This window comes from Shewanella sp. MMG014, assembly GCF_018100775.1.
Lineage (GTDB): Bacteria > Pseudomonadota > Gammaproteobacteria > Enterobacterales > Shewanellaceae > Shewanella > Shewanella japonica.
The window spans coordinates 1-57,671 of sequence record NZ_JAGJDZ010000010.1 but is presented as its reverse complement, the minus strand read 5'-3'; the positions used below and the strand labels follow the sequence as shown (position 1 = coordinate 57,671).

Below are 57,671 nucleotides of genomic sequence, written 5' to 3'. Positions count from 1 at the left end.
CCGCTGGCACTACAAGTATATTTTCAGATGACTTTGAAGGCTATGATGCAGGTGAAACTTTAGATGGTACAGACAGCAAATATAGCTTAGCTATTTACGCTGAAGTGTCTGTATTTGATGCAGGCGATGGCACAGAAGAACCTACGCCAGCAGTATTCTTTGATTTAACTGGAAGAATTGCAAGTGATGAGGCAACGGCAGCAGGTGCTGTAAGTGTACTTGACCCAGATGATGGCGAAGCTTTTGTTGTTCAGACAACCTTAATGGGTACATACGGTACATTAGCAATTTTAGAAGATGGCTCTTGGACCTATACCCTTGATACTGCTAATGCCACGATTGCAGCACTTGTTGTGGGTGAAAGTGAACTCGATACCTTTACTATTGAATCTTTTGATGGCACTACCGCTGAATTAGCAATCACAATTACAGGCACAATTGTTGTTGATACTGGAGCAAACAATGTTGCCAGAATGGCTGATACATCATTAACTGCTGACGCTGAGTTACGTTTAACAACGGAGCCACTTGCTGAAGGTTCTATTTCTACAACCATTAAGCTACAAGCAATTTCTGGCTTCACTGCTACACCAGAAGTTTCTGAAGATAATACCGCTTACATCAGTATCTATGGTGGCTCTGCTTCTTCAAGTAACTTAACGGGTGAGATTGTCTTTGCTAAAGACGGTGCTGTTAAGTATCGTGATGCAAATAAAGATCAACAAACCATTGATGGCTTAACTTATTTTGATGATACAGATATTGATGTCGTTCTTGCTTGGACAGCAACAGGTTACTCACTTTCAATTGATGGTGGTACAACGTTCTACGGTCCTTATGAAGCAATCAATACAGGTACAGCGACAGAAACGTATCAAATTCGTATTGGTAGCTCTTCGAAAGAGTCAGCAAAAGAATTACTCGCTGATGATATCGTCATTGCTGATGAGAGCGATATGGCAGTGCTATCTGAAGACTTCGAAACTTATGCAGAAGGTGAAGATTTAAGTGCAATGTATTCAAGTTCTGCTGAAGCAACCGTTAAGACCATAGCGGGAAGTAGTGTAAATAAAGTTGCTCGAATGGCTGACACATCACTAGACGCTGACGCTGAGTTACGCTTAACCACGACTCCACTTGCTGAAGGCTCTATTTCAACAACCGTTAAGTTACAGGCGATTGCTGGCTTTACTGCAACACCGGAGGTTAGTGAAGATAATACCGCTTATATTAGTATTTATGGTGGCTCAGCCTCTTCAAGTAACCTAACAGGCGAAATTATCTTTAGTAATGATGGTAGTGTTAAATATCGTGATTCATCTAAATCGCAGCAAATCATTGATGGCTTAACACATGCAAATGATACCGATATTGATGTAGTGCTTGAATGGACTGCAACAGGTTATTCACTTTCAATTGATGGTGGCACAACCTTCTACGGTCCTTATGAAGCAATCAATACAGGTACAGCGACAGAAACGTATCAAATCCGTATAGGTAGCTCTTCTAAAGAGTCAGCAAAAGAGTTACTCGCTGATGACATTGTTATCGCTGATGCAAACGATACTGCAATGCTATCTGAGGACTTCGAAAGTTATGCTGTGGGTGACGATCTAAGTACGACTTACTCTAGTTCTGCCGAAGCAACAGTGCAAGAAGACTAATTAACTTGCTGTTGTAAATTAATGTTTTAAATAATGTGTTAAAAATGCCGCTTATTGATAGCGGCATTTTTTGTACTTATTTTGTAGACTAAAGTGTGCTATTTGAATGCGACTTTCGCTCTTTTAAAAGTGATAAATAGCAAACAAAGTATCTATTTTTCCTCTTTATCTTTTTATCTTTAGCGAGTTTTTAAATATCCAGCTATAAGCATTTTAATAAATAGGTGAATGAAAAAACAGATTTTAGGTCAAGCTTTTAGAGCGCTTGAGATAATTCAATGAAAGGCAACCATACAATAAAGAGACCTTTATGCCGTACCTGAAATAACGGCCAAAATTGTTAACTGATCAGTATTAGGTAATGACTTGATTGATCTCGTCACTGTAATTAAATAGCCACCCATTTGTTTTGCTTTACTTTTACACTCATTATGCTTAAACATCTCAATAATATTACTTATTGTCGTTCCCATATAAATCAAGAATATATTGGGTCAGTGTAAACTTTAATTTATTACCATACATTTTCTAATATCACAGCTCACTTTTATAATTTCTGCATTAACTTACTTTTGTACAAAAGTGAGCTAGAAAGAGCTAATGTCTTAATCGTAATAAAAGAACATGACACTATTCTCGTTTATTAGTGAATATTACAATTTGTCAGCTTATGGTTATATTTTATATCAGGATATGGTTATATCTTTAAGCTAAGATCTTGAAAGTCAGATAAGGGTTATGTCAACTTATGATCGCATCGACAAATAAGCTCAAAAGGGTTTGGCTCTTATTTTAGAGAGTAAAAAGGCTGCTATTGCAGCCTTTTTAATGGGTGACAGTTTTATTGTTTAAATAAGCTTATTTCGGATCAAAGCTGAAAGCTTGACCGGCAATGGCCGCTTCATACATAAAGCCACCTTTAGCCGCTGTAAAAATTGCCATGCCATTCATATAACTTGCTTTGGCTGCTGTGCGATTTCCAGCATTACCTGCAGCGGCAGAATTACCAGTCGAGCCAACTTGAGCGTTTGCACCAACAGTAATGGCGACGGCTGAGGCTTGGGCGCTAAATTCGAATGTGCCACTGGTAAAGTCGTCGTATGCAGCTTTATTTTTGAAGAAGATAAGCTCGCTGTATGCTTGTCCGCCCAATTGAAAACCAATAGACAGCTGAGATAGGGTTGAGTCACCAGTGTGGCTGCCACCACGATAGACTCGACCTGAACCATAGGCGGCGCCGATACCTACACCACCTTTACCTACTGTTGGATAAACGGCATATCCATAAGCATCATTGAAAAAGCTCTGCACTTCTGGGGCTTTGTTAAAGTCAGCAATGGTCTTTGCGTATTTGTCAGCATATTTATCTGCATGGGCAGTGGTAGAAAAAGTAAGCCCTAACAGCGCAACGCTCAGTGCTAAGACGGATAAAATATTTTTCATGCTAACTCCTGTTAATCGATATCGGATTGGTTTCAGCTGTTATGTAGGGTCACTACTTGCTCATTAATGTTAATGGCAAATCATGTTCGTATTCACAATAAAAATGAGCTGAATTGATGCAAGTTTGCAAGCAGCATATCAAAGCCGTGAGTCAAAGGGCAAAAATAACGCGCTTATTGTCAGCTAAGGTTCAGACTACTGACGCGAAGCGCGCTTAGGTACAGTCTTGATTTGAAAGGCTGTTTTCTAGTCTTGTATACCTAGCACATAATAATCAAACCATTTCTTGTCCCATTCCATTTTGGCTTTTCGGTGCTGATATCGACTTAATCCATGACCTTCATCTGGGTACACAACTAATTCAACGGGAACATTAAGGTAGTGCTTTAAAGCACGATATAACCCTTGAGCATGGCCTAAAGGCACACGTTGGTCGTGTTCGCCGATATGAATTAATGTAGGCGTGTTAATGTTATTGGCATAGGTCAGTGATGACGCTTTTTTATAAGCTTCTGGCTGTTCCCACGGTAATCCCTGCATAAAGTTCACTACATGACCTGGGGTATCTTCTAACATCCACTGTAAGCGCTGATCGAAAACGCCTGCACCAGAACTTGCTGCTTTAAAGCGATTGGTGGTGCTGATGAGGGCATTCGTTAAGTAGCCGCCATTACTCCAGCCCATCACTGCCATTTTATCTTCATCAGCGATGCCTTCAGCGATTAAATGATCAACACCAGCAAGAATATCGTTGACTTCAATATCGTGCTCTTGACCTACTAAGTCAGTGAGAAACTTATCACCGAATCCCGTTGAGCCACGATAGTTTGGCGATAAGATCGCCCAGCCATCCGCCGAAAATGTGCTGCGTCCGTATGAGCGATGTTGCAGTGCATAAGGTGTCGCAGATGTAGGACCACCATGGATTTGTACTATCAGTGGTAATCTCCCTTGCGACGCTTTATAGCCATGTGGAAGTTCTAAAATACCCTCAACGGTAGCGCCATCAGGTGCTTGCCATTTCACGATGGAAATCTGTGGTAATTGCCATTGTTTTACTTGCGAGTTGATGTCAGTGATACGTTTAATTTTAGCGCGGCGATTATCAGCATCAGCAATAAAAAGGTCGCTAAAATGAGTTAAGCCATTATGGCTCAGCACGAGCTGTTTACCTGATGAATTAAAATCATAGCTGCCGACTACGATGTCAGCATCTATGACTTTACGGCTATCACCTTGCTTGTTCTTGATAAATTCTGTGCAATAAATTTTTACTCGAGCAGACTCTGCACCGCGATAACAAATTTCATCACTGTTTGGACGCCACTGAATATCTTGTCCATTTAAGGTGACCTTACCCGGGCGAGAGAGCTCGGTTATGCTGTTGTTGCCTTTGGCGGTGTCAGCGATAAATAACTTGCCTGGGTGACCGTCAAAGTCGATGCGAAAGGCCAATTGCTGATTATTATCATGCCAAGCTAACCCTAATAACCAACCGTAAGGTGATGGAGCTTGTTGACGCCATTGTTGATCAGCCAATACCTGATGACGTTGTTGCTTCACATCATAAATATCAATGTCAGACCAACCCTCAAGTTTTACTAATTCATTATCTTCGGTCGTAATTCGGGCAATTTTAGTTTGGGCATTATTAACACTGAATTGCCAGACTACCTTATCGTCATCAATTAAAGTTTGTTGTTTGTAGTGTTCTAAATCAAGCACATAGAGTGGATTTGACTGGTGTTCACCATGACCATATTGAGGCGCATCATGACGGCTGCGCATCTCACTCCAGACATCGGTTTCTTCGGTGGTTTTATTGCCAGTAAAGTACAAGTTTTTACCATCATGGCTTAACTGAAACGCATTTACCCCTTCAGTTTCTTTGGTCAATGGCTGTAAGTCCGCACCACTATTAGTCATTCTAAATACTTGGTTTTTGCCATTCAGTGGCGCTTTTTCATGGCTGTCAGTACGTTTTGAGAGAAAGTAAATATATTGCCCGTCTGGACTCCAAACTGGACTTGCTTCATTTTCATTACTGAATGTGAGGCGTTGAGTTTGACGGGTTTTAGTGTTGACTTTCCATAAGTCAGATTGGGCTTTATCGAGCGTTTCATCCCAACGACTTTCTACCCAAATCGCTTCTTTACCATTAGGGCTAAAACTCACTTGTTTCATCATGGCGATGTCAAAAAAGTCATCAATAGTGATTTTTTTTAGTGCAGATTCGGCTGCTGTCTGAAAAGAAATACTGAGTAGAGAAATAAGCCCAATTGGGCGAAGGCGGGTTAATAACGTTGACATGGAGCTCCTTTCCTTATTCTTGATGTGTGTTAATGGAGTCGCTTTTCTGAGGCCGTATCTTCATTGATGATGGTTTGTAAATAATTCAATTCTTCAGAATTTAATAACTGCTCACTGGCTTTTTGTGGCTTGTGTGATTGATTCTGATTGGCGCTATTGTTGTTACCTCTGAGATAGGCTGCACGAGTAATTTGATGCAAACCATATAAGGCAAAACCATAAACCGTTATCAGCAGTGACAATCGTGCAATGGTATGAGCTAAAACTGAAATAGTATCACCGAAATAAAATGGGATTAATACCATCACTATGCGCAGTACCCAATTAAGCAATATTCCAGCAGTAAGTATCAGTAACCAGCGCAATCTAATATCTTTTAAGCTTTGTTGGTTGGTTAATTTAAAGCGTTTTTTATGTTTGCTGATGGTATTGAATATCAGCCCAAAATAGATGGCACTTTGTAAAATGATGAACCCAGGCATGACTAATGCAATCGTGTTGATATGACGGAGTTCGCTAACTGAATTGACCACTTGTGTTGAAGCGGTCGGATCCAGCCCAATGTTGAAAAACACTGCAAACATAATGGCAATCATAGTGATTAACGTCGGTGATAGGTGTTTGAGAATATTACTATCTGATACCGGAATTTGCAGGCAAGCTTTACAGTATGAATAAAGTAAAGGCATCAATAAAAAGTAAAAGGGCACCATTAAGGTCAAAATGAAATGAATTTGAATCGGCGCATTTTCACGGGTGATTGCCCCAGTGGCAAAAAAAAGTGCAATGAGCAAAAATAACGAGCCTAATAAACGATTACTTTGTGTCGTGCTAGGATCGCTGTTGGCGTATATGTAGCGCACATATAAGCCTACCCCGAAGCAATGAATACCGCCGAGTAATGATAACCAAATATAAGCTTGCGAGAAAAACGGTCCGAGTTCGATCAGTTACCCCTTATTTCATTCTAAGTGATAATACCTCTAAGCGACTATTTCGACCAGTATCCTAAGCTTTTTTTTGCTTTCTTATGTGACGATTTGAAACGCCTTCAGGTGGCTTACCTGGCGCGGGTTTTCTTTCTGATAATAAATGCTTAATCGACATAATGGGATGGGGGAGCAGCATTCGTGGTCCTGAGTAGATCATTATCTCTCGGACTTTTTGTTTCATGTGGGGTTTATAGCAATGAACTGGGCATTTATTGCATGTTGGTTTGTCTTGACCGTAAGGACAGCGATCTAATCGAGTTTCGGCATATTCAAGTAATGAACGACATTCTTCACACAGCTCTTCACCTTGTGTCTGTTGATGATGAGCACGACAATATATGCCAGCCATGGCTGTCATTGTGTTGAGCTCAAACAGTAATTTTCCTGAGAGAATAGAAGATTCAGACATCAATAAATACCTTAGTAATTTACTCGGGTATGAGTAGTGTAACTAGCTTCAATGATTCAGTTCAATTTAGGTGATTATAAGCTTGAGCTAAAGCACAAAAATCTCAAAATTTGAATTTATCCCCACTTATCATGTTTAATGGCACAAAAGCAGGATAAATACTTGATTTATTGCTGCACAATAGCTTATTAATACTAGATAACCTGCTCAAAAAAGCAGCGTGAAAATTAATCTCTCTTGAATAGACTTTGAGCTTGACTGCTTAGCTATTTAAATACACACAAACATGACACAGGTATGGTGTTATCAATGAAATATATTGTCATTATTTTATTAGTCTTGTTGGGCGTTTATTTGTACCGTCGAACGCAGAAGGTTGCTCAAAACGAATTAGATGAGAAAACATCTGCTCAACAAGAAAAACCGCAAGAAACGACAGTGTCAGAAGATGTGATTGACGTAGAAGCAGAAGTCGTGGAAGAAACAACTGAAAAGGCTGTTGATGAGGTTGTCGTTGGCGCTAACACTGTCGTGCCAGAGCCAGAGCCAGAGCCAGAGCCAGAGCCAGAGCCAGAGCCAGAGCCAGAGCCAGAGCCAGAGCCAGAGCCAGAAGTTGTAAAAGAAAAAGAAAACGAAGAAACGGATGTAAACTTGCCTGCTACAGGTGCATGGGCGGGTGATGTGTTTGCTAATCTCGTTAGCAGTTTTGATGCCAGTGCAGATGTCACAGCGCAGCATCAAACGTTACTGAATATTATTGGTCATAGTTATAAATTGCGTAAACAGGCAGATTATTGCCAATATGGTGCGCAATTGGCCGATAACTATTTAGCTGTTTATGCCAAGTACCAGCAACAGAATAAGGTTGCTGCTGATGAAAAAGGTCCAGGCTTTATGCAGTTATCAACCATGCTTAATGATACTAAGCAGTTTGATAAAGCCATTATGCTATGTGAGCAAGCGCTGCAATATCAGCTAAGCGATGGAACTGTTACTGGTTTTGAAGGTCGAATTAAACGTATCGAGAAAGCAAAATCTAAAGCTGCAGGCTAAGGGCTATTTAACCTGTTGGTGAATACTATTTCACCTAGATTCAATTAAAGCGGACTTAGGTTCGCTTTTTTATTGCTAATATCTTTGTTAGTTATAGACATATTGATGGATCTTGCCATTATAGGGCGCGTTTGAGCCAACGGAGTTGCAATATCGCGCTACTTTTTGCTCGGCGAGTTAATGCTTCCCTTCACTTTTGAGGAAATTAAGAGGTTTTTTATGAATACCAAAGTACTGACTTTGTTGGTTTTATGCTTAGGAATATTCAGCTTGTCAGGCTGTATTCGTACACCTGAATGGACTCTTTTTTATTACGCAGACCAAGCTAAAAAGCCGGCTAATCCGATACAAGCGGATTATATTGCGGGTTATTATGACACGCTTGAGCAGTGTCAGTTAAAAGGCGATGGTATGTTACGCCTTAGTGGAAAAAGCCTTGTTGAAATAGACAAGCAGGCCCTAGAAAATGCTACAGCAATACCTGTAGCTATCGAAAAAGGATATCAATGTGAGCAGCTATGTCAGGTCGATGATGAAAATGTGATTCATTGCCAATAGCCTGCTTTAGGGAAGATGAATGCAGCTAAAACAAGATTTTTTTGAACAACTTGAAGGATTTTATTCGCAGGTTTACCCGCTGCCTATTAGTCAACCTCATTGGCTTGCTTGGAGTGATGACGCCGCGGCATTAATTGGCCTAACTAAGCCCACCGATGAGTTACTGATGCAGATGTCAGGTAATCAACAGATACCTGGTGCGAGTTATTATGCGCAAGTGTATAGCGGTCATCAGTTTGGTGGTTATTCACCACGACTGGGTGATGGTCGTTCAATTATTCTAGGTGAAGCATTTAATGGGCAAGATGCGCATCCACAAGCTTGGGACATTGCCTTAAAAGGTGCAGGCCCAACCCCGTATTCCCGACATGGCGATGGCCGAGCAGTAATGCGCTCTGCAGTAAGAGAGTTTTTGGCATCGGAAGCGCTCGCAGCTTTATCTGTTCCTACTACACGTGCCTTAGCCGTTATAGGTTCTGATTTGCCCGTTTGGCGTGAATCTCAAGAAACCGCTGCTATTACCGTAAGGCTGGCAAAAAGTCATATTCGTTTTGGTCATTTTGAATATTTTTGTCATAGCGAACAAGGAAGTAAAGATAAGCTTATTCAGTTACTTAATTTTACTATTGCCCAACATTATCCGCATTTATCGCAAGATTATCACGGTTACAAAGCCTGGTTCACACAAGTGGTTAAAGATACCGCTGTGCTGATTGGTCATTGGCAAGCCGTTGGTTTTGCTCATGGGGTGTTGAACACAGATAATATGTCTGTTTTGGGCGACAGCTTTGATTTTGGCCCTTTTGCTTTTTTAGACACGTTTAAAGAAGACTTCATCTGCAATCATTCTGATCCAGAAGGGCGTTATGCGTTCGGTCAGCAGCCTGGTATTGGGTTATGGAACTTGCAACGTTTAGCGCAAGCATTAACGCCTGTGATCGAATCTGATGATTTGGTCGCTGCACTGAATACCTACCAAGCAGAATTAGTGAAGCAATACTTGTTATTGATGCGGGCTAAATTGGGCTTATCAGTAACAGAGCAGATTGCCAATTCGGCAGAACAAGACAAACAAGATTTAGACCTAATAGGCCGATTTTGTGGGGTGATGCAGCATAATATGTTGGACTACACCAATACCTTTAGGGCTTTTGGTAACTTGGATGTCAATAGCGCTAAATCCAATATTGCTGATGAAATCATCGATAGGCCAACATTTGATGCTTGGTATAAGGACTATCAGCAACGAGTGGGAAAAGTGACAGATATTGAGGCTTGGCAAGGTGCAAGAAACAGTGTCAATCCGAAATACATTCTGCGTAATTATCTTGCACAGGAAGCCATTGTCGCCGCAGAAGAGGGAGATAATGGTAAATTGGTTGAATTACACCGGTTATTAACACAGCCCTATGCCGAGCAAGAACATATGTCACACTATGCTCAGCGTCCGCCGCAGTGGGGGCAGGGATTAATTATGTCTTGTAGCAGTTAATTTTTATTTTAAGCATACGATAAGCCGAACAGTAAACATGTAGGCTTATCAATAACGCAGGTTTACCTAACTATATGAATAGCGAAAAGCCCGTGATTGGCTTGCATTCAATCGCATTAGACAAAGAGTCGCTCAGTATTTTAATCCGTGCAGATATAGATTTTGAGCAGTTTGAACAATTTGCTGAGCCATTGGCCGCGGCGATGGATTGCGAAATCCGTGAGCAACAATGGGGCGCAGATAGACATCAATGGCTATTGAATTTTGAAGGTAGTCAGCTTTGGTTACATTACGAGTTTTATGGCGATATTTGTTGGATATCGACCGATGTCGCCTCGGATATTGAAGTGTTAACGTATTTAATGACGTTATTAACACCATTAGTCACAGTGAAGGGCGCAAATGAGTAATCGTCAAATAGATAACGATTCGACAGAGCAAGCCAATTCGAATAAAAGCCAAGATGCATCATTTGACTTTCAAGCTTTAACGCCTGACTTAATTTTAGATGCTATCGAGAGCTTAGCGGTATACCCAGAAACCGGTTTATTGGCTTTAAATAGCTATGAAAACCGTGTTTACCAATTTCGGTGTGATCGTGGGAATCGATATGTGGTTAAGTTTTACAGGCCGCATCGTTGGTCTGAAGAACAAATTCAAGAAGAACATGATTATGCGCTGGCATTGGCTGCAGAAGATATTCCTATTGCTGTCCCAGCGATTATCGATGGTAAGACTTTACACCACTATCAAGGCTATAAATTTACGCTATTTCCTTCTATTGGTGGGCGTGCTTTTGAGGTCGATAATCTCGACCAATTAGAGTCTGTTGGTCGCTTCATTGGCCGTATTCATCAATATGCCAGTAAACAAGCATTCCAATATAGAGAGCCAGTTTCATCAAAGATTTTGGGTGATGATGCGTTGGCGTATTTACAACAATCTGGTCAAGTGGCTGATGGCATTAGCCAGCAGTTTTTTACCGTGGCAGAGCAAGTGTTAGATAAAGCTAAAAGTGCGATGTCAGGGCATCAATTTCCAACGATTCGTCTGCATGGAGATCTGCATCCCAGTAATATTTTATGGACGCCCGATGGCCCAGGCTTTGTGGATTTAGATGATGCAAGGCAAGGTCCTGCAGTACAAGACATATGGATGATGCTAACGGGTGATCGATCTCAACGGCTGTTACAATTAGACGTCTTGCTAGAAGGTTACCAAGAGTTTTACGATTTTGACCAAGGTCAGCTCGCTTTAGTTGAGCCTCTAAGGGCCTTGCGCATGCTTCACTATAACGCTTGGTTAAGTAAAAGATGGCAAGATCCCGCATTTCCAATGAACTTTCCATGGTTTGGTGATATCAAATACTGGGAACAACAAACCTTAGCGTTTAAAGAACAACTTGCAGCGTTAGATGAAGCACCATTAAGCTTGATGGGATACTAGGTGTTAACTAACGTAGATTGTTACAAATGTTCTTGATAAGGTCTTGAGATATTGCAATAACCTAAATTATGATACGGTTTAGGTAATACATACATTAGCTCTGCGTAAAGCAGGCAATAGATGGCAAATTTTAAAATTAAAAAATAATTTAAGATTGCACACTAAAGGAAGCAAAATGAAAAAAGCACTATTAATGGCTGCAGCACTACTTTTAGCCCCATTGGCGGCAACTGCTGCAGATTATAAAGAAGGTGTACATTACACTGTGATTAATGAAGGCCCTGCAACGTCTAAGCCTGAAATTACAGAGTTTTTCTCATTCTTCTGTGGCCACTGTTATAACTTTTCAAAAACAGTTGTTCCAAAAATTGAGAAAACATTGCCAGAAGGTGTTGCGTTTAACCAAGCACACGTAGAGTTTATTGGCCGTGAAATGGGCACTGAAATGTCTCGTGCTTTTGCGATTGCTCACCAGTTAAATGTTGAAAAGAAAATCGAACATGCAATTTTCGTTGCTATTCACGATACTAAGCAACGTTTCACTAGCCAAGATGATATCCGTATGCTGTTTATTGCTAACGGTGTTGATGGTAAAGACTTTGATGCGGCAGCAAACTCATTCATGGTGAATGCACAAATGTCTAAAATGAAGCGTGATACTGAAAACGCAAAACTATCAGGTGTGCCTGCATTAGTGGTTAACGGTAAATATCGTGTTGAGACTGGTTCAATTAAGTCTTATGACGAGCTTTTAGATATCGCTTACTACTTAACGTCTAAAGATAAGTAATCGATTAAGATTAACTAAGACGAATTATTGACGCAGTATTTGTTCGATAATTTGATAAAAAAATAGAGCCAGCAGTGGCTCTTTTTTTATGTCTGTATTTTGTGAGGTTGATTGTCCAACTACCTGAAAAAAAGCAAAAAAAAACCGTAGGTTTCAAAATTATTCATTTCAAAACGATACGGTGTTGAGCCAATTGGCTCGTTATTTACCCTGAGTAACGTTAAATACTCTATCAAAGCGTCAAAAAAATGGCAAGTGTCATTTTTGTGTTATTTCATTATTTGAACTTAATCGCTGAATTTAAGGTGAAAAATGTTTAACTTTACGAAACTCTTTGGGGATTTATATTGTCAAAGTGAAGTCATCAAAAACCAATAACAACATGCTTGAGGAGTTCTCATGAGAAGGTTCCCCGTTTACGCACCTAAGCTTATTGTCAAACATGCACGTATTTTTCTTACAGGGGTTATTTGGGTTAAAGATCTAGGTTGCTTAGAGTTTAAGAAGGGACGTTTTTTAATGCCAAAAAAAAGCCTGCCAAAAGTAAAGCAGGCTGTTTCAGAACTTAATGAGCTATTAGCTGCTCAGCATAATGAAGCTAATGCTATTTAGCTTTCGCTATTAAGTAATCCAACAAGACCGTTAACTTTGTCATTCCAAGAGTTGAGGTCTTGTTGTAGTTGTTGATTAGTCTCAGTCAACTGAGCGTTCTTTTGCTTCTCTTCTTCAAGCTCCATTTTAAGTAGCTCAGCATTTTCAAGAGTAGCCTGGATTTTGGCTTCCAGTTGGGACAATAATTCAAGGCTCATATCGGGAGTCCTAATAGTTTCTGGATGGAATGCTGATTCTAGCAGTGACTGGGGTTTAAGGAATAGACAAATCTGTTAAGTGGTTAAAAAAAGTACCAGTTTTACTACTATTTTCTAAGCTTTAATCACCTTGAGCTGTATTTAGGTAATTTTTTACTGATATCTAGCAGCAATCCCTGATGTTCAGTGTCCCATGAAAGTCTTACTCATTAGATAAACCTCGTTTTAAAACGGCCTTTTTTGGGAATTGTCATCTTGTGCAGAACGATTGACGGTTAAATGTCATCCACATTGTCCATTTGCTTGACATTACAACTGATGATTCATAGTCTGCTAGCTCTGTTTTCAAGGTGGTAGCAAATGGACATCAAATATAATTTAAAATCGTCACGCCGTACTGAGCAATTTCATCCAGAAGGTAATGTTGGATTTGGTAATCTCAGAACTGATCATATGTTTTTAATGGATTATCGAGATGGCCAATGGTGCGATCCACGTATCGAACCTTATGCTCCTTTTGAGATTGCGCCAGGTGCAATTTCATTGCATTACGGTCAGTCTATTTTTGAAGGCGCAAAGGCCTTTATGCATGACGACGGTGAAATCTATACCTTTAGATTGAATAAGAATGCGGAACGTTTAAACAACTCTGCAGATATCTTATGTATTCCTAACCTTGATGAAGAGATTCAACTTGAAGCCATTAATGCGCTTATTGATGTGGATCGTTTGTGGTTCCCGATGCAAGATGGCGCTTGTTTGTATATTCGTCCTTTCATTTTTGCGACCGAAGATCGTCTATCGGTGAGTCCTAGCCTGAATTTTACCTTTTGTGTCATTTTAAGCCCAAGTGGCGCTTATTATGCTGATGGGGTAAGCAAAGCGATTCGTTTACTTATTAGTAAGAAGTTCCACCGTGCAGTATCGGGTGGCACCGGCGCATCGAAAGCGGCGGGTAACTACGCTGCATCACTGCGAGCGGGCCAAGCTGCTGCTGAATATGGCGCTGCTCAAGTGTTATATCTTGATGCTAACAATCAACAGATTGAAGAAGTGGGCGCAATGAACCACTTCCATGTGCTTAAAGATGGCACTGTAGTGATCCCAACATTTACTGATACGATTTTAAAATCAATCACCTCGCAATCAATGCTTGAGCTAGGGCACCTATTAGGCTGTGAAGTGCGTCAAGAGACGATCATGCTAGATAAGTTTATTGCTGATATCGAGGCGGGTGAAATTGTTGAGGCAGGTGGCTTTGGCACCGCAGCAGTTGTGTCACCTGTGGGATCGTACATTTTTGAAGATGGACGAGTGGTAACTGTTGGTGATGGTGAGGTCGGCCCGTGTATTAAGCGAATCTACCAAATCTTTACTGAACTACAAAATGGTCAGCTTGAAGGCCCTGAAGGCTGGGTTAAACGTGTTGAGCGAGTGGCTCCTAATACATAGTAGAATAATACCTAGTGCAGGTGTTTTGACCAATAAAAAGGCTCCTAAGGGAGCCTTTTGTGTATCTATCGCATGCCTGTTAACTATTAGCTTTCTCAAGTTTGTCTTGCTGTAATACGGCCAAACATTCATCTGCTGGCAGAGGTTTACTCAGCAAGAAGCCTTGGACTTGATCACAGCCTTCTGACTGCAAGAAGTCGAGTTGTTCTTGGGTTTCTACCCCTTCAGCAACGACATTCAGCTCTAAACTATGGGCTAAGGTAATAATTGCACTGGTTATTGCTGCGTCATCAGGATCTTCAATGATATCGCGCACGAACTCTCGGTCGACTTTTAACGTATCAATAGGGAAACGTTTTAAGTAACTCAAGCTCGAATACCCAGTCCCAAAGTCATCAATAGCAATGGTGAGTCCTAAGGCTTTAAGTTGCGACAGTACTTCCACTGAATCCTTTGGATTACCCATGATCATCGATTCGGTTAACTCAAGCTCTAATGCTCCAGCAGGTAACCCTGAGACGGCCAATGCGACTTCAATGGTTGAAATAATATCCGCTTTTAATTGTCTTGCTGAGAGATTGACGGCAACTGAGATATCTTCAAAGCCTTGTTTATGCCATTCAGCAAGTTGATTACACGCTTCATCAATGGCCCAGTGCCCAATGGCGTTGATCATCCCAGTTTCTTCTGCCAATGGAATAAATTCAACGGGTGAAATAAAGCCAAGCGTTTTACTTTCCCAACGCAGTAGCGCTTCAACGCCTAAAATTTGCTTGGTTTTAATATCGTATTTAGGCTGATAAACCAGATAGAGCTCGTTACTTTGAATCGCTTCTTTAAGCCCAGCTTCAAGCTCAACATGACGGGTGGCATATTGGTTTAGCTCTTCGGTGTAAAACTGGAAGTTATTGCGACCTAAAGATTTTGCATGATACATGGCGGTATCTGCATACTTGATCAGTGAGGTACTGTCGTCAGCGTCATTAGGGAATAAACTGATACCGATAGAAGGCGAGACAGTAATATTTTTATCTTCAAGTAAGAAAGGCGCTTTAAAGGCTTTAAGCACTTTTTCAGCAATGATGGTAGCCGCTTTTAACTTGGCGACCCCTTCCAAAATAATGGTGAATTCATCCCCGCCTAGACGGGCAACGGTATCGCCTTCACGAATAGCATTTTGCAATCGACTCGCAACGGCTTTTAGCAGTAAATCACCCACATGGTGTCCCATGGAGTCATTGATGTGTTTAAAGCGGTCTAAATCAAGGAATAACAAGGCAACAATTGATCTCGAACGATGGGCCTTAGTGATAGCTTGATTAAGTCGATCTTGGAATAAGGTTCGGTTTGGCAGGCCTGTCAATGGGTCAAAGTTTGCTAAAATTCGCAAATCTTCTTCCGCTTTTTTACGGCTCGTGATGTCAGTAAATACCGCAACAAAGTGGCTGGTCTCACCCTTAGTATCAATGACTTGGTTGATTTCTAGCCAAGCCAAAATACCTTTTTTATCTTTAGTTCGAATGTTGATTTCACCGGCCCAATGCTTTTTACGCAGTAGCTGTAATTCGACATTATGGTAGAAATCTCGAGAACGCTTTCCATGGGCGAGGAATAAGAAATGCTTGCCCGCGATGGCATCAGGCTCAAAACCTGTTATTCGACTGAAAGCAGGGTTTACTGAGCGAACACGGTAATCTAGTTCTCCCACCACTACGGCCTCATTCATACTGTGCAGTACTTGAGTGGAGAGTTTTAGCTCGTTTTCAGTTTCTTTTCTGACAGTGATGTCTTTATGGGTTCCTGCCATTCTGACCGGTCTGTCTTGTTGATCCCATTCAACAACCTTGCCTCGATCGATTAACCAGATCCATTTGCCCGCTTGTTTTTCAACACGATATTCAGCTTCAAAGAACTCAAGTTTACCTTCAAGATGTTGATTAAGAATTTTCGACACCCTAGGTTTATCTTCTGGGTGAATATTATTAATCAAAGCTTGATCTTCATTACCAAGGCGCAGCGGTGGCACCATGTCCGTTCGGTAGACTTTATTTTCACGTATGTTCCAGTCCCACATGCCATCACCAGACGCCCATAACGCCAGTTTCAGGCGCTCTTCAGAGGCGCGGATACTGATTTCAAATTCACGCTGTTGTTCACGCTTTAGCTGTTTAAGATAAATCAGGAAAGTAATCGCCAGCATGATGGCAATACCATAGATGACGTAAGCTGCTTTACTTAAATAAAACGGTGGGACGATTGTAAATTTGATACTAAACGGAGCTTGGTTAAAACTGTTGTCTGTTAACGTGAAGCGCACCAGTAACTCATACTCTTTAGGTGCAAGACCTGTAAAAGTAATATTGTTGGTATTGTTAAGTTCAACCCAATCGTTATTGTGCCCGACTAATTTATAACTTAATTGGTGAAATCCTGGGTAATTGTATTCAAGCGCACTGACTTCAAAACGAATGACATTATTCGCAAATGGCATAGTCAGCTCAGGAGGATGAGATAAGTCATGCAATTGATGATGCTCATTTCCAATGGTATAGCTCGTAAGCGCTAATTTGACATCAGGCCTTTCTGCGGGCACTTCATCTGGGGTAAATTGGTTAATGCCATTAATCCCGCCAAACCATAAGTCACCATCTGCATCCCTAAACTTGACCCCACCATTAAATTCGTTGGCTTGCACACCATTAAAGACATTAAATGCCACGAGTTGATTATCAGGAGTGACACGAATGATGCCTGAGTTCGTGCTTAACCAGAGGTTTTGCTGGTTATCTTCGAGAATGGCATAGACCGTGTGTTGCTTTAATGATTCATTTAAAGCTTCAAAGTGAATGCTACCGTCTGCCAGTTCAATAATTTTGTCGACACCGCTATGGGTTGCCATTAAAAAGTCACCCGTGCTGGTAGCAATAAAATCACGGATACGATTATCACTCAGTGTTGATTCGTCCGCGGGTTGGCGAACTTTTAACGTGAGTTTTTTATCATCTGGCTTTAGCCTTACTAGGCCTGCCATTGTCCCAATCCAAAGGTTATTTTGATGATATTTTAGAGAAAGAATTGAACGCTCTTGAGGAGAGTACGTCTCTTGGTAATCAAATTGATATTGATGTAGTACCCCTTCGCCAGGTAAGACAAAATACAGTCCATTACTGCTCCCCACCCATAAACGCTGTTTGTCGTCTAACGCAAGCGAGCGTATATGCAACGTGTTGGGAATAAGGTGGTCAAATGCCGGTAAAAAACTGAGCTGTTGATCCGGTGTCAGTCTGGCTAAACCATGATCTGTTCCGAACCATAAGTTGCCATCGGGCGTTTCAGTTATTGCATGTACCGTGATGTTTAATTCAGATTCATTAAGGTTTAATGCTGTGGCAAACAAGTCATTGTAATAATAAAATTGGCCTTGTTTTTCATCAAAGGTTTTAACGCCTGCGCTTTCGGTTCCAACCCATAGTCTGTCTTGGCTATCACGAAATATAGCTCTGATCATATTAGCCATTTTGGGCTTAGATGGGTGCATTTCATAAATATGATTAAAATAGACTTGGTTAAGATTAAGCTTGTTAATACCAGAATAACGAGTGCCTAACCACAATGTACCATCGGGCGCGAGCATGATGGTTTGTAAGTTATTTTCGCTGATTGAATGACGGCTATTAGGGTCATATTTATGGACTTTACTGCGCCACTGACCGTCGATTAAATCAAGTTGTATTAATCCTGCATTAGCACCAATAGCCCATACTTGTTGGCTATTGCTGATGACAAAATCATGAATTTCGTTAAAGATGGTTGGCTGCTGATTAGTCCATACGAGTGTTTTTTCATGGGTGATGAGATCATAGCGAACTAGCTCGTTACCTATCGCGAACCAAACAGAGTCATCTTGAGCGTTAGTATGAATGCTATTGACTCTTAAATCTGCAGGGATATCTAAGCGAATGATGGTATTGCTATCAATGGCAAATGTGCCGCTTTGCTCAGTGCCAACAAAGATATATTTATCATCGACATTGGCGACATAACTGATACTGGGGTCAATGCTATTACTGATACTAATCTTGGTGATTTTATTGGTTTTTAGCGAGAGGGTATAAAGGCCTGTTTTGGTGCCAATCCATAATGAGTCACCAATTAAACTTAAGCTGGTTAAGCGTAAGTCATTTAGTCCGCTTTCTAAGCCATAGTTGGTGAACTTGCCAGTGGCTAAATCTAGTTTGCTGAGGCCTTGAGAGAAGGTTGCAACCCATAAGCTATCGTCGGGTGATTGCAAGATATCAATAATGTAATTACCGACAATGCTAGACGGGTCGTTACTGTCATTGAGAAAAATATCAAACTCGATTCCGTTGTAGCTATGCAGTCCATCTTGGGTTCCGACCCATAGCATACCAGCCTTATCCATAAACAGTTTGGTGACTGAGTTTTGGTTCAGCTCATTAGAGCCTTCGAACTGATCAAACGACAATAAATGATTATCATTTTTAGGTGTGATTGCGATAGCTTGAATTGTCATTGAGATGATAAACATCGCAATGACAAAAGACGTGCTAAATAATGTGGCTAAACGTAAATTCAATCTGCACCTTTAGTAATTAGAATAAACACCTAGTGATGTTGGTTGCATATTGTTAGTTAGGATGTAAATGCTTAACAAGAATAGTCATAGCGGAGAGAAATAACACACTATCCGTTTGTTAAATACACAAAAAAAAGCATTTAAATCGTCTTAAGCAACCATATTACGTAGCTATATGCTTTATTTCAAATTACATTTCAGTTTTACGTAGGATGGATGTTGCAAAAGCTTAATAGAGTTAACAATTTACTTAAAAGTTAACGCAATAAAGTAAAAAACACGCTGAATAGCGTGTTTTTAGTCATGTTCGATAATGCTATTAATTATCTTGTTTTTGATCAGGGGCATGTTGCTGGAAAATTTCCTCAAGCTGCTGGTCTTTATCAAACCAAACTTGATTTAACCAACGTTGAAATTCAACCCGGGTTTCAGCTTCCGAGAAATACACTTCAGAATCGACTTCTGGCACAGGCATTTGCTCAATACGTACGACAATCTTTTTCACCCGCCCTGACATGACTTCGTACAAAATGCCTTCTTTTGCTTTAGCATCAGCATCAGGGTAGGCCAATGTCATGTTCAATAAGCCAGTAAACTGCTCACCCATAGCTGAAAGAGTAAACGCAATTCCACCTGCTTTAGGACGCAATAAATGACGATAAGGTGATTGTTGGCGACGATGTTTATCTTCAGTGAAACGGCTACCTTCAACATAATTGATGATTGACGTTGGGATATGGATAAACTTCTCACATGCTTTGCGAGTCGTTTCTAAATCTTTGCCTTTGAGTTTAGGATTCTTTTTTAGTTTGGCTGGGCTGGTTCGGTTCATAAATGGCATATCCAATGCCCAACAGCCTAATCCTAAAAATGGGACAAATATGAGCTCTCGTTTTAAAAAGAACTTCATCATTGGTACGTTGTTGCGCAAAATATACGTTTGTGCAGCAATATCAAATCCACTGACATGATTACTGATAATTAAATACCAGCCATTTTCATCCAGTCCTTCTAGTCCCTCAATGTCCCATTCAATTTTGGCGATTAAATTTAAAATGCCGCCATTACATGATGCCCAAGCCCACATAAAGCGATTCATTAATCGTGAAATATGGTTACGACCTAGAGCCACTGGCACGAATAATTTAATGATGCCGCCAATACTGATTAATCCTGCCCATACGACAGTGTTAATAATTAAAAGTAATGAACTGATAAAGAACAGTATCGGACCTGGTAAAAAACTTAGCATGGAGCTAAATACCTCTAGTTATTTTGTCAGCCATTTCGCTGATTTTGTTATCTTTTTCGAGCCATAGTTGATTGAGTTGATTTTGGAACTCAATTTTAAACTCACGATCTTTACTGTAGTCACCACGCATTGCGTCAGGAATCGTCGTCACTTGAATATCAACATGGACTTCATCGAGGCCATTACAAATATATTCCCAATAGGAAGGTATTTTATCAGGATAATAAATGGTGACATTGACTAATTTATTAATCTGGCTGCCCATTGCGTCAAGGGCAAATGCCATTCCGCCTGCTTTAGGTTTTAATAAATGACGATACGGTGAGGCTTGTTTTGTATGTTTGCCAGGATGAAAGCGAGTTCCCTCGACAAAGTTCATTACACTCACAGGCTTATGCTTGAATTTTTCACATGACTTGCGAGTTATCTCAATATCTTTCCCTTTAAGTTTAGGGTTCTTTTTAAGTTGTGCTGTGGAATAACGGCGCATAAAAGGGAAATCTAACGCCCACCAAGCTAGCCCTAACACTGGAACATAAATGAGTTGCTGCTTTAAGAAAAATTTCAAAAAAGGAATTTTGCGGTTAAATACTCGTTGTAAAATTAAGATGTCGACCCAAGATTGGTGGTTGGCAATGACCATATACCATTCTTTTTCTGAAAACTGACTATCGCCAGTTAACCTTATCTTCGTTGGGTGCAATATTGACTCAATCACACCGTTAACAGTGATCCACGCACTGGCACAGTTATCTAAAATATAACTGCATATTTTACGAATGATGTTTATTGGTAACACTTTGAATATACTAAATATAAGTATAGGTATTACCCAGAATACGGTATTTATTACATAGCAAATAAATGCTATCGATCCTTTAATTTTTGCAAACAGCGGCATCTAGCTCTCCTGTGAATGGAGGCTTATGTTACTCCGTGAAATGATTTGGCTCAATCCGAAGGACAATAATATCGCAATTTTTACGCAAAAATTACACGCTGTTAAGTCTGTATCATTGACTTACTATGATGATTGTTCGTACTCACTGCTGACTCAATCGATGCATCAATCTATCCATAGCTCGATATCCTAATGCTTGAGCAATATGACGTCTTTCAGTTGTTTTGGATTGTTGTAGGTCTGCGATGGTTCGAGCAACCCGCTGGATCCGATGAAAGCTTCTCACAGATAAACCGAGCTGCTGCACACTTGCGTCTAAAAACTCTAAGTCAGCTTGGTTCATGTTTAAATGCTGTTTTAACAGTGAAGGGGACAGTTCACTGTTGAGCAAACCTGCGCGTGATAACTGTATCTGTCTTGCTTGATTGACCCTTTTGGCAATACTTTCACTGCTTTCAGCCGTTTGCTGGGGTTGGGTGAGAGTGCCTGCTGGCAGTTTAGGGACTTCGATTGTTAAATCAAAACGGTCTAAAAATGGACCTGAAAGTTTAGATAGATAACGCTGAATTTGGTCGGGGGTTGAGCGGGCATTATCTACATCGCCACAAGGGCTTGGGTTCATGGCTGCAATCAGTTGAAAACGACTCGAGAATTTTACTTTTGCTGCTGCGCGAGAAATGACGACTTCGCCAGACTCCATAGGTTCACGTAGGCAATCTAATACTTTACGTGGAAACTCGGCTATTTCATCTAAAAACAATATTCCTCTATGGGCTAGTGATATCTCACCTGGCTTTGGGATGCTGCCACCGCCAACTAATGAAATTGATGAGCATGTGTGGTGTGGTGCTCTAAAGGGACGTTCAAGAAAAGCGTTTGGTTTGATGTTTAACCCTGCGACAGAATGAATAGCGGCAACATCAATCGCTTCTTCATAGCTGAGCTTGGGCAATAGCGGAATGATTCGGTTAGCGAGCATACTTTTGCCGGTGCCGGGAGGGCCTAAAAATAAAGTGTTGTGCCCACCTGCTGCAGCGATTTCTAACCCTTGCTTGGCCTGATATTGGCCTATGACTTCGCTTAAGCATAACTGCGGGCCTGTTGCTTCATCTTCAAACCATTGCGGTTGCTGGTCAACAAGTGGTAGTTGAGCTTGACCATGCATAAAGGCGGCAAGGTGTTGTAAATGGGCAACAAAGTGAGTTTGCTCAAAGCCGACTAACTCTGCTTCTCGTCTGTTTTCTAAAGGGATAAACAATTGATGTTGTTGGTTTTTGGCTGCAATGATTGCTGGCAGTATGCCAATACATGGACGAACCTCTCCCGATAACGCCAGCTCTCCAATAAATTCACTGTGAGCCAATTTATCCGACGGCACTTGGCCTGAAGCCGCTAAAATACCGATTGCAATGGGCAAGTCATATCGACCTCCTTGTTTGGGGAGATCGGCTGGAGCGAGGTTAACGGTAATGCGCTGCATGGGAAACTCAAAGCCGGCGTTGATTAATGCGCTTCTAACCCGTTCACGGGCTTCTTTTACTGAGGTTTCTGGTAATCCGACTAAATTAAAAGCAGGTAATCCATTACTTAGGTGAACTTCGACTGTGACTTTAGGGGCTTCAACGCCGCAGCAAGCACGTGTGACAACGCAGGCAATCGCCATAAACAAATCCTTTTGTTTTTCGTTTACAGATATTTAATGACATTTAATGAGGTTATTAAGCCCATTAAGTGTAGCAGGTAAATAAATCGCTGTAGTCAAACCCCACCTATAACAAAAATAAGTGGGTTAGGATGAGTATTTATTGAATAGAATCAGAGCGTAAGGTTTTGATGCGTTCATCAATGTCGGGGTGAGTACTGGCCCAGTCTGGTATGTCGAGATTATGCTCAGCTTGCAATAACTGGTATAGCTCGACGATAGAGTCGGTATTTTTGTACCAAGTTTGAAGTTGCAATGCTGCAAACTGGTCGGCTTCTCGTTCATGATTTCGAGAATAGGTTAAGCTGGTCCCTAATACCGTGACACTGACAAGCATATCCGAGATCCCGCTGGCATCACCGACAATTAGCGCAGCGCCAACAGAGAGGATTGATGACTGTATTAACGTTGTGAGTACATGCCTGTGATGAACATGACCCAGCTCATGCAAAATAACCGCTTCAAGTTGTTGGTCGTTTTTCGCGAGGTTAATCATGTCATCCGTTAATATAATTTGACCGTCTGCGAGTGCAAAAGCATTAGCACCATCTTTGCTGTTATAGATTAACAAAGAAGGTTGGATTGAAAATACTATTTGCTCTTGATGCAGTTTATCTAATGTCTGCTGAAATAACTGCTGCAGTTCAACTTGTCTTTGTGGCTTGATTTGGCTTTCGGTGAATCCCATGGACTCCACTAAGCTGAACGTTTGCTCACCGACTTCTTCCACTACGGCATCCGGTAATAAGTGGGCGATGGTTTTAGAAGCTGCAGGTATGCCATGCACAACAATAAAATACAGTGCAGCGAGTGAAACCAAGGTTGCAATAATAATCAGTCCAAGGTTTTTTTCTAGCTGGGCTATCCAGCTTTTTTTAGCGTGAATGTTGAGCCATTGATTAAGCTGTTGAGGATCTGTTGAAACAAAAACATGTCCGCTGGAAAACGTGATATGACGAGCCATATTACCTATAGGATCTGTAACAGTGGTTTGGTCTAGTTGAAATTGCCCTCGGTGAACGTCAGAGGACAATGTCAGCATTCCATTTTTACCCAGCACTAATGTTGCTGGGTATTTTGTGGCTTGTTTAGGGGCAAGAATATGCCCATTAACTTGTTCTATCACAGCTTTATTCCAGCAAACCTTGGCATTGCTAAACTATGCCAATATTAATATCAAAGGCATCTGCCACTTCATCTGCTACAGCGGTGCTACTTTGCTCATTATGGTCATGAGCTGTGAAAGCATCTAAGTTTCCTTCAACTGCAGTGACTTCTGCCATGTACTTAGCAAAACGGACATCAGCCCAAGCTTTACCCATGCCAAAGGTGAACATAACAAGCAGTAGATTAGTGACAACTAAGAATAAGAAACTTGAGGTTTTCATTGTCGATGTCATTTGTAAGTCATCATTAATAGATGTTTGGCTAAAGACATAATTGCGAACACAGACTTGAACATAGGCTGCGATGAGCATTGATAGAATAAACATGAAGAAGTATCCGAAGAACACCATGCCTATCAACGAAGCATTATTTTTAAATGCTTCTTCAGAGGCGCCACTTTGAATTAGCTCAACAATCGACCCCATCATGCCAAAAGCAAATGCAAAAACTGAAAAAAGTAAGCCTGCACCGAAGAATAACCCAATGGCGGTGACGGCAATTTTGGCATACTGATTGATTTCAAGTTTGGCATTAAATGCCTTATCACCATAGCGATAACCATTGATTAAGTATTGTGCCATTCCAGCGCTAACCCAAGCGTAAGAATAAATAGCAGCAACAAAGAAAAATACCACGCCTGCGGTAATTGCAATGCCGATAGCAATGGGGTTATCTGTCATTAACCTTGTCACAACACCAATACCAAATCCACCGGCGACAACAATAATATATGCCGCAATGGGTTTTAGCAGTAGATTGATATATGCACCGCCATAAGAGCCAGCAAAATCAAACCTAACATTGCGAAAACGTGTCATACGAGCATCAAAACGGGCATTTCTAACGGCTAGAAATGGTACTGCTAACATGAATATGATGGCTAATGCGACAGCGACAGGAGGCATAGTGCTACTGAGCACTGACCATGTAATCAATAGGAATACGGCAATAATTCGGCCAATTAAGATTTGCATTGGCTTGGCAAGGTATTCGAATCTGTCGCCGCCTAATTCAGTATTTCCGTAAAAGTAATTATTGGTTCTCACTTTGGCCCAGGCTGAGTAAATGCCGAATGTCACCATGGTGAGTAAAACGTTGACTATCCAAATACCAAAAAATTCACCGCCAATACCGTGAAATTTAAATGGAGTACTGGTTGTTGATGTGTCTGAAGATATTGTTGATGTCGAAGCTGTAGAGGCGGTACTGCCTTGTGATGAGTCTATGGTACTCATTTAGATTTCCTTCCGTTGGAATTGAGCTGGTTATTAAAACGTTAAAAGTGATATAAATCAATATTTTTAATCATATTTTTGTCGCTTTATTTTGTGAATTACACTGAGTCACAATAAGCGGTTTTGGCGGGTTGGTTGTTATCAGTAGCATATTGCATGGTAAGTAAGCTTTCTCACAGAACTTAATCACGCAAGGTGTGCTATTTACAGACATAATTAAGTTAAATGACATTCAAGCTTTAGTTTGCGGAGGCGAATCATTACTCAAACAGACTATGTTATATACAGTTAGGCTGTGTTGTATGCCGTTAGACTATGCTTTATTCAGATAACTGCGATAGGTATTAGTTGAAAAAGGACATGTCACTATGCGAGCTTTGCTCATTTTTATGTTATTCATGCTTTCAAATTCAGTGCTGGCGAGTACTAATGTCGTGTTTTTAAATCCCGGTGCAGCCGATGATTCATTTTGGCACCATATCGATAATGTCATGCAAGTTACAGCGCAAGATCAAGATTTTAATTTAACGGTTTTACATTCAAATCGTGATCGTAATCTGATGTTAAATCAGGCGGTTGAAATTTCTAATCATGCATCTTTACCGGACTATCTTGTCATGGTTAACGATAAAGATGTTGCTAAAAAAGTGCTTGATACTTTTTACCAAAAACCCGTCCACATTATTTTTATGATTAATGATATTGAGCAGCCACTTAGGTTGCAGTTAATGAACGATCCCCACTGGAAAAAGTACTTATTACCTGCAGTTATTGAAGATAATTATCATATTGGTCGTGAGTCTGCTGCAGCATTAACTCAATTATTTACGACTACGCCCGCACATGTGGTGGCTGTAGCGGGAGATGATGTAAGGGAAACATCGCTACTACGCACACAAGGAATGGAGGGGTATTTTAACCTGCATTTGAATACCGTATTGGAGCTGGTCGTTTATGCAGATTGGCAAGCCAATAAAGCCTACGAACAAACGCATATATTGCTGAATCGTTTTCCTGGGGTAGACGGCTTATGGATTGGCAATGATGAAATGGCAGTTGGGGTCGTTAAAGCCTTAAAAGAAACCCACCGAAAACCGGGTGAAGATATTAAAGTATTGGCGATTAACCCTTCGGTCTTGTCATATGAGTTACTTAAAAATGGTGACGTCAATGCGATAGGAGGAGGCTCATTTTTATTAGCAGGTGTGGTGGGGCTGAATATTGCTCGTCATCAGCAAAAACAAACGTTTGACCTATGCCTTGAACATAATTTTTATCGTCACTTAACACTTGAATGCCCTTTATTTCGTATGATTGTTAACAATCAATGGCACCAAATCCTTGAGCAAGAAGTCAAAGCGGTATGCAGTGTCAATTAGCGCAGCGTCTTCAACTCTAAATCAATAACCTAAGTGATTAAATGACCTCTAAAAAGGCATGTAAAATGGGTTCGTGGGTGCGTTTTTGTTTACAACAACAGCCAAGCTGAAATGGGGCAATATTTTGCTGTGTATCTAATTTAACCAGTCGTTCTCTTACTGGACTATTTTCAACAACAGCTTCTGGGCTGATACTGACACCACACCCTAACGCCACCATAGAAGTTATCGCTTCTTGACCTGATACTTGAGCATAAATATTAGGTTTGAATCCCATTGCTTTAAACCAGTTGTCAGCTCGACGTCGCCCAGGGCCATGATCCGGCACAATGAAGGGTAATTTTGCCCAATCAATGGGAACGGTATTAACCATTTGCTGTACTTGGCAATTAATTGTCGGAGCGTAAACATGCAAAGGCACTTGATCAATTTCTGCAAAGTGGAGACTACTCGGCAATGAATCAGGTAAGGCGATGATGGCAATATCAGCGCGGTTATGCTGAATTTCATCTACAGCATTAGCTGCATCACCTGTATTAAGGGTGATTTCTACCATAGGATGTTCACGTCTAAATCGATCTAACAAGGCTGGAAGGTGGCTGTATGCTGCTGTAACTGAACAATATAAATTGATCCGTCCGTGCAGTAGAGGTTGGTCCGGGTCAATTCGACCTTTCAGGTTGAGCCATTCGGATAAGGTTTGTTCTGCAAAACGCCTAAATTCAGTTCCCGCATGGGTCATACTGACACTGCGGTTATCTCGTTCAAATAATTTGCAGCCCACCTCTTCTTCTAATCGCTGCATCGCTCGACTGAGCGTAGATGGACTCACATGGGTTTGTTCTGCAGTTTTACCAAAATGCAGACTATCACATAGGTGTAAGTACAGTTTTAACGCACGAATATCCATGAATCAACCTTAAATAAATGAGTAAAAAAACAGTATGAAATGGCTCATTTTTAGTGTTGCATAAAATGCAATATAGCATCCCGAATATATCATTTTAAGCAATGAGCAGCTTACGCTATAGTGATCCCAATCACAACTTTTGTGCCGTGAGATTGCCAAAATGTTGTGTCTCAAATTTCTGAATTAAAGGTGGTATCTCAGATGGCTAACTATTTTAACTCTCTGAATTTACGTCAACAATTAGCTCAATTAGCTCAATGCCGCTTTATGGACCGTAATGAGTTTAATGACGGTTGTAATTTTATTAAAGATTGGAACATTGTGATTTTAGGTTGTGGGGCACAGGGCCTGAACCAAGGTCTCAATATGCGTGACTCTGGACTGAATATTTCATTTGCACTTCGCCCACAAGCGATTGCTGAAAAGCGTGCTTCTTGGAAACAAGCGACTGATAACGGCTTTAAAGTCGGTACATTTGAAGAACTTATTCCTGATGCTGATTTGGTATTAAATCTAACTCCAGATAAACAGCATTCAAATGTTGTTAACGCAGTTATGCCATTAATGAAGCAAGGTTCAACCTTGTCATATTCTCATGGTTTTAACATCGTTGAAGAAGGTATGCAGGTTCGCTCAGATATCACCGTTGTGATGGTAGCGCCTAAATGTCCTGGTACTGAAGTTCGTGAAGAATACAAACGTGGTTTTGGTGTGCCGACATTGATTGCTGTTCACCCTGAGAATGATCCTAAAGGTGATGGTCTTGCCATTGCGAAAGCATATGCAAGTGCAACAGGTGGCGACAGAGCTGGTGTGTTGTTATCTTCATTTGTTGCCGAAGTTAAGTCTGACTTAATGGGCGAGCAAACCATCCTTTGTGGCATGTTGCAGACTGGTGCAATCCTTGGTTACGAGAAAATGGTTGCTGATGGTGTTGAGCCAGGTTACGCGGGTAAGTTAATCCAACAAGGTTGGGAAACAGTAACCGAAGCGCTGAAACATGGCGGCATCACGAACATGATGGATCGTTTATCGAATCCTGCCAAAGTGAAAGCGTTTGAAGTTGCTGAAGAACTAAAAGTGATTCTTAAGCCGTTATTTGAAAAGCACATGGATGACATTATCAGTGGTGAGTTTTCTCGCACCATGATGGAAGACTGGGCTAATGACGATGCAAATTTACTGCGTTGGAGATCTGAAACCAACGAAACAGCATTTGAAAATGCACCGGCATCTGATGAGTATATCGACGAGCAAACTTACTTTGATAAAGGCATTTTCTTAGTTGCTATGATCAAAGCAGGTGTTGAATTAGCGTTCGATACTATGGTTGCTGCGGGCATTATCGAAGAGTCGGCTTACTATGAGTCACTGCATGAAACGCCTCTTATTGCCAACACCATTGCACGTAAACGTTTATATGAAATGAACGTGGTTATTTCTGATACTGCTGAATACGGTTGTTACCTATTTAACCATGCTGCAGTGCGATTATTACGTGACTATGTAGCTGGCATGTCTTCAGAATTGTTAGGAGCTGGTCTAAAAGAAGGCTCAAACAGTGTTGATAACAAGCGTTTGATTGAAGTAAATGAAGCGATTCGTCATACCGATGTTGAGTTCATTGGTGCAGAGTTACGCGGTTACATGACTGACATGAAAGGTATTGTTGAAGCTAGCTAATATTTGTTGATTGTGTTGTGAAATACCTGTTCAGCTAAGCTATCGAGCAGGCATCTATCTACCATTTGCTGAATGCGTAGAAGAAACAATCTATAGAAAATTAGGATGATAAAGACGGATTATGTCCTAATCATCATAGCTTTAGATTTTGTTGTTGTTTGCATTGTCTCGGCAGGGAAGCTGAATTTTTTTTACAACACATGATTTTTTGTTGTGTTTATAAATCACTTTATGGTACTCCTATAGATGATAAATTATAAACAAGTCCGGCACGGAGCCTGACTCAACAAAAATAAACAATTATTTTTTAGGAATCAGTTAACCATGTTTAACCAAGCTGCCCAGCTCATTATTGTGATTATTACCGTCGTGATTATTAAGTCACCGCGGGGGTGGCGTTTGGCAAAGAGACAGAGTTAATCGTCAGAATTTGCAAAACCCCCGCTCCGAAAGGACCGGGGGTTTTTTGTTTTCTAGGGTTTATTTTGTTTCACATAAGCAAGGTTAAATGAGAGCCAATAAGTGGCAATAACGATTTATCAGACGCACTGACCTTAGCTCAGTAAATGCAGATGAAATACGAGACTATCAATATGGAATCAGGACAGACAATGCGCGGCGCCGATGCCGTTATCAAAGTATTAGCGGCACATGGTGTGACGACGATTTTTGGTTACCCTGGTGGGGCAATCATGCCGATTTATGATGCGCTATATGGTCATCCTGTTGAGCACTTACTGAGTCGTCATGAACAAGGCGCGGCCTTTGCGGCTGTAGGCTATGCCAGAGCCAGTGGCAAAACAGGCGTGTGCTTTGCAACATCAGGGCCTGGTGCGACGAACTTGATAACGTCATTGTCGGACGCCTTACTCGATTCCGTCCCTGTGGTTGCGATAACGGGGCAAGTCTCTACCGCTGTAATTGGAACCGATGCTTTTCAAGAAATAGATGTACTCGGGATGTCGCTGTCATGCACCAAACACAGCTTTATGGTGACAGACATTAATGAATTAATTCCTACACTTTATAAAGCGTTTGAAATCGCTGCATCTGGTCGTCCAGGCCCTGTATTGGTTGATATCCCAAAAGATATTCAAATCGCTGAGCTTGAATATAAAACACCTCTACTTTCAGTGGTTGAAGAGCCTGCTCCAGTATTAACCGATATCGAGGCAGCACGAGCACTATTACAACAAGCGAGTAAACCTATCCTTTATGTTGGTGGTGGTGTTGGTATGGCTGGCGCAGTTGATCATTTGCGTCAATTTATCAATGAAACAGGCATACCTTCGGTTGCAACCTTAAAGGGCTTGGGGGCGATTGAGCACGGCACCAAAGGCTATTTGGGTATGTTAGGTATGCACGGCGGCAAAGCCGCTAACCTCGCAGTGCAAAACTGTGATTTATTGATAGTGGTCGGTGCGCGCTTTGATGACCGTGTTACCGGACGTTTAGCTACGTTTGCAGGTAACGCTAAGGTGCTGCATCTAGATATTGATATCGCTGAAATCAATAAATTACGCCAAGCGGATGTGGCTATTTCAGCTGATTTTCGTCAAGTATTACCCGCATTGTCTAACTCACTTGAACTTAAATCACATGAGTTAGCACAGTGGCAACAAGAGGTGGAAGAGCTTTATCGTGAGCATCAATGGGATTATCAACATCCTGGCGATTTAATCTATGCGCCAGCAATGTTACGCCGCTTAGCGAATAAATTACCTGAAGACAGTGTTGTGAGTTGTGATGTCGGTCAGCATCAAATGTGGGTAGCTCAGCATATGTGGTTCCGCCGTCCAGAAGATCACTTGTCTAGTGCTGGTCTTGGCACAATGGGATTTGGCTTGCCAGCAGCAATTGGTGCACAAGTTGCCCGCCCAGATGCAACAGTCGTGACGGTATCGGGTGATGGCTCATTCATGATGAATGTGCAAGAGCTGACAACCATTAAGCGCCGCAAGTTACCAGTGAAAATTTTGCTTATCGATAACCAAAAGTTAGGCATGGTGAAGCAATGGCAGCAATTGTTTTTTGAGCAGCGATATAGTGAAACCGATTTATCTGACAATCCTGATTTTGTGTTAATGGCATCGGCATTTGATATTCCGGGCCGCACCATACATCGTGCAGAAGAAGTAGAAGCTGCACTCGATGAAATGCTTGCTGCACCTGGACCTTTTATGCTGCATGTAGCCATTGATGATGCATTTAATGTCTGGCCTTTAGTGCCGCCAGGAGCGTGCAATAGTGACATGATGGACCAAATGGAGAAGCAAACATGATGCATTCAATAGAGCTGTTGCTATCGCCGCAACCTGAAGTGTTAGAACGAGTATTACGAGTAACTCGTCATCGTGGTTTTACAATCAGTGAACTGAACATGACAGTCACAGAATCGGGTGAGTTTAAGGTTAACTTTACCGTTAATAGTGACAGAGTCATTGAATTATTAACGCATCAATTAGGTAAATTATTTGATGTGATTAATTGCCAAGTGGTTATGCCATCTAAGCCTCAAACGGCTTCTACTTGCGCAACTGCTTAATGCATTTCATCAATATTCGATAGAAGGGAAAGAAAATGGCTGCGACTCAATCAGAACTGATATGGTTTAATGGTGAAATCATGCCTTGGCAAAATGCTACGGTACACGTGATGACACACGCAATGCATTACGGCACGTCTGTCTTTGAAGGCATTCGTATTTACGATACGCACCTTGGCCCGGCAGGATTCCGGTTAACCGATCATGTACAGCGTTTATTTGATTCAGCCAAAATTTATCGCATGAATGTGCCATATGATTTTGAGCAAGTCATGCAAGCGTGCAGTGACTCCGTCCTTAAGAATAATCTGCAAAGTGCCTACATTCGCCCGCTTATCTTTATGGGAAATGTCGGAATGGGGATAACACCGCCTAGCGATGCACAATGTGAATTAGTGGTAGCAGCATTTGAGTGGGGAGCGTACCTAGGAGCTGATAGTATGGATGCTGGCGTTGATGTAGCCGTTACTTCATGGCAACGTTTAGCACCAAATACGATTCCGACTGGCGCTAAAGCTGGTGGTAATTACCTATCATCATTACAAATTTCGACAGAAGCTAAACGTAATGGCTTTGATGAAGGTATTGCACTTGATACCAATGGCTTAGTGAGTGAAGGTGCAGGGGCTAATCTTTTTGTTGTTAAAAATAATAAGATTTATACCCCGCCGGCTACCGCTGCTATTTTGAAAGGCATTACCCGAGACACCATCATGGTGTTGGCAAGAGACTTAGGCTACGAGGTTATTGAAGAAGCCATGGCACGAGAGTTTTTATACGTAGCAGATGAAATTTTCATGACAGGAACAGCGGCTGAAATTGTTCCAGTCAGAAGTGTCGATAGAATTGAAGTTGGCTCAGGAAAGCGTGGTGCCGTTACCCAGCAAGTTCAACAGTCTTTCTTTGGTTTATTTAACGGAGAAACTGAAGATAAATGGGGCTGGTTAGAGCCATTAGTCGTATCAGACTAAGCGATTTAAGCATCGTTAAGCAGTCAATATAAGACTGATATACACAACAATAACTCATAATGAATATTTTTAAGGTTTTACTGATGGCTTCATCCCAGTAAAGCGACACAGGAAGGAAAAGACAATGCCTAAACTACGTTCAGCAACCAGTACCGAAGGTCGTAACATGGCTGGCGCACGTGCACTTTGGCGAGCGACGGGTGTAAAAGAAAAAGACTTCGGTAAGCCGATTATTGCGATCTCGAATTCATTTACCCAATTTGTTCCAGGTCATGTGCATTTAAAAGACATGGGGCAATTAGTAGCTGGCGCGATTGAAGAGGCTGGTGGTATTGCTAAAGAATTTAACACCATCGCAGTTGATGATGGTATCGCAATGGGTCACGGTGGCATGCTTTACAGCTTACCGTCTCGTGAACTAATTGCCGACAGTGTTGAATACATGGTGAATGCCCATTGCGCCGATGCCTTAGTGTGTATTTCTAACTGTGACAAAATCACTCCTGGTATGTTGATGGCGGCATTAAGATTGAATATCCCGGTGATATTTGTATCAGGTGGCCCGATGGAAGCGGGTAAAACTAAGCTTTCAGATCAAATCATCAAGCTTGATTTAGTTGATGCTATGGTTGCAGGTGCTGATACCAATGTCAGTGATGAAGACAGTAAGCAAATTGAGCGTAGTGCTTGTCCTACATGTGGTTCATGTTCAGGCATGTTTACTGCTAACTCGATGAATTGTTTAACCGAAGCCCTCGGCTTATCTTTACCAGGTAATGGTTCTCTTTTAGCAACGCATGCGGCACGTCGTAATTTATTTTTAGAAGCAGGTCGCCGTATTATGGATCTTGCGACACGCTATTACCGTGACGATGATGACAGCGTATTACCTCGTAATATTGCGTCTTTTAAATCATTTGAAAACGCTATGGCACTCGATATTGCGATGGGCGGTTCATCTAATACCGTTTTACATTTGATTGCAGCGGCTCAAGAAGGTGAAGTGGACTTTACGATGGCTGACATCGATAGAATGTCACGCCTTGTGCCTCATTTATGTAAGGTTGCGCCTTCTACACCTAAATATCATATGGAAGATGTGCATCGTGCGGGTGGTGTCATGGGCATTCTAGGTGAGCTCGATAGAGCTGGCTTACTGCATACGGATGTGCCGCATGTTGCTGCTGATAATGGCGGCAATTTAAAGTCTGTTCTAGCAAAGTATGATATTGCCCAAACTCAAGATGAAACGATTCGCCGCTTTTATAGTGCAGGTCCAGCAGGCATTCCAACACAAACTGCATTTAGCCAAGACTGTTATTGGGATAGTGTGGATGATGACCGTCAAGAAGGGTGTATTCGTACTCGTGAAAACGCCTTTAGCCAAGAAGGTGGACTCGCTGTGTTGTCAGGCAACGTTGCTGAGAATGGCTGTATTGTTAAAACGGCCGGTGTGGATGAAGAAAACCTGACTTTTGTTGGGACGGCACGTATTTATGAAAGCCAAGATGATGCTGTTGAGGGCATTTTAGGTGGCGAAGTGGTTGCTGGTGATGTGGTTGTTATCCGCTATGAAGGTCCTAAAGGTGGCCCAGGCATGCAAGAAATGCTGTATCCAACCACATACCTTAAATCTCGAGGTTTAGGTAAAGCCTGTGCATTGATTACTGATGGCCGATTCTCTGGTGGGACGTCAGGATTATCTATCGGTCATATTTCTCCTGAAGCAGCTGCGGGTGGCACCATTGCCTTGGTTGAGAATGGCGACCAAATAGAAATTGATATTCCTTCACGCTCGATCAAACTCGCGGTATCTGATGGTGTATTAGCGCAGCGTAAAGCAGCGATGGAAGCCAAAGGGCTACAAGCCTGGAAACCACTAGCTCGCGAGCGTTATGTGTCATTAGCACTCAAAGCTTATGCATTATTGGCAACCAGTGCCGATAAAGGTGCAGTAAGAGATCGCAGCAAGCTAGAAGGCTAGTGTAAACATGAGCGTTAACCTAAAACTGATGGAATGAGGCCTATGTCTTTAGCACAAGAATATTTGCAAAAAACGCTGTTATCATCAGTTTATGATGTGGCCAAAGTAACGCCGTTATCGAGCTTAAATAAACTGTCAGCCAGATTGGGGTGTCAGGTGTACTTAAAGCGTGAAGACATGCAGCCGGTACACTCTTTTAAACTACGTGGCGCGTATAACTGTATGGCGCAACTGACTCCTGAGCAATGTAAGAATGGGGTGGTTTGTGCGTCAGCTGGTAATCATGCGCAAGGTGTGGCGATGTCGGCGGCAAGCCGTGGTATTGATGCCGTGATTGTTATGCCTGGCACCACGCCTGATATTAAAATTGATGCGGTAAAGCGCCTTGGTGGCAATGTGGTGTTGTTTGGTGAAGGGTTTGATCAAGCAAACGAACATGCAAAGCAACTTGCTGAGCGTGAAATGCGCACTTACATTGCCCCATTTGATGATGAACATGTCATTGCAGGTCAAGGCACTGTTGCACAAGAAATGCTACAACAGCAACGTGATATCGATACCGTGTTTGTTCCTGTCGGTGGTGGTGGACTGATTGCTGGCATCGCTGCTTATTATAAAGCTGTGATGCCACAAGTTAAGATTATTGGTGTTGAGCCAGAAGATGCCGCTTGCTTAAAAGCGGCGTTAGATGCAGGCGAGCCAGTGTCTCTATCTCAAGTTGGACTATTTGCAGATGGCGTTGCAGTTAAACGTATCGGTGAAGAGCCATTTAGAATTGCAAAACATTATGTTGATGATGTGGTTACTGTCACCTCTGATGAAATCTGCGCCGCAGTTAAAGATATTTTTGAAGATACCCGTGCAATTTCAGAGCCCGCTGGGGCATTGTCTATTGCAGGATTAAAGAAATACTTGCAACAACATCCTAAAGAGGCTGGTAAAGGTGAGCGCGTCGCCGCAATTTTAAGTGGGGCGAATGTGAATTTTCATAGTCTTCGGTATGTGTCTGAGCGCTGTGAATTAGGCGAGCAAAAAGAGGCGGTATTAGCGGTTAAAGTGCCTGAGAAACCAGGGAGCTTTTTACGTTTTTGCCAAATTTTAAATAAACGTGCAATGACCGAGTTTAATTATCGCTTTAGCAGTCGTGATAGTGCGGTGGTATTTGCTGGCATTCGTATAAGCCAAGGTCAAGCAGAGTTAGATGAGATAATTGCTAACCTTGAAGCTGAAGATTTTCAGGTGCAAGATTTATCGGAAGATGAAACGGCTAAACTGCATGTCCGTTATATGGTCGGGGGCAGACCGCCAGAGCCTTTAGATGAACGTCTATTTAGTTTCGAGTTTCCCGAACATCCTGGCGCGTTACTGAAGTTTTTGACAACTTTGCAAAGCCAATGGAATATCAGTTTATTTCATTATCGTAACCACGGTGCCGCTTTTGGGCGTGTGTTAGCAGGCTTTGAAGTTCCAGAGTCTGATGAAGCAGCGTTTGCTCGTTTTTTAACAGAGCTCGGTTTTGTGTATCAAGAGGAAACCGATAGTCCTGCTTATCAATTGTTTTTAAATTCCGGTCACTAAGTTAAATCGCGAATAAAGGCTCCCTACATAGGGAGCCTTTTAGATAAAAAGGCGATTTCAAGCTAATAAATTTCAATAGGATACAGATTCAATACATAGTCTGTGTTATTGTCATTTCTGCCCAAAGAGGCGAGAAAGCCACAAACGAAATGATATTCGGTGGCGTTAAGTAAAATAAAAAATGTAGGTTTCATTGAGCTATTACAACTGACCTCGAGCCAAGGAGACTTTGATGTTATCTGTACCCACTAATTCTGTATCTGGCATAAACGCCTTTATGCCACCTCGCCGTACCCTTATGGGACCAGGCCCTTCGGATGTGTATCCTGAAGTGTTAGCCGCCCAAGCTAGGCCAACAATAGGCCACTTAGATCCATTGTTTGTTGCAATGATGGATGAGCTGAAATCCTTAATTCAATATGCTTTTCAAACCAATAATGAAATGACTTTAGCTGTTTCTGCCCCTGGGAGTGCGGGAATGGAAACGTGTTTTGTTAATTTAGTCGAGCCGGGTGAAAAAGTCATTGTTTGCCGTAATGGTGTGTTCGGTGAGCGCATGCGCCAAAATGTTGAGCGTGTAGGTGCTACAGCGGTTGTCGTTGATAATGAATGGGGCGAACCTGTATCTGTTTCAGCAGTAGAAGCTGCGTTAAATGCAAATCCTGACGCTAAGTTTTTAGCTTTTGTTCATGCTGAAACCTCAACCGGTGCTTTATCAGATGCCAAAAGCCTATGTGCCTTGGCTCAACAACATGATTGTATTTCCATTGTTGACGCAGTGACATCGCTAGGTGGGGTGGAGCTGCGTGTGGATGAATGGGGCATTGATGCGATTTATTCGGGCAGTCAGAAATGTCTTTCATGTGTTCCAGGTATTTCTCCAGTGTCATTTTCAGCCAAAGCAGTAGAAAAGATTAAAAGTCGCAAGACCCCTGTCCAAAGCTGGTTTTTAGATCAAACCTTAGTGATGGGTTATTGGGGTAATAAAGATACCGGCGCTAAACGCAGTTATCATCATACTGCACCAGTGAATGCCTTATATGCATTACATGAATCACTGCGTTTACTGGCTAATGAAGGCTTGGAAAATGCGTGGAAACGTCATCAGGATATGCATCAAATATTACGTGATGGACTTGAGCAGTTAGGGCTGACTTTCGTCGTGGATGAAGCGTGCCGTTTACCGCAATTAAATGCGGTTTATATTCCTGAAGGGGTGGATGATGCCGCAGTGCGTCAGCAGTTACTCAATACTTATAATTTAGAGATTGGTGCTGGACTCGGTGCATTAGCTGGTAAAGCATGGCGTATCGGTTTGATGGGTTTTGGGGCTCGACGTGAAAACGTAGCCTTATGTCTACGCGCGCTAGATGAAGTGCTTAACTAATCTTAATACAATCAGTTGAGATAAATTAAGGTTAAAAAAATGGCATCCCAAAGGATGCCATTTTTGTTAGATCATTATGTATTAAGCGTCAGCAGACAATTTTTTTTCTAATTCGTCGACTTGTGCTTGCAGTGCTTCGAGCTTTTCACGAGTTTTTAATAACACGTGCTGTTGTACTTCAAATTCTTCTCGAGAAACCACGTCTAACTTCATCAGTTGGCTTTGAAGCACCTGCTTAGAACGCTCTTCAAATTCGCCAGCGAATTGCTTAACGCCGCTAGGAAGGTTTTCACTTAACTGCTTAGCCACTTCTTCAAGTTTTTTTGGATTAATCATCATCAATTCCATATTAAATTAGGTTTCTAGTCTATGGGGTAATTGTACCTCAGCAACCGGCCATGTCCAAAGTTATCGATTAAGCCTGTGGGTGGGTTCACCTTAGTGGAGTGATACGATCGTCATTGGCTTTTTGATCGCAGTAGACGTTTAAATTTATTGATTGTCGATCGTGGCTTTCTGGTATGATCGCACTCCGTTTATTTTGGTTATTGGTAAAGTCGTCAGCATGAAGTTAAATCCTGGGCAAAATGATGCCGTTCACTATGTTTCTGGACCTTGTTTAGTATTAGCGGGTGCAGGCAGTGGTAAAACTCGGGTAATTATTAACAAAATTGCATACTTAGTTGAAAAGTGCGGCTATAAAGCACGCAATATTGCCGCGGTGACTTTTACTAATAAAGCGGCACGAGAGATGAAAGAGCGTGTGGCTCAGTCCATGGGACGCAAAGAAGCCAGAGGATTATGGATCTCAACGTTCCATACACTAGGTCTTGAGATCATTAAGCGTGAACATAAAGTGGTTGGACTAAAGGCCGGTTTTTCATTATTTGATGATCAAGATACCTTTGCGCTATTAAAAGAGTTAACTGAAGATGAACTTGAAGAAGACAAAGATTTAATTAAAGCGCTAGCCGGTGCGATTTCAAATTGGAAAGGCGACTTAGTCGTGCCTGATGTGGCAATTAAACGAGGTGGAGATGAGCAAACACAATTGTTTGCCAAGCTTTATCAACGTTATGCCCAACATATGAAAGCCTATAATGCGCTTGATTTTGATGATTTGATTTTATTGCCAACGCTTTTATTGCGTCATAACGAAGAAGTCAGAACACGCTGGCAAACCCGTATTCAATACTTGCTAGTCGATGAATATCAAGACACAAATACCAGTCAATATGAGCTAGTGAAGCTGTTAGTGGGTGAACGTGCTCGCTTTACCGTGGTAGGGGATGATGATCAATCCATCTATTCATGGCGGGGAGCAAAACCGCAGAACTTAGTCTTACTGGGTAAAGATTTCCCTAAACTTAAACTGATTAAGTTGGAGCAAAATTACCGCTCAAGTCAGCGGATTTTAAGAGCTGCCAACATTCTCATTGCTAACAATCCCCATGTTTACGATAAAACGCTGTTCAGTGAACTTGCTTATGGTGAGCCACTGCGTGTGTTGTTTGCCGCGAATGAAGAGCAAGAAGCTGAGCGAGTCGTTGCTGAAATTGTTCGTCATAAGTTTGTCGGCAAAACTAAATTTGGTGATTACGCCATATTATATCGAGGAAATCACCAGTCTCGTTTACTCGAACGGGCATTGATGACCAACCGTATCCCTTATAAATTGTCTGGTGGCACATCATTTTTCGCTCGAGCTGAAATTAAAGATATCATGGCATATTTGCGTCTGGTCGTTAATCCAGATGATGATAATGCGTTTTTACGTGTAGTGAACTTACCTAAGCGTGGAATCGGCCCAGCTACCTTAGAGCGCTTAGGCAACTATGCGAACCAAAAACATATTTCGATGTTTGAAGCGATTTTTCAAGCTGAGCTGAATCACCATTTAGCGCCAGCGGCGATGTCATCTTTGTATCAATTCGGAAAGTTTATTGTCGATACTGGAGAGATAGCAACACGTGGTGAGCCGGTAGATGCGATCAAGCAGTTAATTCGTAAAATTAATTACGAAGATTACTTGTACGAAACCAGTACCAGCGCCAAAGCTGCAGAAATGCGGATGAAGAATATTTCTGAGCTTTATCGTTGGGTGACGGAAATGCTGGAAGGTGATGAGCTTGATGAACCGATGACGCTACCTGAGGTGGTAACACGTCTTACGTTGCGAGACATGATGGAACGAAACCAAGAAGATGAAGGCGGTGACCAAGTTCAGTTGATGACGTTACACGCCTCAAAGGGATTGGAATATCCCTATGTCTTTATGGTAGGTACTGAAGAACGAATTTTGCCTCATCAATCGAGTATTGATGAAGATAATGTCGATGAAGAACGTCGTCTCGCCTATGTCGGAATTACACGTGCGCAAAAAGAGTTGTGGTTTACTATGTGCCGTGAACGTCGTCAGTTTGGTGAGACTATGCGTTGTGAGCCGAGTCGCTTCTTAATGGAGTTACCTCAAGACGATTTGATTTGGGAAAACCGCAAGCCTAAACAAACTGAACAAGAGAAGGTGCAATCTGCTAAAGCGAATATTGCTAACCTAAGAGATATGTTTAAAAAGTAAACGGTAATGCCAAGGTTGAGTGCGAGGTTAGCTTACGGCTTCTTTAACGTCATTATGATCTGTTAGGACAATATTAACGATAGAAAAAACGTTACCTTGCCCTTGGCTATAGCCCAGTTTTGATAAACTTTGCTTCTGCTCTGAAGTATTTATACCTTCTGCATACATATCAAACCCCAATGTTTGAGCGATAAGCTGATAGGCTTTAGCCAGTTGCAGTTGTTTTTCATTGAGTAAGTGTTGGCTAACATCGGCATCGAGTTTTAACGCTTTAATCGGTAAAAAGCTTAAGCTACTCAGTGAACTATAACCTGTTCCATAACCATTTATTCCAATATTGACACCCATTTCGGTTAAAGACTCAAAGGCACTGATATGGTTAGTGCTGTCTTGCACAAATGACTTCTCATGAAAGAATACCCATAGCTTTGTGGCACAGATACGACTGCGCTTAATGGTGTTCTTTAAGCTGCGAAGGCCGTACTTATGCTTAATGTGCTGACTTGATAGTGGAATATGAAAGTGAATGTTGTCGCCTAATCCATTTGCTAAAGCTTGGTAGTGTTGATCAATATATTGAAAAATATAATCGTCTAACATCATCATGCTTTGCGTTTGCTCGGCAAGCGCTTTTAACTGATGGTTATCAATCTTCCCTTCATTAGGATGGTGCCAGTAGCTAACTGGCTCATAGGCTAAAATATGGCTTTGATCGAAAGTGACGATGGGCGTTAGCTCTACTATGATTTCATTGCGCTCTAGGGCGTGTAAAAAGTCTTGCTCCAGCGCGATACGTTGATTGAAGCTGTATTCGGTTTTCTGGTCAAAAACAACATAACAGCCTTTGCCTTTTGACTTTGCTTGATACATTGCAGTATCGGCATTACGCAATACTGACTCACTGTTATCTGAAGTGTTAACAGAACTGTAAGCCACGCCAATACTGGCACCAGAAATCACTTGCTGTTGAGCTAATGTGTATGGCTCTGCAATAGCTTGCAAGATGCGCTCACATACATCTTCGGCATCTTGGTGCTGGTGGATGGAGTCGAGTAAAATGACAAATTCATCACCGCCCAAGCGAGCTAAAGTGTCATTGTCTCGAATACACATTTTTAGCCGAGTTGATGTTTCAATCAAAAAGCGATCACCTTCAAGGTGACCTAAGGTGTCATTGATTTGCTTGAAGCCATCTAAATCAATAAATAACAGAGAAAACTGCTCGTTTTGATGACGTCGAACATGCTTAATGGCTTGTGATAGCCGCTCCATGAAAAAGCTACGGTTAGGTAAACCGGTTAAATTGTCATGTTTAGCATCGTAAACCAATTGAGCTTCGATTTTTTTACGCTGCATGATTTGACGTTGTAAGTTGTCATTGATCTCAGCAATCGCTTTGGTGCGTTTTTCGACCTTATCCTCAAGTTGCTCATAGCTTCGCTTTAACTGCTCAGCGGCAAGTTTACGCTCAATTGCATTGGCAATATGCTGCGAGACAAAGGTGAGTAGCTCTAAATCTTTAGTGGCAAAGGAGTTTTTGTCGGTCAAACTGTAAATCGTTAATCCGCCGGCAATTTCCCCGTGAATGAATAACGGAATACCAATCCATTGCTTCATTGTTTGAGTGTGGTTTAAATCGGGATTACTGCCATAAATCTCACCCGCAGTAATCATCCTTTTAATGTCTTGCTGATTTAACAATAGTGGTTGCTGGTGCTTTAAAATATACTCTGTTAAGCCATCCTTTAACGCCCTTGGTTTAGGCGCTTCGGCGTTCATCTGCGAGACATAAAAAGGAAAAGATAAGGTTTGTGATGGCTTGTGCACTAATGCAATAAAACAGTTGTCAGCAGGCAGTAATTGGCTGATGACTTGATGGATTTGTGGGTAAAATTCGGCTTGAGTCACATCAGATGCGGATAAATCAGCGATTTGAAATAATGACTTTTGCAGTTTCTCTGCTTTAACACGCTCAGTAACTTCAAGTTTTACTTTGTCATACGCTTCGCTGAGTTCTTTAGTGCGTTCAATAATTGCTATTTCAAGCTCTTCATTGTGACGCAGTCGCTCCATAACACCTGAAATATGGTGGCAAATAAAGCCCATTAATTCGAGTTCGAGTTCACCGTAGATAATATCGTCGCTGTAGCTTTGAACGACCAATACTCCTGAGACATGGTTATTGTGTTTGATGGGAACGCCGAGCCATTGAAGGCAAGGTGAACCTAAGCCATCAATTTTTCCTTCTTCGACCAATTCATTAAAACGTCGCTCATTACAAAAAAGTGGTTCACCGGTTTTTAGCACATAACCTGTAATGCCACGCTCTAATAATGATGATATTTCTTCATCTGGATATAGCTCTGAAGGGTGGGGATCTTTCTCATCAGCAAAAAAAGGTAAGGATATGGTGCCAGTTTGATTATCAAAAGAGGCAATGAAAAAGTTATCGGCATGGATTAAGCTTTGCAGATGACTGTGGACACCTTTATAGAAAGCGTCAAGTGAGATCGCTTGGGTAGCAATATTGGAAATTTCTAATAGCGCATTTTGAATGATTTCTGCGCGCTTATATTTTGTCGCTAAACGTCTAAGCCTCGACACCCTTCTTTGTAGATGTTCGATATTATTAGAGTGATTAGGGAAGGCTCCCTTTTCCATATGACTCCTTCAATCCTTTTATGCTAACTACCCACACTTGAGTATATGAAGCTTGAGCAACAAAGGGAACTATTAGTTAGTCCTTTAGGCTGAAATATGAAAATATCTCTTTTTAGCAGCTAAGTATTAGTCGTTTATTTTGAAAATTGCTTAAAAACCTCACAATTTACTCAAAACTTGAGCAAACGAACAAAAAAGTTTTAAACAAAGGTGGACGTGAAGGTGATTTATCCCTATTATGTGCGTCGCTAACCAAGACGAGCGCCCATAGCTCAGCTGGATAGAGCGTACCCCTCCGGAGGGTAAGGCCGAAGGTTCGAATCCTTCTGGGCGCACCATTCGGTAAGGTCGTTTGTTAGCAAGATTGAAATCAGTGGTGATTGTAGCTCAGTTGGTAGAGCCCCGGATTGTGATTCCGGTTGTCGTGGGTTCGAGCCCCATCAGTCACCCCATTCAATCTACATTCTATTTATAGAATATCTCGGTGATTAGCGCAGCCCGGTAGCGCATCTGCTTTGGGAGCAGAGGGTCAGAGGTTCGAATCCTCTATCACCGACCAAATTTTTGTATTCCAATTAGTGATTTATTTTTGATCCTTTCAAATTGGCCTACCGTATTAATTTACAACTTAGTGATTAGCGTTTATTGATTACGTATCACTCACTCTATTAGAGTGGAGCTAAGGCTTGCCTTGTTAGACTCAACATATCAATACGATTTCCGGTGATTAGCGCAGCCCGGTAGCGCATCTGCTTTGGGAGCAGAGGGTCAGAGGTTCGAATCCTCTATCACCGACCAAATAAACAAAAAAGCCACTCTTTGAGTGGCTTTTTTGTGTCTGATATTCAGTCAGCTTAAATCTCATGCTGGCTAAAGTCATAAAAAAGCCACTCAGTGAGTGACTTTAATAGCAGTAAACAGCTTAAAAGGTAATTGCGATAGGCGGAGCAATAAACCCTTGATATGCATCTAAGCGCATTGAAGTAAATCGCTCGAGCTGCTCTTGCTGTTGTATACCTGTCACGATAACTTGGATATCTAAGCCTTTGGCGACATTTGCTAAGGCGCGACATAGCTCAGTATTATGTTGGTCATCTTCCATGTAGGCAAAAGATTGATCGAGTTTTACATAGCTTGGACGTAGGCTTTGTAAGTAGCTCATTGAGCCAAACTGGCGACCAAAATGGTCAATACCAAACTTGGCGCCATTATCTCTGATAATGTTACACAGGTTTTCGCAATTATCTAAGTCGCTATACACACTGGCCTCAGGGATTTCAAAGCAGATCCTTTCAGGGAATGCGGTATTACGCAGTAAACCTTGTAGCCATGAATGGAAATGCGGGTCACTGATACTCTGGAATGTGAGGTTAATCGCTAACGGCTCATAGTTTCGCTCAAGCAGGCGGTTATCAATCACGGTTTCAATGAGGCATTGATCCATTAAGGTACCTAAAGACAGTAACTCCACATAAGGCATAAATTGACCGGCATGTTGAAGTTTATCGTTAACCATCAACTGACAATATACCTCACGCTGACAGACTTCTTCGTTTTCAGTTAGTAAAACGGGCTGCCATCTAAATTGGAATTTTTTGTTTTTAATGGCATCAGTGAGGTTATCTCGCCATTGTTCGCGGCTAAATAGTTGATGCTCATTGGTCTCAAACCAATGGAATACCTTGTTGTCTTTTAATGATTTTTGCAGCGCATTATCAGCCTGAGCCAAAATATCACTGACCGTCATGTGCCCTGTACGTTCAGCCACACCAATTGCGAAACCTTCATTAGGCTTACAGCCTGCTTTAGAAATTTCTTTATTCAAGGTTCTTAGTAAGGTCTGTAAGTACTTAGTGAGTTGATCGTGTTCTACATCCGTGACTAGAAAAGCGAATTCATACGCAGCAATTCGGGCAATGACGGATGGGGATACCTCGTTTAAATGATGCTCAAGTTTTTGTGATAATAACTTGATGGTTTCATCACGAACTTGATAGCCATACTTACTGTGTACTTCTTCTAGCCAATCAAACTTAGCTAAAAATATTGCGCCACTACTCGGTTCACCTAACCAGCCATTTATTCGACTGACCATGTATTGTCGATTCGGTAAGCCAGATACTTGGTCGACTAAATTCTTTTTACGTAGGGCTGATACTTCTTCATCTAATGAGCTAAAGACTTGTTTTAGCTGTGCAGACATACTATTAAATGCGCCGACTAACTCTTGTAGTTCTTTAGTTTTTGGCGCTGGCATATCAGGGCCAAACTGACGGTTTGCGATCTTTTTAGCATGTTCTGATAGTGCGTGTAATGGCTTGAGAATGTAGCTTAAGCCAAAACGTGCGCAAACGATGGCAAGTAAAAATAGAATTGAAAAAATGATAATTGTATTAGAAATAATGCGCCAAAGTTCATGGTAACCAAAGCCTGGATGGGCGGTAATTTCAATTTTAGCGAGTTGTAACCAGCCAGAAGTGATAACACTTTCTTTAGTGATGGTCGTAAACAAATCTAAGTCGATAAACCATTGAGGCACGCCTTCGATACGAATGGCGTTATTCCAAACTTGTTGTTTACCGTCAACCAGCCAAGTCAATTTGATTTGCTGATAATAACCGCCTTCAAAAATGACATTCACTAAAGTTTCAGCCGCAACGTCATCGCCACTTTCTAAAGCAGGCACCAGCATAATACCAAGCGAGTGACTGGCATTGTTGAGATCTGAATCCATTTGCTTAACGAGAAAGCTTTGGGTTTCTGTAAATTGAACATAACCTAGACTGGTTATAACCAATAAAAATAAACCAAACAGTAACGCATAGATTTGACGAAAAAGGGTCATCTTGGCCACTACTCCATTTTTTGTTTGGGCTGCCGTAACCGGTCTATGCCCAACCTTAATTTTAAATCATTCCATTTTTCAAGACGCGAGGAAGAGCCCGCAAGCACACCTCGTCCTTTCTCTTTATTAAGCCATAGTTGCTTACCATTGAAGCTGTAAACAGGCAGCAAATCATTTCTTTTGGTAGCAGGCTTAATCACTGGATCTAAATTATCTAGTACCAATGGGATTGCCCCAGGGGTTTCATAATAAGCTAAGACCATATGGTATTGGTTTACAGATGTTGCTTTAACCATAGTAATGCGTAACTTATCTTCAGCAATACCGACCTGAAGGAGCGTAAAATATTTGGCGATGGAAAAGTCTTCACAGTCGCCTGCATTGACGCCGATAAATTCCATAGGGGAGGCCCAATAATTCGACTCCCCCCAGACTTTATTATCATCGACAAATTTAAATAAATTAAAAAAGCTATTCACTTTTTCAAGCTTGGCTATATCGTCAAGGTTTTGCGCGTCATTGACGATTTTAAACCAAGCTTTAGCACGCTTTCCGGCGCGTTCACCGTATTGATCTGATAAGGCACTGATCGTTTTCTGTGCATCAATTGTTGCCGGAGCAGATGCATAAAGCCCCGACACAATGAAAATAGATGCCAATAATGGGTAACGGCAAGCTCGCGTAACACTTTGTAATTGCGAATAACCCTGCTTTGGCAAAAATCAGTTCCTTACATTAAAAGCTTATTGATCAACCGTGTATATGTGCCACTTCATATCTGTTCTTTGATCATCGCCTGTAACTTCAGCAATAACACGTCTGTTTGCTTCATTTGCTTCAGGCGTACCACTTAAATCAATTGGCTGATCATAGCTGTAGCCAATTGCCGTTAAACGTGATCTATCGATATTGAAGGTATCAACTAAGACATTCACAACATTATCAGCACGCGCTTGTGAAAGCGTTAAATTGTGCTCATATGTTCCAGTTTTACTGCAATGTCCCTCTATAGTCACAACCGTATTTGGGTATAACTTCATCAAGTCAGCCACTTCTTCTATTTGTTGGTAAAAGCGTGTGTTGATATGATCTGAGTCATTTTCAAATAAAATCTCTAACTCTTGGCGTTCGTTGATTTCGCTAATTGTTGGGCAGCCATAATTATCTATGCCTGCGCCAATGACGGTATCTAAACAGCGCTCACGTGCCACAATAACGCCGTCTTTATCGTTATCGTTTAAATCGAATTGCTGCTCAGTTGGGCTGTCTGCGGTGACGATATCACGCATTGAACAGCCCACCGTTAGTGTCATGCTGAGTAGTAAAATGAGGTATTTCATTATTTTACTCCTCCTTCGTAATCACGTTCGCCTTGCCAAATATCTGGTCGAGTAACACGTAATGAATCTAGTAACTGTCCAGTTGCATTCAATAAGCGATATTTTGCAATCGTTTCATCATATTCTGTTTGTAGATAGTCCTGACGGGCTTGATAAAGTTCGTTTTCAGTATCAAGTAAATCTAACAAGCTACGTTGACCTAGGTTAAATTGCTGAGCATAAGCAACTTGAGTATCTTTTGAGGCAATAACATGATCACGAATATATTGCTTTTGCGGTGCTAACATTTCATAAGCATTCCATGAAAGGTGTACACCTTCAACGACTTGACGATGAGCACGTTGGCGGATTTCTTTCGCTTCGTTAATTTTGTAGGCGGCTTCCTTTTCTCGTGCGAGATCTTTACCGCCAGAGAATAAGTTGTACTTCACTCGAACCATACCAACCAGATCATTACTGTAACCATTCACATAAGGGTCAAGTGTGGTTCCTGTGCCATAACCATCTTCACCATCAAGGTTATTATTCCAGTTACCGTTTAATTCTAATGAGAATTTTGGATAGTAATTAGATTGTGCTGAACTGCGCTCACTATCGGCGGCTTTGATATCACTACTTGCCGATTTTAATATTGGGTGGTTGTCTTGGGCCATGATGACACTCTCTGCGATGTTAGCAGGGAGTAAGTCTATATCAGGCACAGGAACAACTAGGTTTTCAGGTGCAACTTCAACGATGCGAATATATTGGGCTCTTGCATCAGAAAGGTTGTTTTTAGCTGACATCAGGTTGGCATTTGCACGAGCCAGTCGACCAGAGATTTGCGATAAATCAGCAATCGAGCCTAAACCTGAATCAGTACGTTCCTTAATTTGCTCATAAATTTCTTTATGACTATTTAAGTTTTTCTCTGAAAGCACCAACAGTTGCTCAGCTTTAATGTAATTCATGTACACTTTACTAACTTCGAGTGCGATATCTTCTGCAGCGGCGAATAACGCCCATTGCTCAGAACTCGCTTCGAAAGAAAAACGGTCAACTTCACTACTTGTATAAAAACCATCAAACAGCATTTGTTTGATACTAAATCCAGCTTCACCTCGTTCAAGTTCCATGACGCCTTCATCCAGATTGTCATTTCCTGGCTGTCTTTTACGACGAGTTGAAGGACTGTCAGTTTGTTCCCATCCATAGGCCCCTGTTAAATCTACAGTTGGCATATACCCAGCAATGGCTTGGTTAACTTGTTCTTCGCGTGCTTTAAAACGGTTAAACGCAATACGAAGCTCAGGATTGGTATCCAGAGTGTGTGCAACAGCCTGCTCTAACGATTGTGCGTTAAGCAAAGGCGTTGCAAAAATTGCTGACATTGCCAATGCGAAGATACTTAATTTACTGCATTGGTTAATGTTAATTTTCATGTAAAAAACCCTCCCGGTTTTTTGGCTAATTCTCTCTAAGTGCTGTTTCTTTTGCCCGTAAAATCGGGTTCAAAATGTACTCAAGGATAGTTCTTTGCCCGGTAATGACGTCCACTGATGTGAGCATGCCGGGAATAATTGGCATCTTTGTGCCATCGCTTTTTGTTAAATTCGATTCTTCAGTTCTGACACGTATAGTATAGAAGCTATTGCCTTCTTCATCTTGACTGGTGTCTGCACTGATATGTTCAACAGTGCCTTTAAGGCCGCCGTAACGGGTAAAATCATAAGCAGTGACTTTGACGACAGCGGGTAAGCCTGGGTGCAAAAATGCAATATCTTGTGGTGTAATTTTAGTTTCGATTAATAGCTGATCTTCTGAAGGTACGATTTCAATAATCTCTTCTCCGGGTTGAACTACGCCACCTAGAGTATTGATATGTAATGTTTTAATGGTTCCGTTTACCGGCGAAGTAATCACAGCTTTATTAATTTTGTCAAAAGCACCAATTTGGGCTTGGTTCATACGAGAAAGCTTAGTTTGCATCTCGTTTAAACTGGCACGTAAATCAGCAGCATAAACGAATACAGCTTCACGTCGTTTTAAAATTGCCTCATCCATCGATGCCTTTAGCTTAGGGCGCAATAAGCGCATTGTTTTTAATTCACCTTGGATGTCGTTGACCGTACGTTCGAGTTTAAGTAACTCAACTTCGGGTACAATCCCTTTTTGGGCTAATGGTTTCGTTAATTCAAGCTCACGAGAAATAAGCTGGTAACTTTTAGTTAGCGTAGAGATTTTAGACGTCAGCTCTTCTGTTTCTTGTTGGCGCTGTTGTATTTGACGCACCAAAATTTCCAGTTGATTGGTAAGGTTGTCAAGACGGCCTGAGTATTCTGCTTGCTGGTTTTTAACTAAGTCAGGTTCTTGTTCAATAATTTCATCAGAGAACACTAAAGGTTGTTTGGTGATTTTGACTTGTTCTCGCCAGTTAGACGACATATCAGAAATAACGATGCTATTAAGTTCAGTGCGCATGCGTATAACATTGGTTTGTAAGCTATACACTTCTTGTTCTTGTTGGGCAAAGTCTGAACGAAAACGAATATCATCAATTTTAACTAGTGGTTGCCCTTTAGTGACGATCATACCTTCTTGCACATATATCTCTTGCAGTACACCGCCATCGAGACTATCAATAAGTTGAATTTGAGAGGAGGGGATCACTTTTCCCATTCCAGATGTCACTTGATCTAACTCAGAAAAATAAGACCAAATAAAGAAACATAAGGTCATGGCTGCCAGTGACCATATGATAAGACTATGGCCACGAGGGGAGTCTGTCATCATGGCGCCATAGACATCATCAACCATCTCTAAGTCGTGATTCGATAATTTATTACTCATGAGGCACGACCTCCTGCAAGTAATCCATTATTGAGCTTTTCTAAAATGCTGTCTTTTGGCCCATCAGCTATTACATGGCCTTTGTCTAAGACAATAATGCGATCCACTAAACGCAATAAATGCATTTTATGGGTAATCAGTAATAGTGTGCGGTCTTTACTGACATGTTCCATTGAACGAATAAATTGTTTTTCTGCTCGTGCATCTAGGCTAGCAGTAGGTTCGTCCATTAATAGTACGGGTGGGTCATTGAGTGTCGCTCGAGCAAGAGCCACAGTTTGTCGTTGGCCACGACTGAGCGATAAGCCACCTTCACCAACTTGTTGATCTAAGCCTTCTGACTCAAGGTTGGTAAACATACTGACCCCAGATAGTTGCACCGCTCGGATCAGTTGATGTTCGGTGACTTGACGGGTCCCAAACAAGATATTGTCTTTAATTGAACCATGAAATAAGGTGACATCTTGCGGTAAGTAGCCAAAGTTACTGCGTAAGTCACTTGGGTGAATTTGACCTGAATCTAATCCGTCATATCGAAGGCTACCCTGTGTTGGTTTATACAGACCAACCAGCAGTTTTGCTAAGGTACTTTTACCTGAACCATTGCGGCCAATGATGGCAATTCTCTCACCTGGTTTAATATGCACAGAAAGTGGATGTAAAACCGGTTTTTCAGCTTCTGGGAAAGTAAATGCGACATTATCTGCGTCAATTTTACCTTGTAAGCGCTGTTTGCTAACGAGATGGCCTTTATTTTCAAATTCTTCTTCTTGATTCATTACTTCATCAAGTTGTCGCAATGAGCTGGCAGTTTGATTGCCTCGCGTAATCAGACCTGCTAACTGTGCCATGGGTGAAATCGCTCTGCTTGAAAGCATCACCGCTGCAATGATGCCACCCATTGAAATTGCATTATCAGCGACGCGGTAAACCCCTAATATAACGACGCAAACCACGGTGAGCTGTACAATAAAATTAGCAACATTACTGACTGAGTTTGTTAGTTTTTTTGATTTTAATTGCCAGTTAGCAGTATGGCCTATCATCTGCTGCCAGCTTTTTTGAACAAGCCCTTCAGCACCATTGGCTTTAATCGATTCAAGAGCTGTGAGACTTTCAATTAAATGACCATGTTTGAGGCTTGAGAAACGGTTACTTTCTTCAATAGCAGCTTTGAGTTTGGGCTGAATAAAGAGCGTAAAACCAATAATGATAATACCGCCTATTACTGGAATGACGGCTAGGTCTCCCGCCACAATATATATAATGGTCACGAACAAGAGTGCAAAAGGTAAATCAACCAATGTGGTAATGGTTGCTGAGGTTAAAATTTCACGAATACTATCGAATTCACTGAGCTGTCGAGCCATACCGCCGACACTGGGAGAGCGTTTTGATAGTGGGATTCCAATGGCTTTGGCAAATAACTTTGAAGACACAATAATGTCAACTTTTTTACCAGCTATATCAATCAAATAACTACGAAGCTGACGTAGAATTAAATCAAACAAATAGGCGATTCCTGCCCCAATCGCTAATACCCATAAAGACTCAAATGCTAGGTTGGGCACCACTTTATCATAGACATTCATGATAAATAGAGGAGATACCAGTGCAAACAGGTTGACTAATACTGAAGCGATTAATGCGTCTCGATAAATGGGAGCAGAGTCTTTAATACTTTGAATTAGCCAGTGAGTGCTATTGTCATGGATATGAACATCAAAGCTGTTATCTCCACGAAACTCCTGCTTCACAAGAAATAAATAACCCACATAAAGGGTTTCGAGTTCTTCTACTGTGAGGGTTTCTTGTCCGCCTGTTTCTGGCAATTGAATAGTGACTTGATCCGCATCAATATCAATTTTTCGTAAAATACAGGCTTTTTTATCTTTCAATAATAAAATACAAGGTAGCAAAATATCCGAGATTTGATTTAAATCTTTACGGGTCAATTTTGCAGATAAACCGCCACGAGAAGCGGCTTGTGGCAGTAACTCTGGAGTAATGACAGCACTAGTCAATGGTAAGCCTGCCGCAAGTGAATCACTTGAGCAAGGCGAACCAAAATGTTCAGTCATTAACACAAGACAATCAAGCAGGGGATCGACAGTTGTTCGCTGTGAAGCCGAAATCGTCCACTGTTCTTGTTGGTCAGACGCAGTTGCTGGCACTTATTACTTATCCTTTGTAATTATAGTTTTGTTAAGCACAATGTGCAGACGCTAACATATTACTACGTAGCGTCAACAAATTGTTGTATTTAAGGAATAATATTACCATCCAGGTTATTTTCCAATGGATCGATTACTGCAGCATTTTGTGCGGGTGCGTTATCTGATGTATCGACGATTAAAGCGCCGTCATCTAGCAGTCCGTTAATGATTTCGCCATTAGCTGAACTACCGTAGATGTCAGTTAAATCGACACCGTTTAGCACGATTTTTTGATCAGCAGTGCCATCTAGATTAACGTCGACATCAATAGTGGTATTGTTACCGTCGTAACTGAAGCTCAGCATGTCTTCTAAGTTAGATAGATCTTCATTCACCAATAAATCGCGTAAATCTAAGCTATCTTTACTGGTGTCGAAGTCAGTGATTGTGTCACTGCCGGTGTCATTGGCATTCCATGCGAAGGTGTTACTTCCTTCACCGCCAATTAAGACATCATCACCTAAGCCACCGATAAGCAAATCATCACCTAAACCACCGATAAGCAGATCGTTACCTTCACCGCCAATGAGTACGTCATCACCGGCTCCGCCTTCAAGAATCGCGTCAGCAAAGTACAAGCTGCCTGTTGCTCCTGAATTTCCATCGGAAATATACGTACCAGTTTGGATGGTTCCGTCACTTAAGGTAATCGTGAATGTCGCGCCAACTAAACTTGCGCCAGTGTCACTACCTAAATTATCGGTATCAAACGCAAACCAGAATTCATCTCCGTTCGTGAAGTCTCCTGCCGTAAATACTGCGGTCAGTGTTCCGCTATCTTGCGTCATATTGGCAAAGATATTTGAATCACTGTCATTAATGCCAACAGAGTCAGTTCCTTTTACTAAATTAGACTGACTGACGTCTACTATCGCATTGGTATCTCCTCCACCTCTGAGATTAATTTCTATTTGGGTGATAGATATTCCTGCAGCGAGCAATGCAGCTTCAAAACCGAACTGGTTGGAAGCGTTATAGGTATTTCCAGATTTCACTGTCGCTTTAACCAAAGACGATGCCGAATTAACAGCAGTCGACGTCGCAATGATAATATCGTTTTCTGCTGTACCTGTGAGGACATTGGAATTTTGATAATCAATGGACACTTCAGCTGTGTCACTGGCACCATTGCCTGTCAAAGTATATTCAAAAGAATCTTCATCATTTGCGGCAGTAACAGTGACAGCGTCGTTTGCTAATGAAGCATTGGTTCCGTTGACACTTGTTACCTGAGCATCGCTTGGTGTTGCATCTCCATGGGTTAAATACTCAGTTGCAATCGTGATATTACTGCCCTGAGCTTGGTTAGTAATGACATTATTTACATTGGCATCGAGTGAAGCGTAGTAATCGATATTGATAGCTAGGTTCAATGTATCTGAGTCACCATCATTATCGATAATTGTGACTTCGATATTTTCTTGCTCATTAAGAATGTTTTCTGTCGAATCAATAAAGTAACTATATTCACCAGTTGAGAAATCAATGGTGAATGTCGCGCCAAGCGCAGTGGTGATAACTTGGATCGGATCTGCCATATTAATCGAGTAAGTCGTGTTATCGACAACGATTTGGTTAACATAACCGCCATCGGCACCAACTAATACACCCGTAGAACTAGTACCGAGAATACCTAAACTGCCGCTAACGGCATTGGACTCGAAATAATCAAGAATTGTATTCGTTAAATCGTCAGCATCGTTAACTTTGATCGCATGCTCTTCTTCTGTTATTTCAGTCGTTTGAGGGTAAGAAATTGGGTAGATTTCATCTAAATCTGCATTGCCAATACCGATACCGAATGAAATATCATAATAAGTATCAAGGTAGCTTTCCCAGTTACCCTGTAAAGTTCCATCAATATTGTGTCCACTTGAAGGTACACCGTCAGAGATAAAGTAAACAAAGCTTTGGTCTGCTGGTGGTAAGACAACATTCGACATCACTTCATTCAAGGCGCTATCGTAATATGTACCACCGCCAGCTTGTAATGCATTTAAGTAATTAATGGCGCTATCGATATCATCAATTAGCCAGCTAGAATTACTAACAGAATCTGAGTAAGCAACAATTTGAACATTCACATTACCCGTTGAGTCGACCTCATTGATAAGTGCTGTTAATGATTCAATTGCTGTTTCTAGGTAAGTTTTACCATTACCTGCACTGTTGTCCATACTGCCTGATACATCTAATACTAAGGTCAAGTTTGTTGTGATAGGTGCAGCACTTGCTTGCAAGTTCTGCTCAATATCATTCACCATCGGCTTATCATCAGTAATTGATACCGTTAACGTGGCACTGCTCGTGTCACCTACACCGTTTTCGATGACATAATTGAAGTTCTCTAAAACATCGTTACTGGTTGCATTTGAAGAGGTTAATTCATACTGATAGTCACCTGCTCTAAAGCCGTTGCTATCATCGGTGTAAACGGTTAATACACCATCTGCCGTCGTTATTGAGATAATGCCATTGACAGGTACGACACCTTCAATACTTGTAATGACTGTGCTACTACTAACACCAGAGTCATTATCAAGTAAGTTTCCGGTTGCAATGTGCGAATTGGTTCCTTCTTCAGTACCGCCTGCCAAACCTGCTTCAGATACAATAGCGGCATTATTTTCAGCAAGTGGGGTTGAATCTTGGTTTACAGTTAATATGGCTGTACTTGAATCACCATCAATATCTGTGAGCTGGTAAGTAAACTCCTCACTAGAAATCACACCATCACCAATGGAAGAAGCTGTGATTGCATTAAGGCCATATGTTGTACCTGAATTTGCTGAAAGTACCAGATATTGGAATGGCGAGCTGGTAGAGATATTAAGGCTATTACTATTCGTTGTGCCTGTCTCTACTAGATTGCCATCTGCATCATAAACGGTCCAAATGACGCTTTCAGAGTTACCGACATTGGTTAAGCTAATGTCTAACGCATTGAAAGGAGCTTCAGAGCCAAGGTCAATAACAAGTTGTTCGCCATTGCTAATGGTAGAGTTGCTGACCCCAATTCTAGAACCATTATCTCCGACGTTATTACCAGGCACTCCTAAGCTATCGAAATTAAACGATGCTCCACTGCCAAAGCCATATAATGAAACCCCATTATTATTGACCAAGTCATTGAATGATAAGCTATCAATAATCGTATCAGTTTGGGTTGACTGGTATTGATAACTACCATCTTGGTTGATGGTGAGTACACCTTTATCTGTGGTGATAGTCAGGTTTCCATCAGCATCAAAACCGTTATAAGTCACGTCACCAAACGTCACACTTGTTATCTGTGCACTATCAGCGCCAAGGTTATCAATTCCGGAGCCATCGGTTCCTGCTGCCGTGATGACATCACCAAATGCTAAACCACCAAAGCCAACATGGTCTGTATCATCTTCAGCTACAGGAGCTGTATCATTTACATCAATTGATACTTGGGTCCAAGAGGAGGCACCAGTTCCATCGGTAGCTTGGTAATAGAAACTATCAACCAGTGTATCGCTACTTGTATGGTCGAGGTTTTGTGGTGCTTCATACGTATAGCTTCCATCGCTATTAATTGTGATGGTGCCACCCAGTGTGGTGGTGAAGCTTTGTCCTGCTTGTGTCGCATCAATGCTATCGACGTCAGAGTTGCCAGGAGCAAATCGAGTTACTGATAAGCTGTCACCTTCAGGATCTGTGTCATTGATGAGTAGATCTGATGCACTAAATAATAGCGATTCACCTTCAAGTACTGCTAATTGATCTGCAACTGTTTCTGGCACTAAGTTAACACCAACAATGTTGATGGTAACTGTGGCGGTGTCGACAGCGCCATATTCATCAGTTAGCGTATATGTAAATGTATCAGTATCTAATTCACCTGCAGTTAGACTGTCGAATGCACCATTAACATCATAGGTGTATGTCCCGTCAGCATTAATAATGAGTTTAGCACCGCTAGTTAGCGTAATCTCTTGCCCGTAGACGTATGCGTTACCGTTTACATGACTGATGTCAAAGTCATGGTTTTGCGCATCACTATCATTAGCAAATAACCCTTCAGAAACATCGCTAATGACCAAGGTTGAATCTTCTTGCACAACGTACGCATCGACTAATGCAGGGCCTGTAACAGTAACAGAATCTAAATAGTAATCAGATGAGTCTGCGAGTGCTGCGCCGCCGTTGGCTTCGCTAATTGTTGGCGCTGCCTCAAAGACTAATTGGTCAAATACCAGGTTACCGGTATTGATGGTAAAACTACCTGTTGTACCGGTTGAGGTTGTGAAGGTTTCAGAAGCCACTAATTGGCCATTATAGTAAGCGTACCATGTACCTTGTTCACCACTATTTTCATCAGCGAACATACGTGAAACACTAAATTCTGCTTGATTAACAAGACCATTGAAATCAATGATTATGGCTTCAGATGTGCCTGTTTCAGAGTCATATTCAATTTGTCCTGAAATTTGACCAGCAGATCGTGGCGAGCCAGCAACGCCTATGTGGTTATCAGCGGCATTGACTGAGATTGCGCCAACGCTGCCATCAGCATTTCTTGCGCTGATAGTAAAGTCGGCTTCTCCATCAGCATTTACTGGGCTTACCCAGTTATTGGCTGAGTCTGCTGACGTTGTGAATATGGTGCCAACAGCATCATCAACGGCATCAACTGTGTTATCTGCAATGGTGAGGTTTTCACTATCACCGGAACCTAAGTTACCTGATAAATCTGTGTAGGTATCGTCATTCACTGTGATACTAGCAGGGCCGCTGTAACCATCAGTTGGAGTGAATGTGGCTGTCCAAGTTTCACCGCCATCATTTGTAACGAGATTAGTAAGTGTACCACCCGAAACAACGACATCATCAACTAAGTTAAAGTTAGTGACTGCCTCACTAAATGTAAATGTAACCAGGGTTGAAACACCAAACTCAAGAGTGGCGTCTGCGACAGTGATGTCTAATGTTGGTGCGGTCGAATCTAATTCGTCAGTATCATCTGCACTAACAGTATTGCCATTACGATCTTCAGCAGAAGCATCGACGGTGATATCACCATCTGCTAAACCAGAGATATCGACACCTGAAATTGTATAGTTACCGTCATTATCAACGGTTACACCAGTCACTACTTGCACTGCGCCAGTGATATCTGTGAGAGTCAGCGTTACAGTGCTTCCAGGGGCTACATCGACAGTGCTACCAGAAATATTTGCTGTTTCAGTTCCATCATTAACCGTTAAGGCGACAGTGATAGAGCCGTCAGTGACATCAAGGTTTTCAGTGTCATTGGCCGATAAATCGTTACCGTTGCTGTCAGTTGCGGTCGCAACAATTGTGATGTCGCCATCCACAAGCGTAGAGAGGTCAACATTATCAACAGAGTAAGTGCCATCTGCATTAACAGCCACATCGGTGATGGTAATTGCAGTGCCCGCAATATCAGTAATAACCAGAGTGACCGTACCGCCCGCTGGAATATCCTGGCTCGTACCAGTGATA

39 protein-coding genes and 4 tRNA genes (1 of these 43 running past the window's edge) are annotated in these 57,671 nt (G+C 41.6%); 22 read left to right on the top strand and 21 right to left on the bottom strand.

Features of this window, described 5'->3' with window-relative positions; translation table 11 throughout:
* On the top strand, positions 1 to 1,664 hold the 3' end of the coding sequence (locus J8L86_RS15760; protein ID WP_211030983.1) for a VCBS domain-containing protein. 1,930 nt of this gene lie to the left of the window's left edge; only the last 1,664 of its 3,594 coding nucleotides appear in the window; its start codon lies beyond the left edge, outside the window; it ends in the stop codon at positions 1,662 to 1,664.
* Positions 1,665 to 2,522: 858 nt separating this feature from the next.
* On the opposite strand, the gene J8L86_RS15755 is transcribed toward J8L86_RS15760, so the two are convergent.
* The 4 genes from J8L86_RS15755 to J8L86_RS15740 all read right to left on the bottom strand — a co-directional run bounded on the left by J8L86_RS15755 (position 2,523) and on the right by J8L86_RS15740 (position 6,818).
* Positions 2,523 to 3,107 carry a lipid-binding SYLF domain-containing protein gene (locus J8L86_RS15755; protein ID WP_211030982.1) on the bottom strand — a complete coding sequence of 195 codons (585 nt, stop codon included), beginning with the start codon at positions 3,105 to 3,107 and terminating at the stop codon, positions 2,523 to 2,525.
* Positions 3,108 to 3,353: 246 nt separating this feature from the next.
* Entirely contained in the window at positions 3,354 to 5,417 is a 2,064-nt protein-coding gene (locus tag J8L86_RS15750) for a S9 family peptidase (protein WP_211030981.1), read from the bottom strand.
* A gap of 29 nt (positions 5,418 to 5,446) precedes the next feature.
* Complete coding sequence (locus J8L86_RS15745) at positions 5,447 to 6,280, bottom strand: hypothetical protein (protein ID WP_082972287.1); 834 nt, start codon at positions 6,278 to 6,280, stop codon at positions 5,447 to 5,449.
* A 145-nt stretch (positions 6,281 to 6,425) separates the two neighbouring features.
* Entirely contained in the window at positions 6,426 to 6,818 is a 393-nt protein-coding gene (locus tag J8L86_RS15740; RefSeq protein ID WP_065108871.1) for a nitrous oxide-stimulated promoter family protein, read from the bottom strand.
* A 309-nt stretch (positions 6,819 to 7,127) separates the two neighbouring features.
* Between J8L86_RS15740 and J8L86_RS15735 the strand changes: the two genes are divergently transcribed.
* From J8L86_RS15735 to J8L86_RS15705, 7 genes are all read left to right on the top strand, one after another.
* Positions 7,128 to 7,871 carry a hypothetical protein gene (locus tag J8L86_RS15735; RefSeq protein ID WP_065108870.1) on the top strand — a complete coding sequence of 248 codons (744 nt, stop codon included), beginning with the start codon at positions 7,128 to 7,130 and terminating at the stop codon, positions 7,869 to 7,871.
* Positions 7,872 to 8,090: 219 nt separating this feature from the next.
* Positions 8,091 to 8,429 (top strand): hypothetical protein, encoded by a 339-nt coding sequence (locus J8L86_RS15730; RefSeq protein WP_065108869.1) that lies wholly within the window; start codon positions 8,091 to 8,093, stop codon positions 8,427 to 8,429.
* Between the two features lie 19 nt (positions 8,430 to 8,448).
* Entirely contained in the window at positions 8,449 to 9,921 is a 1,473-nt protein-coding gene (locus J8L86_RS15725) for a protein adenylyltransferase SelO (protein ID WP_211030980.1), read from the top strand.
* 74 nt (positions 9,922 to 9,995) lie between these two features.
* A complete protein-coding gene (locus tag J8L86_RS15720) occupies positions 9,996 to 10,331 on the top strand; it encodes a DUF3630 family protein (protein WP_065108867.1) in 336 nt (111 codons plus the stop codon).
* Positions 10,324 to 11,367: a serine/threonine protein kinase gene (locus J8L86_RS15715; RefSeq protein ID WP_080917017.1), complete on the top strand. Its 1,044-nt coding sequence runs from the start codon at positions 10,324 to 10,326 to the stop codon at positions 11,365 to 11,367. Before J8L86_RS15720 ends, J8L86_RS15715 begins: the two co-directional genes overlap by 8 nt.
* Positions 11,368 to 11,542: 175 nt before the next feature.
* Entirely contained in the window at positions 11,543 to 12,157 is a 615-nt protein-coding gene (locus J8L86_RS15710) for a thiol:disulfide interchange protein DsbA/DsbL (RefSeq protein ID WP_055026161.1), read from the top strand.
* A gap of 399 nt (positions 12,158 to 12,556) precedes the next feature.
* Positions 12,557 to 12,769: a DUF1107 domain-containing protein gene (locus J8L86_RS15705; protein WP_055026160.1), complete on the top strand. Its 213-nt coding sequence runs from the start codon at positions 12,557 to 12,559 to the stop codon at positions 12,767 to 12,769.
* Here the strand turns inward: J8L86_RS15705 and zapB are convergent.
* The gene (gene zapB / locus J8L86_RS15700) at positions 12,766 to 12,966 is read right to left on the bottom strand and encodes a cell division protein ZapB (RefSeq protein ID WP_055026159.1); all 201 of its coding nucleotides are present in this window, start codon (positions 12,964 to 12,966) and stop codon (positions 12,766 to 12,768) included. The two genes, J8L86_RS15705 and zapB, sit on opposite strands and share 4 nt — an antisense overlap.
* Before the next feature lie 360 nt (positions 12,967 to 13,326).
* Here zapB and J8L86_RS15695 point away from each other — a divergent pair, with 360 nt between their 5' ends.
* A complete protein-coding gene (locus J8L86_RS15695; RefSeq protein ID WP_065108865.1) occupies positions 13,327 to 14,418 on the top strand; it encodes a branched-chain amino acid aminotransferase in 1,092 nt (363 codons plus the stop codon).
* Between the two features lie 79 nt (positions 14,419 to 14,497).
* On the opposite strand, the gene J8L86_RS15690 is transcribed toward J8L86_RS15695, so the two are convergent.
* The 6 genes from J8L86_RS15690 to J8L86_RS15665 all read right to left on the bottom strand — a co-directional run bounded on the left by J8L86_RS15690 (position 14,498) and on the right by J8L86_RS15665 (position 25,272).
* Complete coding sequence (locus J8L86_RS15690; RefSeq protein WP_247663459.1) at positions 14,498 to 19,015, bottom strand: EAL domain-containing protein; 4,518 nt, start codon at positions 19,013 to 19,015, stop codon at positions 14,498 to 14,500.
* Positions 19,016 to 19,334: 319 nt separating this feature from the next.
* Complete coding sequence (locus tag J8L86_RS15685) at positions 19,335 to 20,267, bottom strand: acyltransferase (RefSeq protein ID WP_065108863.1); 933 nt, start codon at positions 20,265 to 20,267, stop codon at positions 19,335 to 19,337.
* 4 nt (positions 20,268 to 20,271) lie between these two features.
* Positions 20,272 to 21,168, bottom strand: a complete 897-nt coding sequence (locus J8L86_RS15680) for an acyltransferase (protein WP_055026156.1) — start codon at positions 21,166 to 21,168, stop codon at positions 20,272 to 20,274.
* A gap of 142 nt (positions 21,169 to 21,310) precedes the next feature.
* Positions 21,311 to 22,831, bottom strand: coding sequence for a YifB family Mg chelatase-like AAA ATPase (locus J8L86_RS15675; RefSeq protein ID WP_080917014.1), 1,521 nt, complete (start codon positions 22,829 to 22,831; stop codon positions 21,311 to 21,313).
* Between the two features lie 139 nt (positions 22,832 to 22,970).
* Entirely contained in the window at positions 22,971 to 23,996 is a 1,026-nt protein-coding gene (locus J8L86_RS21335) for a M48 family metallopeptidase (protein ID WP_211030979.1), read from the bottom strand.
* Positions 23,997 to 24,024: 28 nt separating this feature from the next.
* The gene (locus J8L86_RS15665) at positions 24,025 to 25,272 is read right to left on the bottom strand and encodes a YjgN family protein (RefSeq protein ID WP_080917011.1); all 1,248 of its coding nucleotides are present in this window, start codon (positions 25,270 to 25,272) and stop codon (positions 24,025 to 24,027) included.
* Between the two features lie 368 nt (positions 25,273 to 25,640).
* On the opposite strand from J8L86_RS15665, the gene J8L86_RS15660 reads away from it, so the two are divergent.
* The gene (locus J8L86_RS15660; protein WP_065108852.1) at positions 25,641 to 26,651 is read left to right on the top strand and encodes a substrate-binding domain-containing protein; all 1,011 of its coding nucleotides are present in this window, start codon (positions 25,641 to 25,643) and stop codon (positions 26,649 to 26,651) included.
* Between the two features lie 37 nt (positions 26,652 to 26,688).
* On the opposite strand, the gene ilvY is transcribed toward J8L86_RS15660, so the two are convergent.
* Positions 26,689 to 27,561 carry an HTH-type transcriptional activator IlvY gene (gene ilvY, locus J8L86_RS15655; RefSeq protein ID WP_055026151.1) on the bottom strand — a complete coding sequence of 291 codons (873 nt, stop codon included), beginning with the start codon at positions 27,559 to 27,561 and terminating at the stop codon, positions 26,689 to 26,691.
* 201 nt (positions 27,562 to 27,762) lie between these two features.
* Here ilvY and ilvC point away from each other — a divergent pair, with 201 nt between their 5' ends.
* The 7 genes from ilvC to J8L86_RS15620 all read left to right on the top strand — a co-directional run bounded on the left by ilvC (position 27,763) and on the right by J8L86_RS15620 (position 37,709).
* On the top strand, positions 27,763 to 29,244 hold the full coding sequence (gene ilvC / locus J8L86_RS15650) for a ketol-acid reductoisomerase (protein ID WP_211030978.1): 1,482 nt from the start codon (positions 27,763 to 27,765) through the stop codon (positions 29,242 to 29,244).
* Between the two features lie 593 nt (positions 29,245 to 29,837).
* The gene (gene ilvG / locus J8L86_RS15645; RefSeq protein WP_065108851.1) at positions 29,838 to 31,526 is read left to right on the top strand and encodes an acetolactate synthase 2 catalytic subunit; all 1,689 of its coding nucleotides are present in this window, start codon (positions 29,838 to 29,840) and stop codon (positions 31,524 to 31,526) included.
* On the top strand, positions 31,523 to 31,789 hold the full coding sequence (gene ilvM / locus J8L86_RS15640) for an acetolactate synthase 2 small subunit (protein WP_080917007.1): 267 nt from the start codon (positions 31,523 to 31,525) through the stop codon (positions 31,787 to 31,789). Before ilvG ends, ilvM begins: the two co-directional genes overlap by 4 nt.
* A gap of 35 nt (positions 31,790 to 31,824) precedes the next feature.
* A complete protein-coding gene (locus tag J8L86_RS15635) occupies positions 31,825 to 32,760 on the top strand; it encodes a branched-chain amino acid transaminase (protein WP_211030977.1) in 936 nt (311 codons plus the stop codon).
* 124 nt (positions 32,761 to 32,884) lie between these two features.
* Positions 32,885 to 34,744: a dihydroxy-acid dehydratase gene (ilvD, locus tag J8L86_RS15630; protein WP_211030976.1), complete on the top strand. Its 1,860-nt coding sequence runs from the start codon at positions 32,885 to 32,887 to the stop codon at positions 34,742 to 34,744.
* Between the two features lie 42 nt (positions 34,745 to 34,786).
* A complete protein-coding gene (gene ilvA, locus J8L86_RS15625) occupies positions 34,787 to 36,322 on the top strand; it encodes a threonine ammonia-lyase, biosynthetic (protein ID WP_247663458.1) in 1,536 nt (511 codons plus the stop codon).
* Between the two features lie 232 nt (positions 36,323 to 36,554).
* On the top strand, positions 36,555 to 37,709 hold the full coding sequence (locus J8L86_RS15620) for an alanine--glyoxylate aminotransferase family protein (protein ID WP_211030974.1): 1,155 nt from the start codon (positions 36,555 to 36,557) through the stop codon (positions 37,707 to 37,709).
* Between the two features lie 81 nt (positions 37,710 to 37,790).
* Here the strand turns inward: J8L86_RS15620 and J8L86_RS15615 are convergent, their stop codons facing one another.
* Positions 37,791 to 38,045: an accessory factor UbiK family protein gene (locus J8L86_RS15615; RefSeq protein ID WP_055026143.1), complete on the bottom strand. Its 255-nt coding sequence runs from the start codon at positions 38,043 to 38,045 to the stop codon at positions 37,791 to 37,793.
* Positions 38,046 to 38,274: 229 nt separating this feature from the next.
* On the opposite strand from J8L86_RS15615, the gene rep reads away from it, so the two are divergent.
* Positions 38,275 to 40,287, top strand: coding sequence for a DNA helicase Rep (rep, locus tag J8L86_RS15610; protein WP_055026165.1), 2,013 nt, complete (start codon positions 38,275 to 38,277; stop codon positions 40,285 to 40,287).
* A gap of 27 nt (positions 40,288 to 40,314) precedes the next feature.
* Here the strand turns inward: rep and J8L86_RS15605 are convergent, their stop codons facing one another.
* Positions 40,315 to 42,948: a diguanylate cyclase gene (locus J8L86_RS15605; RefSeq protein WP_065108845.1), complete on the bottom strand. Its 2,634-nt coding sequence runs from the start codon at positions 42,946 to 42,948 to the stop codon at positions 40,315 to 40,317.
* A gap of 261 nt (positions 42,949 to 43,209) precedes the next feature.
* Here J8L86_RS15605 and J8L86_RS15600 point away from each other — a divergent pair.
* From J8L86_RS15600 to J8L86_RS15585, 4 genes are all read left to right on the top strand, one after another.
* A tRNA-Arg gene (locus tag J8L86_RS15600) sits at positions 43,210 to 43,286 on the top strand.
* A gap of 38 nt (positions 43,287 to 43,324) precedes the next feature.
* Positions 43,325 to 43,400: transfer RNA gene (locus J8L86_RS15595), tRNA-His, on the top strand.
* A gap of 30 nt (positions 43,401 to 43,430) precedes the next feature.
* Positions 43,431 to 43,507, top strand: a tRNA-Pro gene (locus J8L86_RS15590).
* A gap of 162 nt (positions 43,508 to 43,669) precedes the next feature.
* Positions 43,670 to 43,746: transfer RNA gene (locus J8L86_RS15585), tRNA-Pro, on the top strand.
* A 124-nt stretch (positions 43,747 to 43,870) separates the two neighbouring features.
* On the opposite strand, the gene J8L86_RS15580 is transcribed toward J8L86_RS15585, so the two are convergent.
* From J8L86_RS15580 to J8L86_RS15550, 7 genes are all read right to left on the bottom strand, one after another.
* Entirely contained in the window at positions 43,871 to 45,793 is a 1,923-nt protein-coding gene (locus J8L86_RS15580) for an EAL domain-containing protein (protein ID WP_065108844.1), read from the bottom strand.
* Between the two features lie 8 nt (positions 45,794 to 45,801).
* On the bottom strand, positions 45,802 to 46,512 hold the full coding sequence (locus tag J8L86_RS15575; RefSeq protein ID WP_065108843.1) for a transglutaminase-like cysteine peptidase: 711 nt from the start codon (positions 46,510 to 46,512) through the stop codon (positions 45,802 to 45,804).
* 24 nt (positions 46,513 to 46,536) lie between these two features.
* Positions 46,537 to 47,133, bottom strand: a complete 597-nt coding sequence (locus tag J8L86_RS15570; RefSeq protein WP_055026139.1) for an OmpA family protein — start codon at positions 47,131 to 47,133, stop codon at positions 46,537 to 46,539.
* Complete coding sequence (locus J8L86_RS15565; protein ID WP_065108842.1) at positions 47,133 to 48,554, bottom strand: TolC family outer membrane protein; 1,422 nt, start codon at positions 48,552 to 48,554, stop codon at positions 47,133 to 47,135. The genes J8L86_RS15570 and J8L86_RS15565 overlap by 1 nt, the downstream gene beginning before the upstream one ends.
* Positions 48,555 to 48,579: 25 nt before the next feature.
* Complete coding sequence (locus J8L86_RS15560) at positions 48,580 to 49,962, bottom strand: HlyD family type I secretion periplasmic adaptor subunit (protein ID WP_211030973.1); 1,383 nt, start codon at positions 49,960 to 49,962, stop codon at positions 48,580 to 48,582.
* Positions 49,959 to 52,136, bottom strand: coding sequence for a type I secretion system permease/ATPase (locus tag J8L86_RS15555; protein ID WP_055026136.1), 2,178 nt, complete (start codon positions 52,134 to 52,136; stop codon positions 49,959 to 49,961). The genes J8L86_RS15560 and J8L86_RS15555 overlap by 4 nt, the downstream gene beginning before the upstream one ends.
* Before the next feature lie 89 nt (positions 52,137 to 52,225).
* A partial coding sequence (locus J8L86_RS15550) for an Ig-like domain-containing protein (protein ID WP_211030972.1) occupies positions 52,226 to 57,671 on the bottom strand: 5,446 nt, incomplete at its 5' end.

Coding starts and splice junctions, on each gene's coding strand:
- J8L86_RS15755 (WP_211030982.1), bottom strand. CDS start 3,107: ATGAAAAATATTTTATCCGTCTTAGCACTGAGCGTTGCGCTGTTAGGG.
- J8L86_RS15750 (WP_211030981.1), bottom strand. CDS start 5,417: ATGTCAACGTTATTAACCCGCCTTCGCCCAATTGGGCTTATTTCTCTA.
- J8L86_RS15740 (WP_065108871.1), bottom strand. CDS start 6,818: ATGTCTGAATCTTCTATTCTCTCAGGAAAATTACTGTTTGAGCTCAAC.
- J8L86_RS15735 (WP_065108870.1), top strand. CDS start 7,128: ATGAAATATATTGTCATTATTTTATTAGTCTTGTTGGGCGTTTATTTG.
- J8L86_RS15730 (WP_065108869.1), top strand. CDS start 8,091: ATGAATACCAAAGTACTGACTTTGTTGGTTTTATGCTTAGGAATATTC.
- J8L86_RS15725 (WP_211030980.1), top strand. CDS start 8,449: ATGCAGCTAAAACAAGATTTTTTTGAACAACTTGAAGGATTTTATTCG.
- J8L86_RS15720 (WP_065108867.1), top strand. CDS start 9,996: ATGAATAGCGAAAAGCCCGTGATTGGCTTGCATTCAATCGCATTAGAC.
- J8L86_RS15715 (WP_080917017.1), top strand. CDS start 10,324: ATGAGTAATCGTCAAATAGATAACGATTCGACAGAGCAAGCCAATTCG.
- J8L86_RS15710 (WP_055026161.1), top strand. CDS start 11,543: ATGAAAAAAGCACTATTAATGGCTGCAGCACTACTTTTAGCCCCATTG.
- J8L86_RS15705 (WP_055026160.1), top strand. CDS start 12,557: ATGAGAAGGTTCCCCGTTTACGCACCTAAGCTTATTGTCAAACATGCA.
- zapB (WP_055026159.1), bottom strand. CDS start 12,966: ATGAGCCTTGAATTATTGTCCCAACTGGAAGCCAAAATCCAGGCTACT.
- J8L86_RS15695 (WP_065108865.1), top strand. CDS start 13,327: ATGGACATCAAATATAATTTAAAATCGTCACGCCGTACTGAGCAATTT.
- J8L86_RS15685 (WP_065108863.1), bottom strand. CDS start 20,267: ATGCTAAGTTTTTTACCAGGTCCGATACTGTTCTTTATCAGTTCATTA.
- J8L86_RS15680 (WP_055026156.1), bottom strand. CDS start 21,168: ATGCCGCTGTTTGCAAAAATTAAAGGATCGATAGCATTTATTTGCTAT.
- J8L86_RS15675 (WP_080917014.1), bottom strand. CDS start 22,831: ATGGCGATTGCCTGCGTTGTCACACGTGCTTGCTGCGGCGTTGAAGCC.
- J8L86_RS15665 (WP_080917011.1), bottom strand. CDS start 25,272: ATGAGTACCATAGACTCATCACAAGGCAGTACCGCCTCTACAGCTTCG.
- J8L86_RS15660 (WP_065108852.1), top strand. CDS start 25,641: ATGCGAGCTTTGCTCATTTTTATGTTATTCATGCTTTCAAATTCAGTG.
- ilvY (WP_055026151.1), bottom strand. CDS start 27,561: ATGGATATTCGTGCGTTAAAACTGTACTTACACCTATGTGATAGTCTG.
- ilvC (WP_211030978.1), top strand. CDS start 27,763: ATGGCTAACTATTTTAACTCTCTGAATTTACGTCAACAATTAGCTCAA.
- ilvG (WP_065108851.1), top strand. CDS start 29,838: ATGGAATCAGGACAGACAATGCGCGGCGCCGATGCCGTTATCAAAGTA.
- ilvM (WP_080917007.1), top strand. CDS start 31,523: ATGATGCATTCAATAGAGCTGTTGCTATCGCCGCAACCTGAAGTGTTA.
- J8L86_RS15635 (WP_211030977.1), top strand. CDS start 31,825: ATGGCTGCGACTCAATCAGAACTGATATGGTTTAATGGTGAAATCATG.
- ilvD (WP_211030976.1), top strand. CDS start 32,885: ATGCCTAAACTACGTTCAGCAACCAGTACCGAAGGTCGTAACATGGCT.
- ilvA (WP_247663458.1), top strand. CDS start 34,787: ATGTCTTTAGCACAAGAATATTTGCAAAAAACGCTGTTATCATCAGTT.
- J8L86_RS15620 (WP_211030974.1), top strand. CDS start 36,555: ATGTTATCTGTACCCACTAATTCTGTATCTGGCATAAACGCCTTTATG.
- J8L86_RS15615 (WP_055026143.1), bottom strand. CDS start 38,045: ATGATTAATCCAAAAAAACTTGAAGAAGTGGCTAAGCAGTTAAGTGAA.
- rep (WP_055026165.1), top strand. CDS start 38,275: ATGAAGTTAAATCCTGGGCAAAATGATGCCGTTCACTATGTTTCTGGA.
- J8L86_RS15605 (WP_065108845.1), bottom strand. CDS start 42,948: ATGGAAAAGGGAGCCTTCCCTAATCACTCTAATAATATCGAACATCTA.
- J8L86_RS15580 (WP_065108844.1), bottom strand. CDS start 45,793: ATGACCCTTTTTCGTCAAATCTATGCGTTACTGTTTGGTTTATTTTTA.
- J8L86_RS15570 (WP_055026139.1), bottom strand. CDS start 47,133: ATGAAATACCTCATTTTACTACTCAGCATGACACTAACGGTGGGCTGT.
- J8L86_RS15565 (WP_065108842.1), bottom strand. CDS start 48,554: ATGAAAATTAACATTAACCAATGCAGTAAATTAAGTATCTTCGCATTG.
- J8L86_RS15560 (WP_211030973.1), bottom strand. CDS start 49,962: ATGAGTAATAAATTATCGAATCACGACTTAGAGATGGTTGATGATGTC.